Here is a 42065-nt window from a genome sequence, read left to right on the forward strand (position 1 = left end):
GTGCTGAGCGCCAGCGGCCTTACTGCCGACAATTACGCCATCAGCTATACGGACGGCGCCTTGCAGATCATTGCAGCAGTTGTCGAACCGAGCCTTGTCGGCAGCAGCCAACCTTATGTCAGCGTACTGGCCTCCAACAGCCAAACCGTCTCCAGCGAGAGCAAACAACAGGCCCAGGAGCCCGAAGCGCTGACGCAGGACATGCTGGTCACCAACCCAATCGATGAGCGCCTGAATCTGCAGGTCATCAACCACGGCATCCGCCTGCCAGAAGGAATCTGATTCATGCGTTTCGTTCTTCCCCTGATCGGCGGTGCCGTTTCCCTGCTGTCGCTCTCCGTAATGGCTGCCACCCTGCCGGATGCCGGGCAGTCGCAACAGAATATCGACCAGCGTCCCCTGCAATTGCCTGGCAAGCAGCGCCTGGAATTGAACCTGCCGGATGCGCCCTCGACTAAGATGGACAAGAGCGGGCCGAGCCTGGCGATCAACGGCTTCACCCTGCAGGGCAACAGCGCCATCGCCAGCGAAGAGCTGCTGCCTCTGCTCGCCGAACTGCAAGGCCGCACGGTTGCGCTCGGCGAACTGCAGGCCGCGGCCAACCGCATCACCCTGGCCTACCGCGAGCGCGGTTATCCGCTGGCGCGTGCTTATGTGCCGGCGCAGGAGATCGACGGCGGCGTGGTGCAGATCGCGGTGATGGAAGGCCGTTATGGCGAAGTCGCACTCAACAACAGCGCGCGGGTTTCTGGCGCGGCACTCGCGCCTCTTTCCGACCTCAAGAGCGGTGATGCCGTGCGCGGCGCGACACTGGAACGCAGCCTGCTGTTGCTATCCGACACGCCCGGGGTGGAGGTGAAATCCACCCTTAAACCAGGCGCCTCGGTCGGGGCCACCGACCTGCTGGTGGACGTGCTGCCCGGCCCGCTGCTGTCCGGCTCGGTGGATGCCGATAACTATGGCAACCGCTTTACCGGCGAGTACCGTTTGGGCGGCACGCTCAACCTCAACAGCCCGCTGGGCTTGGGTGATCGCTTGTCGCTGCGCGCCATGGGCTCGGATGAAGACCAGCAATACGGGCGCATCGCCTACCAATTGCCGATTGGCCCCTGGGCCATGCAAGTGGGCGTGGCGTACTCGGACATGGACTACCAGTTGGCCAAGGATTTCGAGGATCTCGATGCCCATGGCAATGCGCGTATCACCAGTGCTTATGCCATCCAGCCGCTGGTGCGCAGCCGCGATTTCTCCCTGTATGCGCAAGTGCAGTTCGACGACAAGCGCCTGAAGGATGACATCGACCAGTTCGACAGCAAAAGCGACAAGCGCTCGCGCGTGGTCACCACGACGCTCAATGGCAACAGCCGCGACACCCTGCTCGGCGGCGGCGTTAACAGCTTCGCCGTGGCCTGGAGCCAGGGCAGCCTGAGTATCGACGGTGCTGCGGCCAAACGCGGCGATGACCTGACTGCCGGCACGCGCGGCCAGTTCCACAAGATCAACCCGAGCCTGGTGCGCCTGCAACGCCTGACGGACCGCTTCAGCCTGTACGGCCAACTGCAAGGCCAATGGGCCGACGGCAACCTGGACAGCTCGGAGAAGATCAGCCTCGGCGGTGCCTACGGCGTGCGCGCGTATCCGCAGGGTGAGGCGTCCGGCGATCAGGGCTGGCTGGCCAACCTCGAACTGCGTTACGCGCTGACCGATGCCTGGCAGCTCAGCACCTTCGCCGACCATGGCGAAGTACGCCTGAACAAAGACACCTGGAGCAACGGTGAAAACCACCGCAGCCTCTCGGCAGCAGGCATCGGCGCACGCTGGGCCGCCCACGGCTGGCAGATCAACACCGTCGCCGCCTGGAAGCTGGGCAATGCCGACGCACAAAGCGACGTCGAGCGCAGCCCACGGGTATGGGCGCAGGTGGTGCGGTTTTTCTAAGCAGCGGTGGACCACCATTCGGGGCGTCCTCCTGTAGGGTGGACGACGCTTTACCCGTCCACCGCTGCACGGCCGCAATGGTGGACAAAAAGCGCGCTGTCCACCCTGCGCCCGCCTGCGTCAGGTATCAGGCCCATTCGGCTTGCATGGCAATGGCCTAAAGCCATACCCTACTTCGCCACTGCGCGCTCGTACGCTCCGAGCCTGACCCGACGATTACCCTGGTATGACTTGTATGCGATTGGCTTGCCGCCTGTTGTTCGCATTGTCTGCACTTGCAGGTTCCTGCCTCGCCAACGCGGCGGCGGAGTTGCTGCCCTTTCAGGAAATTTCCGGCCTGCCATCGCGCAGCAGCCTGTCGCTGGGCGACACCCGCTACGATCCGCCGGATGATCTGCGCGGCGTGCCCTTTATCAGTGGCGGCTTGGCGCTGGACAACTTCGGCGGCCACGACGATCAGGCCCGGCTCGCCAGCGCCATCAATCTCCATGGCCTGCTTGACCAGAGCGACCTGCTGAGCCTGCGCAGCATGGGCTCGGCCGAGGAAGGCCATTACCACTGGGGCGCTTACCACCTGGCCGTCGGCCCCTGGGCCAGCCGGCTGGGCGTTATCCTCTCGGACCTGTCCTACGAACTGGGCGATCAGCTGGAAATACTCTCCGCCAAGGGCAAGGCCCGTACGGCCAGCGTCTTCGTCATCCAGCCACTGCTGCAATACCAGGCGTTCAGTCTCAAGGCCCGCCTGCAGTTCGACGACAAGCGCCTGCAGGACGAGATTGGCCTGCTCGGCATCGATAGTGAAAAACGCTCGCGCGTGCTCAACTATGCGCTCTCCGCCACTGCCCGTGATCAATTGCTGAACGACGCCTCGACCACCCTGGCGCTGAGCTGGAGCGAGGGCAGCCTGAATATCGACGGCTCGCCCTGGTCGCTAGTTGGCAAGGCCGATGCGGGCCGTTTCAATGTGCTGCGCGCCGACCTTGCGCGCCTGCAGCAACTGGGCGGACGCCTGGCCCTGTACCTTCGCGCCCAGGGCCAGTGGAGCGATGACAATCTGGACGACTCGGAAAAGCTCTATATCGGCGGCGTCTTCGGCGTGCGCTCCACCCACCAGACCGCCGCATACGGCGATAGAGGCTGGCTGGCCAGCGCCGAGCTGCGCTACGCCCTGAGCGACAGTTGGCAACTGGTCGCCTTCGCCGATCACGGCGAAGCGCGGGTGAATACACCTGGCCTGGCCACCGACACCGCGCCCCGTCGCCTCAGTGCAACGGGCTTTGGCGCAGGATGGTCGGATCGCAGCTGGAGCATCAGCGCGCTGGCCGGCTGGAAGGTCGGCGACCACCCAGCGCAGAGCGACACAGAGCGCCAGCCACGCATTTGGGCACAGCTGGCCTACAGCTTCTGAAGCCGGGTACCGCACGAAGGCACCATTGACCCTAATACGAGACGTACGCCGTACGCCCAGGCGTAGCCTGCCCGCCTTTCCCTTGGCGCCTAGGGCGGCGTAGAATCGAGGCATTTTCCGCCAGCCACCCTTCGGCGGACCTGTGAGCCCGGGCAGGCCGACGGAGATCCCGTCGCGCGCCATGCCATCTTGCATCGCGGCCATCTGCCGTCGAACTGCTCACCACACATCAATGCTTCCCTGATTAGCCGCAGGAACCGCCATGCCTGATTACCGCTCGAAAACCTCCACCCACGGCCGCAACATGGCCGGCGCCCGCGCCCTCTGGCGCGCCACCGGGATGAAGGACGAGGACTTCAAGAAGCCGATCATCGCCATCGCCAACTCCTTCACCCAGTTCGTGCCCGGCCACGTGCACCTCAAGGACATGGGCCAACTGGTGGCACGCGAGATCGAGAAAGCCGGCGGCGTGGCCAAGGAATTCAACACCATCGCCGTGGACGATGGCATCGCCATGGGCCACGACGGCATGCTCTATTCGCTGCCCAGCCGCGAGATCATCGCCGACTCGGTGGAGTACATGGTCAACGCCCACTGCGCCGACGCCATCGTCTGCATCAGCAACTGCGACAAGATCACCCCCGGCATGCTGATGGCCGCGCTGCGCCTGAACATCCCGGTGGTGTTCGTCTCCGGTGGCCCGATGGAAGCCGGCAAGACCAAGCTGGCCGCCCATGGCCTGGACCTGGTGGACGCCATGGTGGCCGCCGCCGATGACAGCTGCTCCGACGAGACCGTCGCCGAATACGAGCGCAGCGCCTGTCCCACCTGCGGCAGCTGCTCGGGCATGTTCACCGCCAACTCGATGAATTGCCTGGCCGAAGCCCTGGGCCTTGCATTGCCCGGCAACGGCTCGACGCTGGCCACCCACGCCGACCGTGAGCAACTGTTCCTGCGTGCCGGGCGCATCGCCGTCGAGCTGTGCCAGCGCTACTACGGCGAAGGCGACGAGTCCGTGCTGCCGCGCAACATCGCCAACCGCCGCGCGTTCGAGAACGCCATGACCCTGGACATCGCCATGGGCGGCTCGACCAACACCATCCTGCACCTGTTGGCCGCGGCCCAGGAGGCCGAGGTCGACTTCGACCTGCGCGCCATCGACGCGCTGTCGCGCAAGGTGCCGCAACTGTGCAAGGTGGCGCCGAACATCCAGAAGTACCATATGGAAGACGTCCATAGGGCGGGGGGCATCTTCAGCATCCTCGGCGAGCTGGCCCGCGGCGGCCTGCTGCACACCGACGTGGCCACCGTGCACAGCCCGAGCATGGCCGATGCCATCGCCCAGTGGGACATCACCCAGACCACCGACGAAGCCGTGCACACCTTTTTCAAGGCGGGCCCGGCCGGCATCCCGACCCAGACCGCGTTCAGCCAGGCGACCCGCTGGCCGAGCCTGGACCTGGACCGCGCCGAAGGCTGCATCCGCTCGGTGGAGCACGCCTATTCGAAAGAAGGTGGCCTGGCGGTGCTGTACGGCAACATCGCCCTCGACGGCTGCGTGGTGAAGACCGCCGGCGTCGACGAATCGATCCTGGTCTTCGAAGGCAGCGCGAAGATTTTCGAAAGCCAGGACGCTGCGGTGAAAGGCATTCTCGGCGACGAGGTGAAGGCCGGCGACATCGTCATCATCCGCTACGAGGGCCCGAAGGGCGGCCCGGGCATGCAGGAAATGCTCTACCCGACCTCGTACCTCAAGTCCAAGGGCCTGGGCAAGCAGTGCGCGCTGCTCACCGACGGCCGCTTCTCCGGCGGCACCAGCGGCCTGTCCATCGGCCATGCCTCGCCGGAAGCGGCGGCGGGCGGCGCCATCGGCCTGGTGCAGGACGGCGACAAGGTGCTGATCGACATCCCCAACCGCAGCATCAACCTGCTGGTGTCCGACGAAGAGCTGGCGCACCGACGCATCGCGCAGGACAAGAAGGGCTGGAAACCCGCCGCTCCGCGCGCGCGCAAGGTGACCACCGCGCTCAAGGCCTACGCCCTGCTGGCTACCAGTGCCGACAAGGGTGCGGTACGCAACAAGGCGCTGCTGGAGGGCTGATCGCAGTCTTGCAGGCGTCCGCAAGCCCGGCCTCCGTGCCGGGCTTTTTTCAGTTTGACGAAGCCTGCGGTAGGATGCCGCGCCTATCCATGAGGCCGCCATCCTACAGCCATGAGCCAAAACACCAGCGATATCGACAGCCTTCCCGCACATTTTTGGCCCATCCTCTGCGCACTGGTAACCCTGCACCCCGGGCAGGGCAAGAATGCGCTGCTCAACATCCTGCGCAAGCTGGGCGTGCGTTCGCCAAACGGTAAGGCGCTGGACAACGGCGGCCTCGGCGCCCTGCTGGACGAACTGCAACGACTCGGTCTGGTACGGCTGCAGACAAAAAACAACCAGCCGCTTTTCTGCCTCGCGCCCGAGCTTCGCAACCAGACGCTGATGCGATTACTCGCCCAGCCAGAGCATGTTCTGCTGCTCGCGGCGTTACGCGACAACCTGCCGACTCCCGATGCCTGGCAACGGCCCAGCCGGACTCGGCTCCTGCAGGAGCTGTGGCTGGACCTGCTGCTCGGCGATGCGCAGCATCTGGGGCTCAGCCTCATGCAGATGAATAGTCTCCTCTCCATCAAGGATATCGCCACGAGCCACCCCGTCCAGCAACTGCAGGCCGATGCCAGCGGGCAAGCCGTACTGCAGCGCCTGGACCGCGGCGTACGGAGCCTGCTGCTGGAAGATCACTTGGCATTGGCCAACCTGCTGACGACACCCGCCACCCTGAGCTATCGGATGGGCCTGCAGGAGGTCGACGGGCAGAACGTCGACTCGGGGTTGTGCCTGCAATTGCTGTTACAGGCCTTCTGGCGCGGAGACTGGCCGAACCTGCAGCGGTTGGGCCGGCACAACCTGGGGCTGCTCCAGGAAACCATCGACCTGTTGCTGAAGGGCCAGGTGAACGAGGTGCTGCGGTTGCTGCGCGCCTGGCTGGCAGATGTACGCAAGCAGACCAAGCAACGCAAGATCGATCTGCCCCCGGTTATCAATGGCTTGTATATCCTGGCCCTGATCGCCGAGAACGATCCGAAACAGCGCACGCCGCTCAAGCAGGCCATCAACCTGGGCATCAAGGAGCACTACGGCAGAGCCTACGCTGCACTTTCCCAGTTACTGGAGCTGCTGCAAAGCGGCAAACCCCAGGGCAGGCTGTCACGGCCCGATTCCCTGAGCGGCTTCGAAGGGCTGCTGCATGCCCTGGCGCTATACTGGCTGGACGATCCCGAGGCACGCAGCAGAGTCTGGTGCACAATCCTGCAGACAAGCCGTAATCAACTGGAACAGTACGGTTACGCCTGGCTCGCCGCCGAGTTCGATGCACTGATCGCCAGGCAATTCGGGATTCCTCGCCAACTGCCGGATTTCCATGGCGAACACGGCCTGCAACCGCTGGTCGGGCTGTACCAACGCCAGGAAAGCTGGCAACTCATCCTCAATGCCCTCGCCGGACTGAAGTCCGGGCAAGCAAGCACCACCGGCAAGGCTGCGAAGGGCAGTCGCCTGGCCTGGCTGATCCACATGAGCCGCTACCGTGGCCTGCACATCGAGCCACGGGAACAGAAGCTCGGCGCCAAGGGACAGTGGAGCAAGGGACGCCCGGTAGCGCTCAGCCGCCTGCTCGAAGATGCCGATAAACTGGACTTTCTCTGCGAACAGGACCGCCAGGCCTGCAAGCTGATCCGCACCGAACAGGTCTACTACAGCAAGGAATACAGGCTACCTGCGGGCCTGGCACTGCCGAAGCTGGTCGGCCATCCCGCCCTGTTCTGGGACGATGCACCGGATGTCCGCATCGATCTGCAGACGGGAGAAGCGCGCCTGCACTTGCAGTCGAGCGGTGGCCAGATCCACCTGAAGCTGGAGCCCGAAGGCATCGGCAGCGGCGAGCTGTTCCTGGAGAAACAGACCCCAACCCGCATGCTGGTCTACCCGATCACCCGGGAAGTCAGGCAGATTGCCGAAATTCTCGGCGACGGTCTCAGCGTTCCGCTGTCAGCCAAGGCTCAACTCATCGAGGCGATCAGTGCCATCGCTCCGCTGCTGCCGATCCACTCGGACATTCCCGAGCTGGCCAGCCATGTCGAGGAGATTCCTGCCAACCCGCTGATTCATGCGCACTTGCTGCCCCTCGGTGAAGGCCTGCGCCTGCAACTGCTGGTGCGGCCACTGACCGATGGCGGCTGGTTCCGCCCTGGGCATGGCAGCGGGCGCCTGCTGGGCGAACATGAAGGCCGCACCGTACAGGCGGTGCGCAACTTCAAGGCCGAGCGCGAACGCCTCAACCAGGTGCTGGATGTCTGGCCGGGCCTGGCCAATGCCGATAGCGACGGCCAGGAATGGCAACTGTACCGGCCCCAGGATGCCCTGCAGGTGCTCAGCGAACTGCAGACCATCGACGGCGAACTGCTGCAGTGCGTGTGGCCCGAAGGCGAGCGCATGCGCATCAAGGGGCATAGCGATATCCGCCAGTTGAAACTCGGCCTCACGCAGCAGGGCGACTGGTTCCAGTTGCAGGGCGGCATTACCCTGGACGACGGCAAGGTGCTGCAGTTGCGCCAGTTGCTGGAGCTGCTGCAGGCCAGCCCCGGTCGCTTCATCAAACTGAGCGACAACGACTGGCTGGCCATCGGCAACAGCCTGCGCAAGCGCCTCGACGAACTCGCCCACCTGGCCGAACGTATCAGCGATCAGGGCCTGCGCCTGAGCCCGTTGAGCACCCCGCTGCTGGCCGAACTGGCCGAGGAGGCCGGTGAATTCAAGGCCGGCAAGCAATGGCAGCAACACCTGCAACGCCTGCAATCGCTGCGTGATTACCAGCCAGCCGTGCCCAGCACCCTGCAGGCCGAGCTACGCGACTACCAGATCGAAGGCTTCACCTGGCTGGCGCGCCTGGCGCAATGGGGCGTCGGTGCCTGCCTGGCCGACGACATGGGCCTGGGCAAGACGGTGCAGACCCTCGCTCTGCTTCTGCTGCGCGCCCAGCAAGGGCCGCAACTGGTGGTCGCTCCCACTTCGGTGGCGCTGAACTGGATCAATGAAGCCCGCCGCTTCGCTCCCACCCTGCAGTTGCACGACTATCACCAACAGCGCCGCCTCGACGGCCTGGGCCCGCGTGATCTGGTGATCACCAGCTACGGCCTGCTGCAACAGGACAGCGAGGCCTTCGCCGCCGTGCGCTGGACCAGCGTGGTGCTGGACGAAGCCCAGGCGATCAAGAACGCCCAGACCAAACGCTCCCAGGCCGCCATGGTCCTGCAAGTGGAATTCCGCATGGTCGCCACCGGCACGCCGCTGGAGAACCACCTGGGCGAGCTGTGGAACCTGTTCCGCTTCATCAACCCCGGCCTGCTCGGCAGCCAGGACAGCTTCGCCGCGCGCTTCGCCAATCCCATCGAAAATGGCGACGCGGGCGCTCGCCGCGCGCTCAAGCAACTGATCCAGCCGTTCATCCTGCGCCGCCTGAAGAACCAGGTGCTCGACGAGTTGCCGGCACGTACCGAGATCACCTACAGCGTGCCGCTGTCCGACGACGAGGTTCATCAGTACGAAGCCTTGCGCCAGCAGGCCGTGGAAAGGATCAGCGCAGCCGGCGATCAGGAGAGCAAGCCACTGCAGGTACTGGCAGAGATCACTCGCCTGCGCCGCTTCTGCTGCCATCCCTCGCTGGTACTGCCAGGCTCGTCTTTGAGCAGCAGCAAACTGCTGGCATTCCAGCAAATCGTCACGGAACTTCTGGAGAACCATCACAAGGCCCTGGTGTTCAGCCAGTTCGTCGACCATCTGGGCATCGTCCGTACCTGGCTCGACCAGCAGGGCATCGCCTACCAGTACCTCGACGGCTCGACCCCGGCCAAGATGCGCCAAGCCGCGGTGGAGGCCTTCCAGGCGGGCCAGGGCGAGGTGTTCCTGATCAGCCTCAAGGCCGGCGGCAGCGGCCTCAATCTGACCGCCGCCGACTACGTCATCCACCTCGATCCCTGGTGGAATCCGGCGGTGGAGGACCAGGCCAGCGACCGCGCCCACCGCATGGGCCAGCAGCGCCCGGTGACCATCTACCGGTTGGTCACCGAAGGCACCATCGAACAGCAGATCGTCGCCCTGCACGGGCGCAAGCGCGACCTCGCCGACAGCCTGCTCGACGGCGGCGAGGTCAGCGGCAAGCTGGATGCGGAGGCGTTGCTGGCCCTGCTCAGGGAAAGCGGAACCCCAGCCACCTGAAATGTCGCTGCCGTGAACGCCGCCATTCACCCCGAACGTCCAAGACAGTCCACCAGGCGCGCCACTGAACCCAAAAGTTTGCCTGAACAGAATTACGACATCGTCTGGACGTATCTAAAGCTCCAGCTTGTAGCCGACGCCGTAGATCGAGTGAATCAGCTCCTGCTCCGGCGCCGCCTGTTCCAGCTTGCGCCGCAGGTTCTTCACATGGCTGTCCACGGTGCGGTCGGTGACCACCCGGTGGTCGTCGTACAGCCGATCCATCAACTGGTCGCGCGAATACACCCGCCCCGGCGTCGCCGCCAGGCAATGCAGCAGGCGGAACTCCACTGGCGTCAGGTCCAGTTCCACTCCGGCATAGCTGGCCCGATAGGTCGCCGCATCCAGCTGCAGACCGCCGCTGGCCTGCGGCGGGCGACGGCGCAGGATGGCGCATACGCGAGCCATTACCTCGCGTGGGCTGAACGGCTTGCAGATGTAGTCGTCGGCGCCCAGGTCCAGCCCCAGCAGGCGGTCCACTTCCTCGACCCGCGCGGTGATCAGCATGATCGGCACCTCGCTGAAGGTGCGCAGCTCGCGGCAGATATCCAGGCCGTCGCGGCTGGGCAGCATGATGTCGAGCAGGATCAGCGCCGGTTCGGCACGGCGCACCGCCGGCACCACGGCCAGGCCGTCGTCCAGGCAGCTGACCCGGTGCCCGGCGGCCTGCAGGTAGTCGCGCAGCAGGGCGGCCAGCTTGGGCTCGTCTTCCACTACCAGGATGTCGGCGGGGCTCAGCTCGTCGTTGCCCAGCATCAGCGGATCTCCTTCGGCAGGCTCAATTGCAGCCAGAGTCCGCCCAGCGGCGAGGGGCGGGCCTGCAGACTGCCACCATGGGCCTCGGCGATGCTGCGGCAGATCGCCAGGCCCAGTCCCGAGCCGCCACTGGCGCGGCCGCGCGAGGCTTCGCCACGGAAGAAACGCTCGAACAGACGCGGCAGGTCGGTCTCGGCCACCCCGGGCGCGGAGTCGAGCCAGTCCAGCACGATACGGTCGTCCTGCTCTTGTAGCCGGATGCGCAGTTGTCCGCCGGCGCTGGTGTAGCGCAGGCTGTTCTCCAGCAGGTTGCCGAGCAACTGGCGCAGACGCGCGGCATCGGCCATAACCGGCATGGCTGCCAGCGGCAACTGCAGCGCCAGGGTCAGGCCCTGCTCCTGGCAACGCGCGCTGGCGCCGGACAGAGCCTGCTGCAACACCTCTACCAGATCCTGCGGTTGCTTGCGGTAGGTCAGTGCACCGACATCGGCCAGCGACAGCTCATGCAGATCGTCGACCAGTTGGTTGAGCTGGCCGACTTCCTGCTGCAACGAGCGCAGCGAGTCGCCGTCGAGCTTGCGTACCCCGTCCTCCAGCGCTTCCAGCTCGCCGCGCAGCACCGCCAGCGGGGTGCGCAGTTCATGGGAGATATCGGCCATGAACTCGCGGCGCATCTGTTCGTTGCGCTCCAGGGTGTACGCCAGCTGATTGAAGTCGCGGGCCAGTTGCCCCACCTCGTCGTCGGACTGCACCAGCACCCGCCCGGCATAGTCGCCAGCCGCCAGCCGATGGGTCGCCGCCGCTACCTGCAACATGGGGGCCAGCAGGCGGCGGGTCGCCCAGCCTGCAGTCAGCGTGGCCAACAATAGGACCAGCACGGCGATAGCCAGGCTGGCTTGCAACTGACGCTGGAACAGGCGTTCACCGAGCGCTTCGGTGACGCTCTGGAACGGCGTCATGGTCAGCCAGCCGACGGTGGCGCCATCCACCACGATCGGCAAGCGCACGGCGTCCCGACCAACCACGGGCAAGCCTCTGACCCGCTGCTGTTCGGCATCCAGCAAGGCGATGCGAAATACCGCACCGGTCAGGTCGGATAACGGCGCCTGGCGGACCGTGCTGCTCTCGGGGTCCCAGTCGTTGGGGCGGGTCAGGTTGAACCAGGCATCCGGGTTGTCGCGCACGAAATCCCAGCTGCCGTGTTCGCGGTAGGCCGGGGCGAAGCGTGGATGGATGGATTCGAGGCGCGCCACGCCCAGTTCGTTGATATGGCCGATGAAGCCGCGAGTGAAGCTCCAGCTCCCGGCCATGGCCATGGCCAGGGCGACGAACAGCGTGGTGCAGAGTACGGCGAGGAACAGCCTGCGCGAGAGCGTGATCTTCATGGAGAGCCCGAACTGGGAACTGGGAACTGGGAACTGGGCATCTATTTAAGGCCGCCTGCCGCGCCCTGTTCAACGCCTCCTGCGCAATCTCCAAATTCTCTGCACATTTGTTGCGCAGCATCTCCAGCCTATAGACGCCGGTTGGAGAAAACGATGTTCAGCATGTTCAGCAAAATCATGGGTTGCCTGGCGCTGTTCGGGGCGCTTCTGGTGCTGGCCCTGTCCGGCCTGCCACTGCGCGCGCCGACCAAGGTCGATGCCGCGCCGGCGGTCGTCGAGGTCGGTGTCGTGACCCTGCAGCCGCAGGCCCAGCGCCTTACCAGCGAACTGCCCGGGCGTACCAAGGCTTGGCTGACCGCGGAAATCCGTCCGCAAGTCGGTGGCATCGTGCAGCAACGGCTGTTTACCGAAGGCGCCGAGGTCGAAGCCGGCGAGGTACTCTACATGATCGATCCGGCCACCTATCAGGCCGCCTTCGACCAGGCCCGCGCCAGTACCGCAGAGGCCCTTGCCGCGCTCGATTCGGCGCGGCTGAAGGCGGCGCGCTACGCCGAGCTGGTCAAGATCGACGCCATCAGCCAGCAGGACAACGAGGATGCCCAGGCCAGCCTGCAGAGCGCCCAGGCCGCCTATCAGGCCGCTCAGGCCGCGGAGAAGAGCGCGCGCATCGACCTGGCCTACACCCGCGTCACGACGCCGATTGCCGGTCGTGTGGAAAGCTCCAGCGTCACCCCGGGCGCGCTGGTCACCGCCAGTCAGGACACGGCGTTGACCACGGTGCAGCAACTCGATCCGCTGTACGTCGACATCACTCAGACCAGCGCGGAGGTGCTGCGTCTCAAGCGCGAACTGGCCGAGGGGCGCCTGAGCAAAGCCGGCGACAACGAGGCGCGCATCGTCCTGCGCCTGGAAGACGGCAGCGAGTACGCCCACGCCGGACGTCTGCAGTTCAGCGGCGCCAGCGTCTCGCAGAGCACCGGCAGCGTCACCCTGCGCGCCGTGGTGCCCAATCCGGATGGCCTGCTGCTGCCAGGCATGTACGTACGTGCGGTGCTGGAAGAAGCGGTGGACGAGCAGGCGCTGCTGGTGCCGCAGCGCGCCGTGACCCGCAGCCACAGCGGCGCCACCAGCGTGCTGCTGGTGGTGGACGGCAAGGTCGAGCAGCGCCAGATCGTGGTCGGTCGCAGCGTCGGCAACCAGTGGTGGGTGGGCTCCGGGCTCGCTGCCGGCGAGCAGGTCATCGTCGAGGGTGGGCAGAAGGTGCGCGTCGGCGATGCCGTACACAGCCTGGCCATCGCCCCGGCCGATGAGCAAGCGGCCGACCTGGCCGTCAACGCGGTACACTGAGGACGATTCCATGGCACGTTTCTTCATCGACCGGCCGATCTTCGCCTGGGTCATCGCCATCGTCATCATGCTCGGCGGTGCCCTGTCGATCAGCCAATTGCCGCTGGAGCAGTATCCGGATATCGCTCCACCGACCATCAACATCTCCGCCACCTACACCGGCGCCTCGGCCAAGACCATCGAAGACTCGGTGACCCAGGTGATCGAGCAACAGATGAAGGGCCTCGATGGCCTGGTGTACATGTCCGCCAGCAGCAGCTCGGCCGGCAGCGCCAGTATCAGCCTGACGTTCGCCACCGGCACCGACGCCGACGTGGCGCAGATGCAGGTGCAGAACAAGTTGCAGCAGGCCGAGTCACGCCTGCCGCAGGCGGTGCAGAACCAGGGCATCACGGTGACCAAGGGCGGCGGCGACTTCCTGATGATCGTCGCCTTCCAGTCGAGCAATCCGAGCGTGACCAACACCGATATCGGCGATTTCATCGACAGCCAGCTGCTCGACCAGGTCAGCCGCGTCGACGGTGTCGGCGAGGTACAGACCCTCGGTTCGGGCTATGCCATGCGCATCTGGCTCGATCCGGCCAGGCTGGAGCAGTACGCGCTGATGCCATCCGACATCAGCAGCGCACTGGAAGCACAGAACACCGAGGTGTCCGCCGGCCAGCTCGGCGCCCTGCCGGCGGTGGCCGGGCAGCAGCTCAACGCCACCATCAGCGCGCGCAGCAAGCTGCAGACGGTGCAGCAGTTCCGCGACATCGTGCTCAAGAGCGACAGCGACGGCTCGCTGGTGCTGCTTTCCGACGTGGCCCGGGTCGAGCTGGGCAACGAAAGCTACGATGTGGTCACCGCGCTCAACGGCAAGCCTTCGGCGGCCATGGGTATCAAGCTGGCCACCGGCGCCAACGCGCTGGATGTCGCGCAGGCGGTCAAGCTCAAACTCGCCGAGCTGGAGGCCAATTTCCCCGCCGACATGCAGCTGGAAACGGCCATTCCCTACGACACCACGCCCTTCGTCAGCCTGTCGATCGAGGAGGTGGTGCAGGCGCTGTTCGAGGCCACCGTGCTGGTGGTGCTGATCATGTACCTGTTCCTGCAGAACTGGCGCGCCACCCTGATTCCCGCCATCACCGTGCCGGTGGTGCTGCTCGGTACCTTCGGCGTGCTGGCGCTGTTCGGCTACTCTATCAACACCCTGAGCATGTTCGCCATGGTCCTGGCCATCGGCCTGCTGGTGGACGATGCCATCGTCGTGGTGGAGAACGTCGAGCGGGTGATGGCCGAGGAAGGTCTGTCGCCGCTGGAGGCCACGCGCCAGTCGATGGGCGAAATCAGCGGCGCGCTGGTGGGCATCGCCCTGGTGCTGTCGGCGGTGTTCATTCCCATGGCCTTCTTCGGCGGCTCCACCGGGGCGATCTATCGGCAGTTCTCGGTGACCATCGTCAGCGCCATGCTGCTCTCGGTGCTGGTGGCCATGAGCCTCAGCCCGGCGCTGTGCGCGACCCTGCTCAAACCCGTCGCCAAGGGAGAAACACATGAGGCGCGAGGCTTCTTCGGCTGGTTCAACCGCACCTTCGAACGCAGTGCGGCACGTTACCAGCGCGGCGTTGCCGGCGTACTGCGCCGCGGATCGCGCATGCTGGCGCTTTACGCACTGATCCTGGCGGCGCTGGCAGTTGGCTATGCGCACCTGCCCGGCTCCTTCCTGCCCGATGAGGATCAGGGCATGTTGATGGCCATGATCCAGCTGCCGGTGGGCGCCACCGACGAGCGCACGCAGACCGCCACCCAGCAGTTCATCGACTACATGCGTGCCCAGCCGGAGGTGGATTCACTGGTGACCATCACCGGCCTGGGGATGGGCGGCAACGCGCAGAACTCCGGCCGCGCCTTCATCAAACTGAAGGACTGGGGCCTGCGCGAAGGTGCCGAGCAGAGCGCTGTCAGTCTGGCCCGGCGGGCCACCGGCGAGCTGTCGTCGCTGCGCGATGCGAGCATCTTCGTGATGCAGCCGCCGGCCATTCGCGGCCTGGGCGAAAGCTCCGGCTTCAACCTGCAGCTCAAGGACGTCGGCGGCGTCGGCCACGACGCACTGATGGCCGCCCGCGATCAGTTTCTCGCCCTGGCCGCGCAGAACGACAAGCTGGTGGGCGTGCGCAGCAACGGCCTGGAGGATACCCCCGAATTTCAGGTTGCCATCGACGATCGCAAGGCCGGCGCTTACGGCCTGGCCCCCAACGACATCAACACCACCCTGGGCACCGCCATGGGCGGCAGCTACGTCAATGATTTCGTCTATAACGGGCGGGTGAAGAAGGTCTATGTCCAGGGCGAAGCCGATAGCCGCATGCAGCCCGAAGACATCGGCCGCTGGTACGTGCGCAACGACGTCGACGAAATGGTGCCTTTCAGCGCCATCGCCAGCAGTGGCTGGGACTATGGTTCACCGCTGCTGGAGCGCTACAACGGCAACGCCTCGCTGGAACTGGTCGGCGACCCTGCCGACGGTATCAGCTCGGGCGAGGCGATGGACGAGGTCGAGCGGCTGGTCGCCCAGCTGCCGTCCGGAATCGGCTACGAGTGGTCCGGGCAGTCCTATCAGGAGCGCTTGTCCGGCTCGCAGGCGCCGCAGCTCTACGCGGTATCCATTCTGTTCGTGTTTCTCTGCCTGGCGGCGCTGTACGAGAGCTGGTCGGTGCCCTTCGCGGTGATGCTGGTGGTACCGCTCGGGGTGGTCGGTGCGGTGCTCGGCAGTGGCCTGGCCGGACAGAACAACGACGTGTACTTCCAGGTCGGTCTGCTCACCACCGTCGGTCTGGCGGCGAAGAACGCCATCCTCATCGTCGAGTTCGCCAAGCAGTTGCAGGAGCAGGGCCAGGATCTGGCCAGCGCCGCCCTGGAAGCCTGCCGCCAGCGCCTACGGCCGATTCTGATGACCTCGCTGGCCTTCATGTTCGGCGTGCTGCCACTGGCACTCAGCAGCGGCGCCGGTGCCGGCGGGCGCCGGGCCATCGGCACCGGGGTACTCGGCGGCATGTTCAGCGCCACCGTGCTGGGTATTTTCTTCGTCCCGCTGTTCTTCGTTCTGGTGCGCCGCCTGGCCGCCCCTCGCGCACCGGCCGTCACTGGCGCAGGAGTAGAAGCATGATCCGTCCGTCTCGCCTGCCCCTGCTGCTGCCGGCCCTGCTGCTGGCCGGCTGCGTCAACCTGGCACCCGACTACCAACAACCGCAGGCGCCGATTCCCAGCCAGTGGCCGACCAGCGCCGAGCAGGGCCGTACCACAGTGGATATCGCCTGGCAGGATTTCTTTCTCGATGCGCGCCTGCGCCAGGTCATCGACCAGGCCTTGGCCAACAACCGCGACCTGCGCGTGGCCATCCTCAACGTGGAGAAGGCCCGCGCGCTGTACCGGGTACAGCGCGCCGAGCGACTGCCGACGCTGAATGCCGGTGCCAGCGGCAGTCACGACCGCACCCCAGCCAGCCTGAGCAGCAGCACCGGCGGCGCCAGCACCAGCCACCAGTACAGCGCCGAGCTGGGCCTGAGTGGCTACGAGCTGGACCTGTTCGGGCGCATCCGTAATCTCAGCGAGGCGGCCCTGGAAGACTACCTGGCGCTGGAGCAAACCGGTCGCAGCACGCGGATCAGCCTGCTGGCGGAGGTGGCCAATGCCTGGCTGACCCTGGCCGCCGATCGCGACCTGCTCCGGCTGGCCGAAGAAACGCTGACCAGCCAGCAGGCCAGCTACCAGCTGCTCCAGCGCAGCCATGTGCTGGGCAACACCTCGGGCCTGGCCCTGGCCCAGGCGCAAAGTACGGTGGAGTCGGCACGGGTCGACGTGGCGGCCTACCAGAGCCAGGTGCAGCAGGACATCAACACCCTCAACCTGCTGGTGGGTGCCAGCCCGAGCGAGGACCTGTTGCCCGCCGGGCTGACGCAAAGCAGCGCCGAGCTGCTGGAAATCCCCGCCGGCCTGCCTTCCAGCCTGCTGCAGCAGCGCCCCGACGTACTGGCTGCCGAGCACGCCCTCAAAGCAGCCAATGTCGATATCGGCGCCGCCCGCGCGGACTTCTTCCCCAGTATCAGCCTGACCGCCAGCGCCGGTACCAGCAGTGCGGCCCTGAGCGGGCTGTTCAAGGGCGGCAGCGGCGCCTGGAGCTTCGCCCCGAGCGTCAGCCTGCCGATCTTCGACGCCGGTGCCAACCGCGCCAACCTGAAGGCCGCCGAACGCGAGCGCGACATTCAACTGGCCACCTACGAGCAGACGTTGCAGAGCGCCTTCCGCGAGGTGGCCGATGTGCTGGCCGAGCGCGGCACGCTGCGCCAGCGTATGGAGGCCCAGCAGGCCCTGGTCGACGCCACGGACAAGAGCTACCGGCTGGCCGACGCGCTGTACCGCAACGGCGCCAGCAGCTACCTCGACGCGCTCGACTCCCAGCGCGAGCTGTATGCGGCGCGGCAGAGCCTGATCAGCCTGCGGCTCACCGAACAGAGCAACCGCATCGGCCTGTATCGGGTGCTGGGCGGTGGTATCGCCGAATAACGGGGCCACAGCGGTTCCCATCATTCTTGACCCAAGAGGAATAGTGCAATGAACAGAACCCTTATCGTCGGCTTGAGCATCGCCTTGTTGTTCGGCAGCCCGCTGCTGTCGGCGGCACCGCAGCCCCCCGCCGAAGCGCACCAGGAGCGAGGTGCTCAGGGTGGCGGCAAACAGCAGAGCCGGAGTGAAAGCCAGGGCAGGTCCGGGCAAACGCCGCAAAAGAACACGGCGACGAATCATGCGCAGCAACCGCCGAAGGACTTTTCCTCGGTACACCAGGCCTTCCATGAGCGCCGTGCGCAGATCGGCCGGGGTCCGGCAATTCCGGCTGGCGTCAATATCCAGAAAGGCAAGCCGCTGCCGCAGGGTTATGGCAAGCGACTGGATGCCAAGGCGCTGAACGGTTTGCCGAGCTACCAGGGCTACGAGTGGCGCCGGGTCGGCAGCGATATCGTGTTGGTCGCCGTCACCACCGGCATCGTCTACACCATTTTGCAGGGGGTGCTGAACTGACGTGACGCCGCATGGAAGCCGTCGGCTCGGCACAGCCTTGTCCGCCGAGCCTCCGCCGCAGACTCCGACTCGCCCACTATCGCAGCGCCATGGCTTCCGGCTCCCGCACCGGAGCCTGGAAGCCATCGCCTCAGAAGCGACGCCTCGTTGCCATCGTCGAGGATTGCTCGTAGCCTCGGGCGAACCCGCAATCCCGCTGCCAAGGGCAAGGCGCGTGTCATGCTGCGGGATCAACTGCGGGCGACCGAACAGAGAAGCCATCAACACCCTGGGCAAACAATACGGGGCACGGCGAATCCGCGTATTCGGCTCGGCGGCCAGGGGAGAGAAAAGGCCGGACAGCGATATCGATTTCCTGGTCGACTTCGAGCAGGGCTACGATCTGTTCGCTCAACGACTACCGCTGGCGGAAGGTCTTGCCAAACTGTGCGAACGCAATATCAGCCCGGTGCCGGAACATGAGCTGAACCGATACTTGCGCGATTCCGTCATCGATGAAGCCGTCGAGTTATGAGCAAGCAATGGCAGCAGCTTTGATGACGCTGAGCCAGCCCAGCCCTCCCGCCTGACCAAAAAGGGAACATGCACAAATGAACATGATTGGTCACTCCCGATAGCCCATCATCGATGGGCTTTTTATTGTTCTTGGGTTTTTCTGCCGAATCGGCAAACTGCGAAGACTCACGAAGTCGATAATTGAAACGTCTCGATATCCGCAATTTTCACAGCCAACCGGGAACTGGCCGAACCCTGGCATGGGGTAGAATTGCCGGCATTTACGCCATCAGGACAGGCACCCGCATCGGGTGCCCCAAGGGACTCCGCAATGCCCCTCGCCGCTTATGAAGCCAAAGTGCTTGCTGATGAAGCCGAACTCCGCAAACTCCAGAGCATGAAAATCGGCCTGATGAACGGCCTGCTCACCGGCCGCATCCGCGTCACCCCGCTGCTGGAGTCTGTCCAGCAGCCTGCGGCACAAACGGGAGCCTGATATGTCCCAACGCCTGCCGCCCCGCGAAACCCTCACCGTCGAGTTCAAGAGCGACCGCAAGAAGCTCTCCGATACCGACCTGATCGAGGCACTGATCTGCCTGGCCAACGCCGAGGGCGGTGAGCTATGGCTGGGCGTCGAGGACAACGGCACGCCCACCGGCCTGCATGCCGAGCATCGCCTGTTGGAGGGGTTGGCCGGGATGGTGGCGGCGCGCACGTCGCCATCGCTGTCCGTGCAGGCCGAGGCGGTTGAGGTAGACAGCGTGACGGTAGCGCGCATCCGCGTGCCCAAGGCCCGCGGCGAGGTGGCCACCACTGGCGGTGTTTACCTGCGTCGCCGCGTAAGGCACGACGGCACACCCGAATGCGTGGCCATGCTGCCCCATGAGCGGGCCAGTCGCGCCGCCAGCTTTGGCTTGATCGACGTGTCGGCCCAGCCGGTGGCCGGCGCCACCCTCGCCGACCTCGACCCGCTGGAGCGCGAGCGCCTGCGCCAGGCCGTGCAGCAGTACGGCGGCGACCGCGTACTGCTGGAGCTGGACGATGAAGCCCTGGATGGTGCGCTAATGCTTACCGCCCGCCAGCCGGACGGTTCGCGGATGCCGACCCTGACAGGCCTGCTGCTGGTGGGTCGGGAAACCTCGCTGCGCCAACTGGTACCCACCCATGAATTCGCCTTCCAGGTGCTGGCCCAGCAGGCGGTGCGCTTCAATGAGTTCCGCCGCTTTCCATTACTCAAGGCTCTGGACTGGCTGGAAACCAATTTCCGTCCCTACAACCCAGAGGAAGAATTGCAGGTCGGCCTATTCCGCGTGCCAGTGCCCAAGGTTGATATGGGCGCTTTCCGCGAGGCGGTGGCCAACGCCCTGATCCACCGCGACTATCACCGCCTCGGCGCGGTGCATGTGCGGCTGGAGGACGATGCCCTGGTCGTCAGTAACCCCGGCGGACTGGTGGATGGCGTGACCCTGGCCAATCTGCTTGTCACCGAGCCGCGCCCGCGCAACCCGACCCTGGCGGACGCCATGAAACGCATCGGCGTGGTCGAGCGCTCCGGGCGGGGCGTGGACAAGATCTTTCGCGGCATGCTCAAGTTTGGCCGGCCCGCACCCGATTATGGCTACACCACCGCCCAAAGCGTGGTGCTGCGCCTGCCCACAACCGAGGCGGACCTGGATTTCCGCCGTCTGGTGGTCGAGCACGAGCGCGCCACCAATGCGGAGCTGCCCATCGACAGCCTGATCGCCCTGGCCGCCCTACGCGCGACCAAGCGGGTCACTGCCGATGAGCTGGCCGTTCAAATACAGCGTGATACCGCGAGCGCCAAGCGCACCCTGGAAGCCCTGACCGAAGCCGGACTGGTGGAAGCGCACGGCTCCACCCGAGCACGCAGCTATACCCTGTCGGCTAGTCTGTATCAGGCCGTGGGCGATAAGGCCGCCTATACCCGACAAGCCGGTTTCAGCCCCATCCAGCATGAGCAGATGGTGCTGAGCTATGTGCAACAGCACGGGCAGATCAAGCGGGCCGAAGTGATGGGGCTGTGCCGGTTGTCGACCGACCAAGCTGCCAAGTTGCTGAAAAAGCTGAAGGACAACGGCGCCCTCGTTCAGCACGGCAAGAACCGGGGCGCTGTTTATTTCCTCAACGACGCGGAATGAGCCGGAATGAGCCGGAATGAGCCGGAATGAGCCGGAATGAGCTCTATTGAATGAGGCGCCCAGGCCGGCGACCTGCACGCCAATCTACTGGCTACGCTTGAAACGCGTCATGCCCGACTATGACCAATGCAAGAACTGGCTGGCCGAGCATGGCTCGAAGTGAAGGGAGCTTAGTTCTACCTCGACGACTACCCGTCCGAGTGGGCTGCATTGAGGCCACTGCCCCGAAGATCGCTGCGCGGTGCAACGCAGTATCGGACGGACATTAGGGGATAGACCACAATCTCTAGTAAATCGTGGTCCGTCCCCTAATACCCGCCGCTGCTGCAGGTGCCGACGCCGCTGCACTTCGGCCTGGGCTTCTCCTGGGCGCTGTTCGTGCCCATGCTGGTGATCTACCTGGTCACCTCGCTGGAAGCCATCGGCGACGTCACCGCCACCAGCAAGGCCTCGCGCCAGCCGGTGGAAGGCCCGCTGTGGATGCAGCGGATCAAGGGCGACGTGCTGGTCAACGGCGCCAACTCGCTGCTGGCCGGACGGTTCAACAGCTTCCCCAGCTTGATCTTCGCGCAGAACAACGGGGTGATTCAGCTGACCGGCATCGCCAGCCGCCATGTCGGCCTGTGGATCGCCCTGCTGCTGGTACTGCTGGGCCTGTTCCCGGCCGTCGCCGGGGTGCTGCAGGCGATCCCCGAGCCGGTGCTGGGCGGCACCGCGCTGGTGATGTTCGGCGCGGTGGCCGCCTCCGGCATCAATATCCTCGCCGGCACCCGGCTGGACCGCCGCGCCCTGCTGATCGTCGCGGTCAGCCTGGCCCTCGGCCTGGGCGTGTCCCAGGTGCCGGAGTTCCTCGTCCTTATGCCGCCGGCGCTGCGCACGGTGCTGGAGTCGGGCGTGGCCACCGGTGGCCTCTGCGCCCTGCTGATGAACGGGTTCCTGCCGGAAACCCCGCCCACCGGCAACTGAGGCGCATGCGGCGGGCCGCGCCGCAGCCAGGGCTCGTCTCTCCTCCCGAGCCCAACCTCAACCCGCCATCCGATCAGGCCGCCTGCCAACAGGCGTCACCCGGCCGGATAACCATTCGTCGATTGGCGCATCGCCTGGCTTAACGGCCACCGGCAAATACCAGGAGATGGATGCCCATAACCTTCCATATCCGGCTTTTGCCCACAGATCCTTGCTTTTAAAAATGTATACAAAGAGCTGGCACATGCAGCAATAAATTGTCTACATTGTTCGGCACAAGAACAACAGCGAGAACTCCACCATGACAGTCCCATCCGCAAGCACCCCTTCGGAGAAGCGTCCGGAAGACGAGAACCTCGGTACCGTCGCCAATCTGGCCTACGGCCTGCAACACGTCCTGACCATGTATGGCGGCATCGTCGCGGTGCCGCTGATCGTCGGTCAGGCGGCCGGCCTGTCCTCCGCCGACATCGGCCTGCTGATCGCCGCCTCGCTGTTCGCCGGCGGGCTGGCCACCCTGCTGCAGACCATCGGCCTGCCCTTCTTCGGTTGCCAGCTGCCGCTGGTGCAGGGCGTGTCCTTCGCCGGCGTGGCGACCATGATCGCGATCATCGGCAGCGACGGCGCCGGAGGCATCCCCGCGGTACTCGGTGCGGTGATTGGCGCCTCGCTGATCGGCCTGCTGATCACTCCGGTGTTCTCACGGATCACCAGGTTCTTCCCACCGCTGGTCACCGGCATCGTCATCACCACCATCGGCCTGACGCTGATGCCGGTCGCGGCGCGCTGGGCGATGGGCGGCAACAGCCAGGCGCCGGACTTCGGCAGCATGGCCAACATCGGCCTGGCCGCCTTCACCCTGGCCACCGTGCTGCTGCTGAGCAAGCTCGGCAGCGCCAGCATCTCGCGGCTGTCGATCCTGCTGGCGATGGTGATCGGCACCCTGGCCGCAGTATTCTGCGGCATGGCCGACTTCTCCGGCGTGCTCGATGGCCCGCTGCTGGCGATGCCGTCGCCACTGCATTTCGGCATGCCGGAATTCCACGTGGCGGCGATCCTGTCGATGCTGATCGTGATCATCGTCACCCTGGTGGAAACCTCGGCGGACATTCTCGCGGTCGGCGAGATCATCGGCACCAAGGTCGACTCCAAACGCCTGGGCAACGGCCTGCGCGCGGACATGATTTCCAGCAGCCTGGCGCCGATCTTCGGTTCCTTCACCCAGAGCGCCTTCGCCCAGAACGTCGGCCTGGTGGCGGTGACCGGGGTGAAGAGCCGCTACGTGGTGGCCACCGCCGGGCTGATCCTGGTCACCCTCGGCCTGCTGCCGGTGATGGGTCGGCTGATCGCCGCGGTGCCGACCGCGGTGCTCGGCGGCGCCGGCATCGTGCTGTTCGGCACCGTGGCGGCCGCGGGCATCCGCACCCTGGCGCAGGTCGAGTACCGCAACAACATGAACCTGATCATCGTCGCCACCTCGATCGGCTTCGGCATGATCCCGATCGCCGCGCCGAGCTTCTATCACCACTTCCCGGCCTGGTTCGAGACCATTTTCCACTCCGGCATCAGCTCGGCGGCAATCATGGCGATCCTGCTGAACCTGATCTTCAATCACCTCAAGGCCGGCAACTCGGACCAGCAGTCGGTATTCGCCGCCGCCAGCGAACGCACCCTGCGCTACCAGGACATCGCCGCGCTGCACGACGGCGATCACTTCCACGACGGCAAGCTGTTCGATGCCCAGGGCCACGAGGTGCCGGTGCTCGGCGCCGACGACCACGGCGCGCCGCCGCCCGCACCGCGCACCAACGCCAGCAAGATGGCGGCGGCCAGCACCACCAGTGGTTGATCGCCGTCGCCAATCCCCCTGAAACCGAAACGGCCCGCCGCACCCGCTGCGGGCCGTTTCGTTCGGATGGCCTTCCAGCGCATCGTTGCGGCAACCTCGGCGCCCGGCCGCGAGTCGAATGGCCTATGCTGGCTGGCTCGACCAAGAGGAAGACACCCACATGCGCATCGGTCTGATCGCCGACACCCACGGCCTGCTCCGCCCCGAGGCGCTGGCGACACTGCAGGGCTGCGCGCGGATCATCCACGCCGGTGACATCGGCAAGGCGGCGGTACTCGACGGCCTGCGGGCGATTGCGCCGCTGGACGTCATTCGCGGCAATATCGACACCGACGACTGGGCGATGGCGCTCCCCGAGCGGCTGGACCTGCGCATCGGCGGCTTCGCCATCCACGTCCTGCACGATCTCAAGCAACTGGCTTTCGACCCGGCCGCCGCCGGCATCGACGTGGTGGTCGCCGGCCATTCGCACCAGCCGCGGATCGAGCGGCGCGACGGCGTGCTCTACGTCAATCCGGGCAGCGCCGGCCCGCGGCGCTTCAAGCTGCCGATCGGCCTGGCGCTGCTGCGGCTGGAAAACGCCAGCGCCGACGCCGAGCTGCTGCCCCTCAGCTGACGCCCATGTAGCGCCCGGCGCGGTGGTTGATCGCCAGCACCAGGTTCAGCGCCACCGCGCCGAGCACCGACAACAGCACCTTGTCCGCCGGTACGATGAACACCGCCGCCAGCACGATCAGCGCGTCGATGCCCATCTGGAAGGTGCCGGCGCGCAGGCCGAAACGCTCCTGCAGGAACAGCGCGAGGATGTTCACCCCGCCGAGGCTGGCGCGGTGGCGAAACAGGATCAGCAGGCCGACGCCGATGACGAAGCCGCCGAACACCGCCGCGTAGACGAGGTCGAGCGCGGCGAAGCGCACCCATCGAGGCGTCAGCTCGGCGAACAGCGATACCAGCCCCACCGCGCAGACGGTGCGCAGGGTGAACGCCCAGCCCATGCGCCAGATCGCCAGGGCATAGAACGGCAGGTTGAGCAGGAAGAAGGCCGGACCGAACGACCAGCCGGCCAGGTACTTGAGCAGGAAGGCCAGCCCCACGGTGCCGCCGGTCAGCAGCCCGGCATGGCTGTAGAAGGCGATCCCGAGGGCGACCAGGGCGGTGCCGGTGAGCAGCGCCAGGCCGTCTTCCCACAGCGGGTGGCGGACGAAAATCGCGGCGACGCGCTCGGCTTGCGCGGCTTCGGATTCGGTTGGTTGCATCGGGGTGGTCTCGTTACGGCAGCGGCGGGTAGGATGGAACAGGCCGCGCACAGCGCACTGGGCGCGGATCAAGGCATGGCTAAGCGGGTCAGCGTCGTTCCCAGGTTTCGAAGCGATAGGCCGGGGCATCGCCCTCGGCCGGATGCGCCTGGCTCGCGACACGCAGCCATTCGGCCTCCTGAAACTCAGGAAAGAAGGCGTCGCCGTCGGGAGCTGCATCGATACGCGTGAGATACAGGCGTTGCGCGCGCTCCAGCGCCTGGGCATACAGCTGCGCACCGCCGATCAGCATCAGCTCGTCGACGCCCTGCTCGTACGCCCATTGCTCGGCACGGACCAGCGCAGCGTCCAGGCTGGTGAAGGTTTGCGCGCCTTCGAGCTGAAGATCCGGCTGGCGGCTGACCACCAGATTGAGCCGGCCTGGCAATGGACGGCCGAGCGAATCCCAGGTCTTGCGACCCATGATGATCGGCTTGCCCAGCGTCATGGCCTTGAAGTGCTTGAGATCGGCCGGCAGGTGCCAGGGCATGATGTTGTCACGGCCGATAACATGCCGCTCTGCGAGCGCGGCGATCATGGCGAGGGGGAGACGGGTCTGGTTCATGGCGGCGAGCATAGCAGAGCGCCGGGCCGTCCTGCAGTGCCAGCCGTTCGTCGGCTTCATCAGGCTGCGATGCAACAGGCAGCGCAGCGTCCAAGTCCGGTCACGCAACTGGCTCAGGCTGTGACGTTCCAACCCGAGGAGATGCCGACATGACCCGCAAAAGCACCGCTTCCCTTCGCCGCTGGCTGACCGCCTGCAGCCTGCTGCTGCCACTCGCCGGTTTCGCCGCCCCGGCCGAAAACACCTCGAAGCATGCCGAGCGCGACGAACCGACGCCGCTGGTCATCGCCCACCGCGGCGCCAGCGGCTATGTGCCGGAACACACCCTGGCCGCCTATGCCCTGGCGGTCTTCCAGGGCGCCGACTACATCGAACCGGACCTGGTGATGACCCGCGACGGGCAGATCGTCGCCCGCCACGACAACGAGTTGGGACTGACCACCGACGTCTCGCAGCGCCCCGAGTTCGCCGACCGCCGACGCACCCAGCGGGTCGACGGCGTCACGCTCGATGGCTGGTTCAGCGAGGATTTCACCCTCGCCGAATTGAAGACCCTGCGCGCCATCGAGCGCATCCCGGCGATCCGCCCGGGCAATGCCCGCCTCGACGGCAGCCTGGAAATCCCGACCCTGCAGCAGATCATCGACCTGGTGAAGACCCTGCAGCTCAGCCAGGGCCGGCGCATCGGCCTGTACCTGGAAACCAAGCACCCGACCCACTTCCAGCAGCTCGGCCTGGCCATGGAGCAGCCGCTGCTGCGCATTCTCACGCGCAACGGCTACGTCGGCCGGCAAGCGCCGGTGCACATCCAGTCCTTCGAGGTGGACAACCTCGAAACCCTCAGCCGCCTGAGCCAGCTGCGCCTGGTGCAGTTGCTCGGCTCCGGCCAGCCCTATGACCAGCAGGTCCGTGGCGGCGAGCTGAGCTACGCGCAGATGGCCACCCCGGCGGGGCTGAAAGCGATTTCCCGCTACGCCGCCGGCGTCGGTCCGGAGAAGGGCTACGTCATCCCGCGCGATGCCAACGGCGACCTGGGCGCGCCGACCCGCTTCGTCGCCGATGCCCACGCCGCCGGGCTCAAGGTGCACCCCTACACCTTCCGTGCCGAGAACGCCTTCCTCCCGACCGATCTGCGCAGCAGCGACCAGCCGGCCGAGCGCGGCAAGATCGCAACGGAAATCCGTGCCTTCCTCGACGCCGGCATCGACGGCCTGTTCATCGACCAGCCGGATATCGCCGTGCGCCTGCGCAACGAAAGGTGACGACCAGAAAGGCAATGGGTGGGCCTGGGACGGCCGCCCATTGAGTTACGCTTTGTTGGCGACTTTCTGCAGGTTTTCGTGAATCTTGAACAACACGATCAGCAGTTCGCACCAGACGCGCGTGCCGATCAGGCCGAACACCAGGATGCCCAGCGCCTGGAACAAGGCGCCTGCGAACAGGGTGGCGACGGCACCGACCACCACCGAAATCAGCCCCAGCCAGTAGATCAGCGTGATGATCTTCGGGGTGAGCATAGCGTCGAAGAAAAACAGGTCTTTCATGAAGATTCCTTTTCGAAGGCGTGATGACAGGCCCGAGGCGCCAGCGCCTCTTGCCGATCCGTGGCAGGTGAAACGGCCCTGAGGCCGCCCGATCGCAATCGGAATGCGGATTCTAGCCGTCTGCGCCGCAGCATCCAAGCCTGCCCGGGGCGGGCCGGACGGCACTGCAATTCCCCCGGCCCGCCTCGGCGGGTATGCTCGGGGCTCCGCCCTGCCACGAGACGCCGCGTGACCGATTTTCAGTTGCCCGCCCTCAGCCCCCTCGACCGCCTCTGGCTGACCGAAGCCGTGCGCCTGCGCGAAGAGCATGCCGGGCCGCTGGAGGACGAGGAAGCCAATCGTCAGGCCCGTGCCCTGGGCGGCGACCTGCCGGCCCTGATCGAACACCGCGCGCTCTGGCTGGCACGCCGCGACGGGCTGCTCGAGGCCCTGCGGCATTGGCGCCAGGGCGCGCGGCTGGGCGGCATCGCCCTGGCAGTGCTGGCTATGTTCACCGGCGCCGGCCTGGCCTGGGCGGCACTGGGCGACGGCCAGCGGCCGGTCAACGTGTTCTGGGCGCTGGGCAGCCTGCTCGGGCTGAACCTGCTGACCCTGCTCGGCTGGCTGCTGGGCTTGCTGCTCGTCGGCGACAGCGGTGGCGCGCTGGGACGGTTGTGGCTCTGGCTCAGCGAAAAGCTGGCACGCGACGCCCGCGCCGTGCAACTGGCCCCGGCGCTGCTCGCCGTGCTGCAGCAGCGTCGCCTCGGCCGCTGGCTGCTCGGCCTCGGCGTGCACGGCCTCTGGCTGCTGGCGATGACCAGCGCCCTGCTCACGCTGCTCGCCCTGCTGGCGACGCGGCGCTACGGCTTCGTCTGGGAAACCACCATCCTCGGCGAAAACGCCTTTATCACGCTCACCCAGTCCCTCGGCGCGCTGCCGACGCTGCTCGGCTTCGGCGTGCCGGACGCCGAGCAGATCCGCGCCAGCGGCGCGTTGGGCAGCGGGCTGGAAAACGCCCGGCAGAGCTGGGCCGGCTGGCTGGTCGGCGTGCTGCTGGTCTACGGCCTGCTGCCGCGGCTGCTGCTCAGCGGCCTGTGCCTGTGGCGCTGGCGGCGCGGACGCGCGGCGCTGCGGCTGGATCTGCAATTGCCCGCCTACCGGCTGCTGCGCGAGCGCCTGCAGCCGGCCAGCGAGCGCCTCGGCATCAGCGATGCGGCCCCGGCGCAGCTGCACGCAGCGACCGCCGGCGCACGACTGAATGGCAGCGAGGGTGCCGTGCTGGTGGCCGTCGAGCTGGATGGCAGCCGCCCCTGGCCGCCGGCCCTGCCCCAGGGCGTCGCCGATGCCGGCATCCTCGACGAGCGCGAGCAGCGCCGGCGCCTGCTCGACCAGCTCACGCGCTTTCCGCCGGCGCGCCTGGCCATCGCCTGCGATCCACGGCGCTCGCCGGACCGCGGCACCCTGGCGCTGCTCGGCGAGCTGTCGCGCTGCGCCGCCAGCACCCGCGTCTGGCTGCTGCAGGCACCGCCGGGCGAGGCGCTGGACAGTGCCCGCCTGGAGGACTGGCACCAGGCCCTGGATGCCCTGGGCCTCACACATTCGAGCTGCGCGCCGCTGGGCTGGCTGGAGCACGGCCATGACTGATCATGCGAGCGGCAAGCTTCAAGCCTCGAGCTGCAAGGAAAGAATCCGTAGGGTGGATGACACTCCTTTCGTCCACCGCAACCCATACAGGCGAGGTGGATGGGTAAAGCGTCATCCACCCTACACGGCCAGCCGCAGTCCCGTAGCGATCGCAGGGCGGGTGCAACCCGTCGATGCGGAGTCGCCGTACGCCAGGGTTGGCGGGTTGCACCCGCCCTACGGATTCGGTGGAGGCTTCTTATGAGCGCGCCCCTGAAACTCGCCGTGGTCGGCCACACCAATGTCGGCAAGACCTCGCTGTTGCGCACCCTGACCCGCGACATCGGCTTCGGCGAGGTCTCTCACCGCCCCAGCACCACCCGCCACGTCGAAGGCGCGCGGCTGTCGGTGGACGGCGAACCGTTGCTGGAGCTCTACGACACGCCGGGCCTGGAAGACGCCATCGCCCTGCTCGACTATCTCGAACGCCTGGAGCGCCCCGGCGAACGCCTCGACGGCCCGGCGCGCACCGCACGCTTTCTCGACGGCAGCGAGGCGCGCCAGCGCTTCGAGCAGGAGGCCAAGGTGCTGCGCCAGCTGCTGACCAGCGACGCCGGGCTCTACGTGATCGACGCCCGCGAGCCGGTGCTGGCCAAGTACAAGGACGAGCTGGCGGTGCTCGCCGGCTGCGGCAAGCCGCTCTTGCCGGTGCTCAACTTCGTCGCCCAGCCCGGCCATCGCGAAGAGCAATGGCGCCAGGCCCTGGCCCGCCTCGGCCTGCATGCGCTGGTGCGTTTCGACAGCGTGGCGCCGCCGCTGGACGGCGAGCGGCGCCTGTACGAAAGCCTGGCGCTGCTGCTGGAGCAGGCGCGGCCGAAGCTGCAGCGGCTGATCGACGATCACGAGGCCCAGGCCGAAGCGCGCCAGGCCAGCGGCCAGCGGCTGATCGCCGACCTGCTGCTCGACGTCGCCGCCTGTCGCCGCAGCGTCGCCGCGCAGCCGGAGCTGGAGCGCGGCGCCATTGGCGAACTGCACGATGCGGTGCGCGTCCGCGAACAGCGCTGCGTCGAGGCGCTGCTGCGGCTGTACGCCTTCCGCCGGGAGGATGCCGAGGCCCGTGACCTGCCGCTGCTCGACGGGCGCTGGGGCGACGACCTGTTCAACCCGGAAACCCTCAAGCAGCTGGGCGTGAAGATCGGTGGCGGCATGGCCGCCGGGGCGGCTGCCGGCGCCGGTGTCGATCTGATGGTCGGCGGCATCACCCTCGGCGCCGCGGCATTGTTTGGCGCCCTCGCCGGCGGCGGCGCGCAGACCGCACGGCACTATGGCAACCGCCTGCTCGGCAAGCTCAAGGGCCAGCGCGAACTGACCGTCGACGACGCCGTGCTGCGCCTGCTCGCCCTGCGCCAACGCCAGTTGCTCGCGGCCCTGGCCACCCGCGGGCACGCCGCGGTCGAGGCGATCCGCCTGAACACGCCGCAGGACCAGACCTGGCGCGAGGGCAAGCTGCCGGAAGCCCTGCAGCGTGCCCGCGCGCACCCCGAATGGTCATCACTGAACCCCGCCGCCCGCCTGCANGGACGGCGAACGCCAGATGGCGCTCGACGCGCTGCAGGCGGAACTGCGCGATTCGGTTACGTAGGGCGGGTGCAACCCACCGATCGTGCGGGATGCCAGCTCCATATCGGCGGGCTTCACCCGCCCTACACCTGCAAACCGTAGGGTGGGCTTCAGCCCACCATTTCACCCGGTCGCCGCGCCGCGCTGCCGTCCGCCACCGGCGAGCGGCCGATGCGCAAGGTGCACAGCGTCGCCGCCACGATCAGCAAGCCGCCGGCCCAGCCCATCGGCTCGAGCCGCTCGCCCAGCCAGAGCCCGGCGATGATCGCGCCGAACAGCGGCTCGGAGCCCATCAGTAGCGATACCCGCGTCGCGCTCGTGCGCCCGAGGGCGAGGTTCTGCGCATAGAAGGCGAACAGAGTGGCGAACAGCACCAGATACAAAGCCGCGGACCAGAACGCCGTGCTTTGTGGCAATGCCGGCAGGCCGTCCGGCATGGCCAGCCCGAGCAGCAGGCAGCTCGTGCCGACCACCCCGCTCTGCACAGCCGTCAGCGCCAGCGGCGGAATCGCCCGATCGGCGGTGAGCCGACGGGTCAGGCATACCAGCAGGGCCCGCAACAGCGCCGCCAACAACATCAGGCCATCGCCGAGGTTGAGCGCCAGCTCGGGGCCCCCGGTCAGCAACCAGACGCCCGTCAGCGACAGGCCGCTCGCGAGCCACAACCCGCCGCCGGGACGCTGGCGCAGCAGCGCCCACTCCACGAACGGTGTGATCACCACGCACAGGCTGATCAGGAAGGCCGCGTTGCTGGCGCTGGTCAGCAGCACGCCGTACATCTCGCAGAGGAAGATCGCCAGCATTACCAGCCCCAGCGGCACGCCCGGACGCAGCGCGCGACGCCCGGCGCCGCGCAGCTGCGGCAGCAGGATCAGGAACGTCAGGCCGAAACGGATCGCCAGGAAACCCAGCACCGGATAGAACAGCAGCGCCTGCTTGGCCACCGCATAGCTGCTGCCCCAGATCAGCGCCACCATCAGCAGCATACCGTCGGCCAGCCACAGCCCCCGCTTCATTGCGCCTTTCATCATCCGCCCCCGGCTCAATGATCAGACGCTGATTGTCGGACCTGCCGCAGCGATCGATAATCCGGCGAAACAGCACAGGACCTGTTCCGCATGGGAACGAATGACAGCACAGCCCTGCTGCCCTACATGGCGGTGTTCGTGCGGGTGGTCGAGGCCGGCAGCTTCTCCGGTGCCGCGCGCTTGCTCGGCAGTACCCCTTCGGCCGTGAGCCGCCAGGTGGCGCGGCTGGAGCAGGCATTGGCGCTGCGCCTACTGGAACGCACGACCCGCCAGCTGCGCCTGAACGAGGCCGGAGCGGAGTTCTATCAGCATTGCCGGACCATGCTGGAAGCGGCGGAGGCCGCCGTGGCCATTGGAGAGCGACTGATGAGCAGCCCGCGCGGGCTGGTGCGCCTCAGCGTGCCGAAGGCCTACGGCAAGTTCGTCGTCAGCCCGCTGATGCCGGGGTTCCTGCAGCGCTACCCGGACGTCGACGTGCAGCTGCGGATCGACGACCGCAGCCCGGACCTGATCGAGGACGGCTTCGACCTGCTGGTACAGGTCACCGACAACCCACCCGAGGGCCTGGCCGGCAAACCGCTCGGGCCGGTGCGCCAGCTGCTCTGCGCCAGTCCCGAATACCTGCAGCGCCACGGCGAGCCGCAGCACCCGCAGGACCTGCTGCGTCACAGCTGTCTATATCTGGGAGAAACGGCCGGAGACAATCGCTGGCACCTGCGCCGCGGCGACCAGCAGGAAACGATCACGGTGCACGGTCGCTATATCAGCAACCACAGCGAAGCCCGGCTGCAGGTGGCGCTGGCGCATCTGGGCATCACCTGCCTGCCACACTTCACCGCCGCCGCCGCGCTGGCCGACGGCCGTCTGCGCGAGGTGTTGCCCGAATGGCGCTACACCGGCTCGTACCAGGGCGCGGCCTGGCTGCTGTGGCGGCAGAACCGCCACCTACCGCCGAAACTGCGCGTGCTGATCGACTACCTGAGCGAGGCGCTGGCGCCGGCTTGAGCGGCAATCGAAACGGTTCGGAAGGCCCGGCCTATGCGGGCGTGCCTATTGCTGCTCCGGTGGGCACCCGCTGCCTTTGTGGAAGACCCGGCCCGGGGCGATGCTCTTGAAGCCGTAGGGTGGGCTTCAGCCCACCGCGCGGGGTGGCATGCTCCAAAGGGGGGGCTGGTGGGCTGAAGCCCACCCTACATGCTGAAGAGGCGCCGCCCTAGGCACGCGCGCCTCAGCGCTCCTTGCTACCCTCGACTTCCTCGGCCATGCGCGCCAGGCCCAGGTGGCGCACGTCGGTGCCGCGCACCAGGTAGATCACCAGTTCGGCGATGTTGCGCGCATGGTCGCCGATGCGCTCCAGCGAGCGTAGCGCCCAGATCACGCTGAGCACCCGGGAGATCGAGCGCGGGTCTTCCATCATGTAGGTGACCAGTTCGCGCAGGGCGGTCTTGTATTCGCGGTCCACGGTCTTGTCGTACTGCGCCACCGACAGCGCCAGTTCGGCATCGAAGCGGGCGAAGGCGTCCAGCGACTCCTGCACCATCCTGCGCACCTGGTCGCCGATGTGGCGCACCTCGACGTAACCCTTGGGCGACTCGCCCTCCTCGCACAGCTGGATGGCGCGGCGGGCGATCTTGGTCGCCTCGTCGCCGATGCGTTCGAGATCGATCACCGACTTGGAGATGCTGATGATCAGGCGCAGGTCGGAAGCCGCCGGCTGGCGGCGGGCGAGGATGCGTACGCATTCCTCGTCGATGTTGCGCTCCATCTGGTTGATCTGGTCGTCGATCTCGCGCACCTGCTGGGCCAGGCCGGAGTCGGCCTCGATCAGCGCGGTGACCGCGTCGTTGACCTGCTTTTCCACCAGCCCGCCCATGGCCAGCAGGTGGCTGCGCACCTCCTCCAGCTCGGCGTTGAACTGCTGGGAGATGTGTTGGGTGTGGTTGTCTTTGTTCATGGTTCGCTCCGCGAAAGCTGCAAGCTTCAAGCTGCAAGCTTCAAGTTGTTCTCCGGGGTCACTCTTGCCGCTTGTGGCTTGCAGCTTGCCGCTGCTCTTAGCCGTAACGCCCGGTGATGTAGTCTTCGGTCTGCTTCTTCGCCGGGTTGGTGAACAGCGTATCGGTATCGCCGTACTCGATCAGCTTGCCCATGTACATGAACGCGGTGTAGTCGGAGACCCGCGCGGCCTGCTGCATGTTGTGGGTGACGATGACGATGGTGTACTTGGCCTTGAGCTCGTAGATCAGTTCCTCGACCTTGAGCGAGGAAATCGGGTCGAGTGCCGAGCTCGGCTCGTCGAGCAGCAGCACTTCGGGCTGCACGGCGATGGTCCGGGCGATCACCAGGCGCTGCTGCTGACCGCCGGAGAGGCCCAGCGCCGATTCGTGCAGGCGGTCCTTGACCTCGTCCCACAGCGCCGCGCCCTTGAGCGCCCATTCGACGGTCTCGTCGAGCACGCGCTTCTGCTTGATGCCCTGGATGCGCAGGCCGTAGACCACGTTCTCGTAGATGCTCTTGGGGAACGGGTTGGGCTTCTGGAACACCATGCCGACCCGGCGGCGCAGGTCGGCGACGTCCTCGCCCTTGCGGTAGATGTTGTGGCCGTCGAGATTGATCGCGCCCTCGATGCGGCAGCCGTCGACCAGGTCGTTCATGCGGTTGAAGCAGCGCAGCAGGGTCGACTTGCCGCAGCCGGACGGGCCGATGAAGGCGGTCACGCGCTGCCTGGGGATGTTCATGCTGACGTTGTACAGCGCCTGCTTCTGCCCGTAGAACAGGCTCAGCTCAGGCACCTCGATGGCCACCGGCTCGCTGGCCAGGTCCAGGCTGCGCTTGTCGCGTCCGAGTGCGGAAATATCGATGGAATGGGTAGTCGGTTGCATGTGCTCACTCCGTTCGCAGCTGCAAGCTGCAAGCTACAAGCCGCAAGCTCAAGCCGGCGCGCCTCACTCTTCTTGAGGCTTGCCGCTTGAAGCTTGCAGCTGCTGTTTAATGGTCCAGCGCTTTGTATTTCTCGCGCAGGTGGTTACGGATGTAGATCGCGCTGAAGTTGAGCGTGGCGATCACCAGCACCAGCAGCAGCGCCGTGGCGTATACCAGCGGCCGCGCCGCCTCGACGTTGGGGCTCTGGAAGCCGACGTCGTAGATATGGAAGCCCAGATGCATGATCTTCTGATCCAGATGCAGGTAAGGGTAGTTGCCGTTGAGCGGCAGGTTCGGTGCCAGCTTGACCACGCCGACCAGCATCAGCGGCGCCACCTCGCCGGCGGCGCGGGCCACGGCGAGGATCAGGCCGGTCATCATCGCCGGGCTGGCCATCGGCAGCACCACCTTCCACAGCGTCTCGGACTTGGTTGCGCCGAGGGCCAGCGAACCCTCGCGGATCATCCGCGGGATGCGCGCCAGGCCTTCCTCGGTGGCGACGATGACCACCGGCAGGGTGAGGATCGCCAGCGTCAGCGAGGCCCACATCAGGCCGGGGGTGCCGAATACCGGCGCCGGCGCGGCTTCGGGATAGAACAGCCGGTCCAGCGAGCCGCCCAGCACGTAGACGAAGAAGCCCAGGCCGAACACGCCATAGACGATCGACGGGACGCCGGCAAGGTTGTTCACCGCGATGCGGATGACGCGGGTGAGCAGGCCCTGCTTGGCGTATTCGCGCAGGTAGACCGCGGCGATCACGCCGAACGGAGTGACGATCACCGCCATGATGAGGGTCATCAGCACGGTGCCGAAGATCGCCGGGAACACACCGCCTTCGGTATTGGCCTCGCGCGGCTCGGCGCTGACGAACTCCCACAGCTTGGCGAAGTAGAAGCCCAGTTTGTCCAGGGTCGACATGGCGTTCGGCTGGAAAGCGCGGACCACCTTGCCCAGGGTGATTTCCTGCTCGCGGCCATCGGCGGTGCGCACGACGATGCTGTCGCGGTTGAACTGCTGCTGCAGGGCGACCAGTTTCGCCTCCAGGCCCTGGTATTCGGCGTCCCACTGGGCGCGCTCGGCATCCAGTTCCGCCTGGGCCGCGGCATCCAGCCGGTCGTCCAGTTCCAGTTTGCGGGTCTTCAGGCGCAGGCGCTCCAGGCCGTGGTTGATGCGGCCGATCTCGACCTTCTCCACCCGAGAGATCTGCGCGTGCAACTGGTCGACGCGCTCGATACGCCGCTGCAGTTCGGCCCAGGCGCCCTCGCCTTCGGCGACCAGTTGCCCGGCTTCCTTCACGCTCAGCAGATAACCGTAGAAGTTGCCCCATTCGCGACGCTCGAGGACCATCAGCTCGGCGGGTTTGCGCGGCTCGCTCAGCCACTCGCCGACGATCCAGGAGAAATCGGCGCCGTAGACTTCGCGATTGCCGACCTTGAGCAGCTCGCGGGTCATGAATTCGCCGCCTTCGACGTTCACCGGCAGGCCGCTGGCCGCCAGCCGCGCGCGCGGCACCTCCTCGGCCTGCACCACCTCGCCGGCCAGCACGCGCGGCTCGTCGCCGGGCACCTGATACTCGGCGACGATCACATCGGCCGGCCAGAAGTGCGCCAACCCGCGCACGGCAATCACCGCCAGCAGACCCAGGGTCATGATCACCGCGATGGACACCGCACCGGCGTTCATCCAGATCCAGGGTGTACCGCTCTTGACCCAGGTGTTCAACGAATCCTTTTTCACGGATCGATACCTTTTTGCGAAATCTCGTCGCGGCCGCTGGCGACCGCGCTAGCGCCCGCCCGCAGGCGGGCCTCGTTTACAGGCTGGCGTACTTGCCGCGCAGGCGCTGGCGGATCAGTTCGGCCAGGGTGTTCATCACGAAGGTGAACATCAGCAGCACCAGGGCAGCGAGGAACAGCACGCGGTAATGGGTGCCGCCCACCTCGGATTCGGGCATTTCCACCGCGACGTTGGCGGCCAGCGTGCGCATGCCTTCGAAGATGTTCACTTCCATGATCGGCGTGTTGCCGGTGGCCATCAGCACGATCATGGTCTCGCCCACGGCGCGGCCCATGCCGATCATCAACGCCGAGAAAATGCCCGGGCTGGCGGTCAGCAGCACCACGCGGGTCAGCGTCTGCCAGGGCGTGGCACCGAGGGCCAGCGACCCCAGGGTCAGGCTCCGGGGTACGCTGAACACCGCATCCTCGGCGATCGAATAGATGGTCGGGATCACCGCGAAACCCATCGCCAGGCCGATCACCAGGGCGTTGCGCTGGTCGAACGGAATGCCCATCTCGTTGGACAGCCACAGGCGCATGTCGCCGCCGAAGAACCAGTTCTCCAGGTGGCCGCTGATCTCCAGCGAGCCGAAGCCGACCAGCAGGATCACCGGGATCAGCAGCACCGCTTCCCAGCCGTCCGGCACCGCCAGGCGCACGCCTTGCGGCAGCCGGCTCCAGGTCCAGGCGGCGAAGAGGATGCCGACCGGCATCAGCAGCAGCAGGCTGAAGATGCCCGGCAGATGGTTCTCCAGGAACGGCGCGAGGAACAGCCCGGCGAAGAAGCCGAGGATCACCGTCGGCAGCGCCTCCATCAGTTCGATCACCGGCTTGACCTTGCTGCGCAGCGAGGGCGCCATGAAGTAGGCGGTGTAGAACGCCGCGCAGATCGCCAGCGGCGCGGCCAGCAGCATCGCGTAGAACGCCGCCTTGAGCGTACCGAAGGCCAGCGGCGCGAGGCTCAGCTTGGGCTCGAAGTCGCTGTTGGCGGAGGTCGACTGCCAGACGTAGTCGGGTTCCGGATAGCTCTCGTACCAGACCTTGCCCCACAGCGCACTCCAGGAGATTTCCGGGTGCGGGTTGTCGATCACGAAGCGCTGCAGGCCCTGGCCCGACTCCACCAGCAGGCGGGTGGCGCGCGGCGACAGGGCGGCCAGCGCGGCACCGTCGGCGACCTGTTGCGTGACCAGCGTGCGATGCGCGGTGCTGTGGAAGATGCCCAGGCGGCCGCCGTCGTCCAGGGCGAGAAAGCCCTTGCGGCGCTCTTCCGGCAGGATCTGGCGGATCGGGCTGCTGCCCAGCTGGAAGTTGCGCACGTTCTTCAGTTCGGCCTGGCCATCGGCGCCACGCACCATGAACCACTGGCCGATGGCGCCCTTGGAGTCGCCGACCATCAGCGAGATACCGCCCAGCAACGGGCTGACGCTGGTGATTTCGCTGTTGTCGCCGACCAGCTTGTAGCGGCCGTTGAGCTGCTTGCGGCGCAGGTCGAAGACATCCGCGCTGGCCTTGCCGCTGACCGCGTAGAGCCACATCTGCCGCGGATCGACCAGCAGCTTGCGGATCGGCTCGGCCAGTTGCGGCAGGTTCAGGCGCTCCTGCTCCAGGCTGACTTCGCCGGTCAGCAGGTTCTCGCTGCTGGCGATGCGTTGGGCATGCAGCGAGGTGCCGGTGGCACCGGCGACCAGCAGGGTCTTGCCGTTGAGGCTGACGGCCGCCTGCTCGATCGGACGGCCTTCGGGATCGAGCTGCAGCGGCTCGTCGCCGAAGGGATAGGCGAGTTCCGGCGTGATGGTCTTCTGGTTGTTCGGGTAAGTGATCCGGTAGTTGTGTTCGACCACCAGCGCCTGGCCGTTGTCCAGGCCCAGCACCAGCCGGCGCGTGCCGGGCGTGTCCTGGCCCACCGAAACGATATGGCTACCGGCGGGCAACGGCAGGGCCCTGCTGGCCAGCAGTGCGCCGTCGCGAAGGCCGAAGAAGCGCGCCTGGCCGTCGCTGCCCAGGCGCAAGGCCACCTGGTTCTGTTCCTCGATGGCCAGCAACAACGGCTCGCCGGCGTCGGCCAGCCAGGCCGGTTGCTGGGCCGCGCGGGCCTCCAGCTCGGCGCCCTGGAACATGGGCAGTACGACCTGCGCCAGGTAGAAGAAGATCAGGGTAATGGCGCCCAGCACGGCCAGGCCGCCGACGGACACGTACCAGCGCGCCAGGTGGTCTTTCAGCGCACGGATACGGCGCTTGCGCTTGAGCGCCGGCGTATTGAAGTCCAGCCGTTGCACATCGGAATTCGCGGTCATGTTCTCTATGTCGTTCATGCCAGGGTTCCTGGGCCTGAAGCGGCCCTTCGGGACGCCTAATCTAGTTCAGCCGTGTGACAGAAAAATTACAGCGAGGTGACGCGCCGAAGCCCGCCAGCGCGAACCGCGTGGCGGGCATCTGCGCGAGGCCGGCGTGCACGCCGCCGGCCGTTGCGCGAGCCTTAGAACCTGTTTACGATTTCGCGAGCTAGAGTCCTGCAAGGCAAAAACAGGCGAGGAAGCGGAGTTTACGAGTGTAAATGAGCATTCCGAGCCTGTTTTTAACGCAGCAGGGCCGACGCGCAGCAGATCGTAGGCAGGTTCTTAGAGACCCAGGTCCTGCAGGGTCTTATCCACCACCTTCTTCGGCAGCGGGATGTAGCCGTCCTTGACCACCACGTCCTGGCCCTGCTTGGAAAGCACCAGCTTGAGGAACTCGGTGTCGATCGGGCTCAGCGGCTTGTTCGGCGCCTTGTTCACGTAGACGTAGAAGAAGCGCGCCAGCGGGAACTTGCCGGCCAGGGCGTTCTCTTCGCTGGCCTCGAAGGCTTCGCCGCCCTTGGACAGCGGCACGGCACGGACGCTGGAGGTCTTGTAGCCGATGCCCGAGTAACCGATGGCGTTCAGGGTGCTGGAGATCGACTGCACCACCGAGGCCGAGCCCGGCTGCTCGTTGACGTTGGATTTGAAGTCACCCTTGCACAGGGCTTCTTCCTTGAAGTAGCCGTAGGTGCCGGACACCGAGTTACGACCGAACAGCTGGATCGGCTTGCTCGCCCACTCGCCGGTCAGGCCCAGCTCGCCCCAGGTCTTGATGTCCTGCTCGCCACCGCACAGGCGGGTGCTGGAGAAGATCGCGTCGACCTGCTCGATGTCCAGCGACTTGATCGGGTTGTCCTTGTGCACGAACACTGCCAGGGCGTCGATGGCCACCGGCACGGCGGTCGGCTTGTAGCCGTACTTCTCTTCGAAGGCCTGGATCTCGTTGTCCTTCATCGGGCGGCTCATCGGGCCCAGGTTGGCGGTGCCTTCGGTCAGCGCCGGTGGTGCGGTGGAGGAACCAGCCGCCTGGATCTGGATGTTGACGTTCGGGTAGCTGCGCTTGAACTCTTCGGCCCACAGGGTCATCAGGTTGGCCAGCGAGTCGGAACCGACGCTGGAGAGATTGCCGGAAACCCCGGACGTCTTCTCGTAGTTCGGCAGCGCCGGATCTACCGCGGCAACCGCGCTCGCGGTGCCCACGCCAGCGGCAACGAAGGTCAGGGCCGCCATCAAACGATTCAGTTTCATACCATGCTCCTAGCAGGTGTGTGCTCGAGTGTGTTGGAACGGGGGCCAGTATCTGCAGGCCGTATGAACACTCTATGAAACCAGTGTGACAATCTGGTGACGGCGGGCAAAACACGGCTGCGCCGGTCGCTGCCTGGGTACGCAGCCGTTATACTCGGCCCTCGCCCGCCCTAGCGCAGGCTTTTCGCGCCAGAAAAACAATCGCCGCGAGTCCGACCGATGAAAGAATACGAACAGGAAGATCCGATCCCCCAGGGCGACCTGGCCCTGCAGCTCACCGCCTTGCCGCGGGAGACCAACGGTTTCGGCGATATCTACGGCGGCTGGCTGGTCTCGCAGATGGACCTGGCCGGCACGGCCATGGCCAGCCGCGTGGCGGCCGGGCGGGTGGCGACGGTGTCCATCGACCGCATGGCCTTCATGGTGCCGGTGGCGGTTGGCGCGCAGCTTTCCTTCTACACCCAGACGCTGGAAGTCGGTCGCAGCTCGATTCGCATGCTGGTCGAGGTCTGGAGCGACGACCCGCTGTCCAGCGAATGGCGCAAGGTCACCGAGGCGGTCTTCGTCTTCGTCGCCATCGACGGCAGCGGCCGCACCCGGCCGGTAGCGCCGCGGCGCTGACCGACGCCCGGTTCGAGGTGAAGAACCCGGCCACGATCGGCCCGCCGTTCCGGGTGCCTATGGCGTTTGGGGTTGCGGCAGGCCGGGTGAGCACCGAAGATCCTGACTACCTGCACCGTTGGATGTATCCGTGACCGCCCTTCTGCTCGCCCTCTGGCCCCTGTTCGCCCTGATCGTCGCCGGCTATTTCCTGCGCCTGCGCACGTTTCCCAATGAAGCCTTCTGGCCCGGCGCCGAACGCCTGAACTACTTCATTCTGTTTCCCGCCCTGCTGTTCAGCAGCCTGGCCAGCGCGCCGCTGGACAACCCCGCCCTGCCGCGGCTGGCCGCCGCCGTGATGCTCGCGCTGGGCCTGGCCTGGGGCGCCCTGCTGATCTTCAAGCGCCTGTGCGGCTGGCCGGCGGCGCGCTTCGGCGCGCTCACCCAGGGCGCCCTGCGCTTCAATACCTACCTGGGGCTGGCGGCGGTCGGCAGCCTGTTCGGCAAGGAAGGCCTGGCGCTGGCGGCGTTGATGCTGGCGCTGATGGTGCCGACGGTGAACATCATGTCGGTCTGGGCGCTGACCGCCGAGCGCGGCGTCAGCATGCGTTCGCTGCTGCTACCGATCATGAAGAATCCGCTGATCCTCGCCTGCCTGGCCGGTGCGCTGGTCAATCTCTCCGGTCTCGGCCTGCCCGGCGGCAGCGATCGCCTGCTCGGCCTGCTGGCCGCCGCCAGCCTGCCGCTGGGCCTGCTCTGCGTGGGCGCGGCGCTGAAGCCGCAAGAGCTCGGCGGGGAGATTCCGGCGCTGGGCTGGAACAGCGCATTGCGGCTATTGGTGGTGCCGTTGCTGGCCTACGCCGTGGCGCGCCTGCTCGGCCTGCCGGAGATGGAAACCACCATCCTGGTGCTGTTCTTCGCCTTGCCCACCGCCCCCACTGCCTATGTCCTGACGCGCCAGCTCGGCGGCGACAGCCACCTGATGGCCGGCATCATCACCCTGCAGACCCTGCTGGCCGCGGCGAGCCTGCCGTTGCTGTTGATGCTGCTGAACGGCTGATGCCGTTTCAGCGAACCACCTGGGACTTGAGCAGCCGCAGCAGGCCAACGGCGATGGCCACGCCGAGCGCCAGCAGGACCAGCATCGGCCCCGGATGCCCGACCAGTTCCTGCAACCACACCAGTCCCTGACGCACCACGGCGATGCCGAAGCGCATGCGCCCGGTGTCCTCGACGAGATAGGCGCCCTGCTGCCAGATCTCGTAGGCCGCGTGCAGCGGCAGCAGCGCCAGCGGCAGTAGCAACAGGCACAGCCAGTAACCGGTACGCCGTCGTGGGCCCAGCAACCCCCAGGGCTGGTAGAAAGCGCGGATCAGCTGGAAGAAACAGAACGAGTAATAGGCCGTCAGCAACACGAAAAAGCCGCTGCCCAGCGATGGCTCGGCCAACGCCGCAAGGATCGTGACGCCGCCCAGCAGCAGGCTGAGCAGCGCCCAGGCCGCGAAGAATATGCTTTTCATTCCCTGTCCTTCACCGTCGGTTCGCGGCAAATGCACATCGGAACAGAAATTTCCGGGCGATACGCTCAACCGCTTCACGGAAACAGGGTGAAGCGATCGGCGTTTCCAGTGATGGTGCCCGGGACGCCATTGCTTCGTGATGGCTCGCTCGGTGTGCGGAGCGCACCCTAGGTCGCCTGCCTCATCAGCATCCGTTGGAACATTCTGAGTACGTTGGGTTGAGCAGCGAAGCGACGAAGCCCAACACGCTCGTGCCGATCCCTGTTGGGCTTCGCTGCGCTCAGCGCCAACCTACCC

31 protein-coding genes and 2 pseudogenes are annotated in these 42065 nt (G+C 66.4%); 21 read left to right on the forward strand and 12 right to left on the reverse strand.

Features of this window, described 5'->3' with window-relative positions; all coding sequences use genetic code 11:
• The 5 genes from IN820_RS06375 to IN820_RS06395 all read left to right on the forward strand — a co-directional run.
• The coding region (locus IN820_RS06375) for a hypothetical protein (RefSeq protein WP_193680170.1) at positions 1 to 282 on the forward strand (282 nt) is incomplete at its 5' end.
• Positions 283 to 285: 3 nt separating this feature from the next.
• A complete protein-coding gene (locus IN820_RS06380) occupies positions 286 to 1938 on the forward strand; it encodes a ShlB/FhaC/HecB family hemolysin secretion/activation protein (RefSeq protein ID WP_193680171.1) in 1653 nt (550 codons plus the stop codon).
• A gap of 265 nt (positions 1939 to 2203) precedes the next feature.
• Positions 2204 to 3346 carry a ShlB/FhaC/HecB family hemolysin secretion/activation protein gene (locus IN820_RS06385; RefSeq protein ID WP_193680172.1) on the forward strand — a complete coding sequence of 381 codons (1143 nt, stop codon included), beginning with the start codon at positions 2204 to 2206 and terminating at the stop codon, positions 3344 to 3346.
• A gap of 262 nt (positions 3347 to 3608) precedes the next feature.
• Positions 3609 to 5447 (forward strand): dihydroxy-acid dehydratase, encoded by a 1839-nt coding sequence (gene ilvD, locus IN820_RS06390; protein ID WP_193680173.1) that lies wholly within the window; start codon positions 3609 to 3611, stop codon positions 5445 to 5447.
• A 111-nt stretch (positions 5448 to 5558) separates the two neighbouring features.
• Positions 5559 to 9662: a DEAD/DEAH box helicase gene (locus IN820_RS06395; RefSeq protein WP_193680174.1), complete on the forward strand. Its 4104-nt coding sequence runs from the start codon at positions 5559 to 5561 to the stop codon at positions 9660 to 9662.
• A gap of 114 nt (positions 9663 to 9776) precedes the next feature.
• On the opposite strand, the gene IN820_RS06400 is transcribed toward IN820_RS06395, so the two are convergent.
• Both IN820_RS06400 and IN820_RS06405 read right to left on the reverse strand, forming a co-directional pair.
• Positions 9777 to 10457 carry a response regulator gene (locus tag IN820_RS06400; protein WP_193680175.1) on the reverse strand — a complete coding sequence of 227 codons (681 nt, stop codon included), beginning with the start codon at positions 10455 to 10457 and terminating at the stop codon, positions 9777 to 9779.
• The gene (locus IN820_RS06405; protein WP_193680176.1) at positions 10457 to 11842 is read right to left on the reverse strand and encodes an ATP-binding protein; all 1386 of its coding nucleotides are present in this window, start codon (positions 11840 to 11842) and stop codon (positions 10457 to 10459) included. Before IN820_RS06405 ends, IN820_RS06400 begins: the two co-directional genes overlap by 1 nt.
• A gap of 162 nt (positions 11843 to 12004) precedes the next feature.
• Here IN820_RS06405 and IN820_RS06410 point away from each other — a divergent pair, with 162 nt between their 5' ends.
• The 10 genes and pseudogenes from IN820_RS06410 (at position 12005) to IN820_RS06455 (ending at position 24329) form a co-directional block, all read left to right on the forward strand.
• Positions 12005 to 13189, forward strand: a complete 1185-nt coding sequence (locus IN820_RS06410) for an efflux RND transporter periplasmic adaptor subunit (protein WP_193680177.1) — start codon at positions 12005 to 12007, stop codon at positions 13187 to 13189.
• A 10-nt stretch (positions 13190 to 13199) separates the two neighbouring features.
• Complete coding sequence (locus IN820_RS06415) at positions 13200 to 16334, forward strand: efflux RND transporter permease subunit (RefSeq protein ID WP_193680178.1); 3135 nt, start codon at positions 13200 to 13202, stop codon at positions 16332 to 16334.
• Positions 16331 to 17731 carry an efflux transporter outer membrane subunit gene (locus IN820_RS06420; protein WP_193680179.1) on the forward strand — a complete coding sequence of 467 codons (1401 nt, stop codon included), beginning with the start codon at positions 16331 to 16333 and terminating at the stop codon, positions 17729 to 17731. Before IN820_RS06415 ends, IN820_RS06420 begins: the two co-directional genes overlap by 4 nt.
• Positions 17732 to 17779: 48 nt before the next feature.
• Positions 17780 to 18244, forward strand: a complete 465-nt coding sequence (locus IN820_RS06425; protein ID WP_193680180.1) for an anti-virulence regulator CigR family protein — start codon at positions 17780 to 17782, stop codon at positions 18242 to 18244.
• A 214-nt stretch (positions 18245 to 18458) separates the two neighbouring features.
• Positions 18459 to 18758 (forward strand): nucleotidyltransferase family protein, encoded by a 300-nt coding sequence (locus IN820_RS06430; protein WP_207793521.1) that lies wholly within the window; start codon positions 18459 to 18461, stop codon positions 18756 to 18758.
• 312 nt (positions 18759 to 19070) lie between these two features.
• A complete protein-coding gene (locus IN820_RS06435) occupies positions 19071 to 19235 on the forward strand; it encodes a hypothetical protein (RefSeq protein WP_193680181.1) in 165 nt (54 codons plus the stop codon).
• Between the two features lies 1 nt (position 19236).
• On the forward strand, positions 19237 to 20898 hold the full coding sequence (locus tag IN820_RS06440; protein WP_193680182.1) for an ATP-binding protein: 1662 nt from the start codon (positions 19237 to 19239) through the stop codon (positions 20896 to 20898).
• 321 nt (positions 20899 to 21219) lie between these two features.
• Positions 21220 to 21864: pseudogene (locus IN820_RS06445) on the forward strand (solute carrier family 23 protein); the annotation flags it as partial.
• 301 nt (positions 21865 to 22165) lie between these two features.
• Positions 22166 to 23713 carry a nucleobase:cation symporter-2 family protein gene (locus tag IN820_RS06450; protein WP_193680183.1) on the forward strand — a complete coding sequence of 516 codons (1548 nt, stop codon included), beginning with the start codon at positions 22166 to 22168 and terminating at the stop codon, positions 23711 to 23713.
• 160 nt (positions 23714 to 23873) lie between these two features.
• Complete coding sequence (locus IN820_RS06455; RefSeq protein WP_193680184.1) at positions 23874 to 24329, forward strand: metallophosphoesterase family protein; 456 nt, start codon at positions 23874 to 23876, stop codon at positions 24327 to 24329.
• On the opposite strand, the gene IN820_RS06460 is transcribed toward IN820_RS06455, so the two are convergent.
• Both IN820_RS06460 and IN820_RS06465 read right to left on the reverse strand, forming a co-directional pair.
• Positions 24322 to 24969, reverse strand: coding sequence for a YitT family protein (locus IN820_RS06460; RefSeq protein ID WP_193680185.1), 648 nt, complete (start codon positions 24967 to 24969; stop codon positions 24322 to 24324). The two genes, IN820_RS06455 and IN820_RS06460, sit on opposite strands and share 8 nt — an antisense overlap.
• 88 nt (positions 24970 to 25057) lie before the next feature.
• The gene (locus IN820_RS06465) at positions 25058 to 25573 is read right to left on the reverse strand and encodes a dihydrofolate reductase (RefSeq protein ID WP_193680186.1); all 516 of its coding nucleotides are present in this window, start codon (positions 25571 to 25573) and stop codon (positions 25058 to 25060) included.
• Between the two features lie 149 nt (positions 25574 to 25722).
• Here IN820_RS06465 and IN820_RS06470 point away from each other — a divergent pair, with 149 nt between their 5' ends.
• Entirely contained in the window at positions 25723 to 26835 is a 1113-nt protein-coding gene (locus IN820_RS06470; RefSeq protein WP_193680187.1) for a glycerophosphodiester phosphodiesterase, read from the forward strand.
• A 45-nt stretch (positions 26836 to 26880) separates the two neighbouring features.
• Here IN820_RS06470 and IN820_RS06475 read toward each other — a convergent pair whose 3' ends face one another.
• Complete coding sequence (locus IN820_RS06475) at positions 26881 to 27117, reverse strand: DUF4282 domain-containing protein (protein WP_193680188.1); 237 nt, start codon at positions 27115 to 27117, stop codon at positions 26881 to 26883.
• Between the two features lie 228 nt (positions 27118 to 27345).
• Here IN820_RS06475 and IN820_RS06480 point away from each other — a divergent pair, with 228 nt between their 5' ends.
• Both IN820_RS06480 and IN820_RS06485 read left to right on the forward strand, forming a co-directional pair.
• On the forward strand, positions 27346 to 28740 hold the full coding sequence (locus IN820_RS06480) for a DUF2868 domain-containing protein (RefSeq protein ID WP_328822081.1): 1395 nt from the start codon (positions 27346 to 27348) through the stop codon (positions 28738 to 28740).
• Positions 28741 to 28980: 240 nt separating this feature from the next.
• A pseudogene (locus IN820_RS06485) lies at positions 28981 to 30361 on the forward strand (GTPase/DUF3482 domain-containing protein).
• Between the two features lie 88 nt (positions 30362 to 30449).
• Here the strand turns inward: IN820_RS06485 and IN820_RS06490 are convergent.
• Positions 30450 to 31355 (reverse strand): DMT family transporter, encoded by a 906-nt coding sequence (locus tag IN820_RS06490; protein ID WP_193680189.1) that lies wholly within the window; start codon positions 31353 to 31355, stop codon positions 30450 to 30452.
• A gap of 102 nt (positions 31356 to 31457) precedes the next feature.
• Between IN820_RS06490 and IN820_RS06495 the strand changes: the two genes are divergently transcribed.
• Positions 31458 to 32372: a LysR family transcriptional regulator gene (locus IN820_RS06495; protein WP_193680190.1), complete on the forward strand. Its 915-nt coding sequence runs from the start codon at positions 31458 to 31460 to the stop codon at positions 32370 to 32372.
• Positions 32373 to 32595: 223 nt separating this feature from the next.
• On the opposite strand, the gene phoU is transcribed toward IN820_RS06495, so the two are convergent.
• From phoU to IN820_RS06520, 5 genes are all read right to left on the reverse strand, one after another.
• Entirely contained in the window at positions 32596 to 33321 is a 726-nt protein-coding gene (gene phoU / locus IN820_RS06500) for a phosphate signaling complex protein PhoU (protein WP_193680191.1), read from the reverse strand.
• A 97-nt stretch (positions 33322 to 33418) separates the two neighbouring features.
• Positions 33419 to 34246 (reverse strand): phosphate ABC transporter ATP-binding protein PstB, encoded by an 828-nt coding sequence (gene pstB, locus IN820_RS06505; RefSeq protein ID WP_193680192.1) that lies wholly within the window; start codon positions 34244 to 34246, stop codon positions 33419 to 33421.
• Between the two features lie 106 nt (positions 34247 to 34352).
• A complete protein-coding gene (pstA, locus tag IN820_RS06510) occupies positions 34353 to 35969 on the reverse strand; it encodes a phosphate ABC transporter permease PstA (protein WP_193680224.1) in 1617 nt (538 codons plus the stop codon).
• A 130-nt stretch (positions 35970 to 36099) separates the two neighbouring features.
• Positions 36100 to 38376 carry an ABC transporter permease subunit gene (locus IN820_RS06515; RefSeq protein ID WP_193680193.1) on the reverse strand — a complete coding sequence of 759 codons (2277 nt, stop codon included), beginning with the start codon at positions 38374 to 38376 and terminating at the stop codon, positions 36100 to 36102.
• Between the two features lie 306 nt (positions 38377 to 38682).
• Positions 38683 to 39648 (reverse strand): phosphate ABC transporter substrate-binding protein PstS family protein, encoded by a 966-nt coding sequence (locus IN820_RS06520; protein WP_193680194.1) that lies wholly within the window; start codon positions 39646 to 39648, stop codon positions 38683 to 38685.
• A 219-nt stretch (positions 39649 to 39867) separates the two neighbouring features.
• Between IN820_RS06520 and IN820_RS06525 the strand changes: the two genes are divergently transcribed.
• Entirely contained in the window at positions 39868 to 40269 is a 402-nt protein-coding gene (locus tag IN820_RS06525) for an acyl-CoA thioesterase (protein WP_193680195.1), read from the forward strand.
• A gap of 118 nt (positions 40270 to 40387) precedes the next feature.
• Entirely contained in the window at positions 40388 to 41308 is a 921-nt protein-coding gene (locus IN820_RS06530) for an AEC family transporter (protein WP_193680196.1), read from the forward strand.
• 7 nt (positions 41309 to 41315) lie between these two features.
• On the opposite strand, the gene IN820_RS06535 is transcribed toward IN820_RS06530, so the two are convergent.
• Positions 41316 to 41768, reverse strand: coding sequence for a hypothetical protein (locus IN820_RS06535; RefSeq protein ID WP_193680197.1), 453 nt, complete (start codon positions 41766 to 41768; stop codon positions 41316 to 41318).
• Between the last annotated feature and the right edge of the window lie 297 nt (positions 41769 to 42065).

Source organism: Pseudomonas lopnurensis, assembly GCF_015070855.1.
GTDB classification, from domain to species: Bacteria; Pseudomonadota; Gammaproteobacteria; order Pseudomonadales; family Pseudomonadaceae; genus Stutzerimonas; species Stutzerimonas lopnurensis.

What these genes read in the sequence shown, in the direction of transcription:
- IN820_RS06515 (WP_193680193.1), bottom strand. Translation starts at nt 38,376, where the DNA reads ATGAACGACATAGAGAACATGACCGCGAATTCCGATGTGCAACGGCTG.
- ilvD (WP_193680173.1), top strand. Translation starts at nt 3,609, where the DNA reads ATGCCTGATTACCGCTCGAAAACCTCCACCCACGGCCGCAACATGGCC.
- IN820_RS06405 (WP_193680176.1), bottom strand. Translation starts at nt 11,842, where the DNA reads ATGAAGATCACGCTCTCGCGCAGGCTGTTCCTCGCCGTACTCTGCACC.
- IN820_RS06450 (WP_193680183.1), top strand. Translation starts at nt 22,166, where the DNA reads ATGACAGTCCCATCCGCAAGCACCCCTTCGGAGAAGCGTCCGGAAGAC.
- IN820_RS06525 (WP_193680195.1), top strand. Translation starts at nt 39,868, where the DNA reads ATGAAAGAATACGAACAGGAAGATCCGATCCCCCAGGGCGACCTGGCC.
- IN820_RS06425 (WP_193680180.1), top strand. Translation starts at nt 17,780, where the DNA reads ATGAACAGAACCCTTATCGTCGGCTTGAGCATCGCCTTGTTGTTCGGC.
- IN820_RS06415 (WP_193680178.1), top strand. Translation starts at nt 13,200, where the DNA reads ATGGCACGTTTCTTCATCGACCGGCCGATCTTCGCCTGGGTCATCGCC.
- IN820_RS06460 (WP_193680185.1), bottom strand. Translation starts at nt 24,969, where the DNA reads ATGCAACCAACCGAATCCGAAGCCGCGCAAGCCGAGCGCGTCGCCGCG.
- IN820_RS06495 (WP_193680190.1), top strand. Translation starts at nt 31,458, where the DNA reads ATGGGAACGAATGACAGCACAGCCCTGCTGCCCTACATGGCGGTGTTC.
- IN820_RS06440 (WP_193680182.1), top strand. Translation starts at nt 19,237, where the DNA reads ATGTCCCAACGCCTGCCGCCCCGCGAAACCCTCACCGTCGAGTTCAAG.
- IN820_RS06490 (WP_193680189.1), bottom strand. Translation starts at nt 31,355, where the DNA reads ATGAAGCGGGGGCTGTGGCTGGCCGACGGTATGCTGCTGATGGTGGCG.
- IN820_RS06535 (WP_193680197.1), bottom strand. Translation starts at nt 41,768, where the DNA reads ATGAAAAGCATATTCTTCGCGGCCTGGGCGCTGCTCAGCCTGCTGCTG.
- IN820_RS06435 (WP_193680181.1), top strand. Translation starts at nt 19,071, where the DNA reads ATGCCCCTCGCCGCTTATGAAGCCAAAGTGCTTGCTGATGAAGCCGAA.
- IN820_RS06420 (WP_193680179.1), top strand. Translation starts at nt 16,331, where the DNA reads ATGATCCGTCCGTCTCGCCTGCCCCTGCTGCTGCCGGCCCTGCTGCTG.
- IN820_RS06455 (WP_193680184.1), top strand. Translation starts at nt 23,874, where the DNA reads ATGCGCATCGGTCTGATCGCCGACACCCACGGCCTGCTCCGCCCCGAG.
- IN820_RS06410 (WP_193680177.1), top strand. Translation starts at nt 12,005, where the DNA reads ATGTTCAGCAAAATCATGGGTTGCCTGGCGCTGTTCGGGGCGCTTCTG.
- IN820_RS06400 (WP_193680175.1), bottom strand. Translation starts at nt 10,457, where the DNA reads ATGCTGGGCAACGACGAGCTGAGCCCCGCCGACATCCTGGTAGTGGAA.
- IN820_RS06520 (WP_193680194.1), bottom strand. Translation starts at nt 39,648, where the DNA reads ATGAAACTGAATCGTTTGATGGCGGCCCTGACCTTCGTTGCCGCTGGC.
- IN820_RS06470 (WP_193680187.1), top strand. Translation starts at nt 25,723, where the DNA reads ATGACCCGCAAAAGCACCGCTTCCCTTCGCCGCTGGCTGACCGCCTGC.
- pstB (WP_193680192.1), bottom strand. Translation starts at nt 34,246, where the DNA reads ATGCAACCGACTACCCATTCCATCGATATTTCCGCACTCGGACGCGAC.
- IN820_RS06465 (WP_193680186.1), bottom strand. Translation starts at nt 25,573, where the DNA reads ATGAACCAGACCCGTCTCCCCCTCGCCATGATCGCCGCGCTCGCAGAG.
- IN820_RS06475 (WP_193680188.1), bottom strand. Translation starts at nt 27,117, where the DNA reads ATGAAAGACCTGTTTTTCTTCGACGCTATGCTCACCCCGAAGATCATC.
- IN820_RS06395 (WP_193680174.1), top strand. Translation starts at nt 5,559, where the DNA reads ATGAGCCAAAACACCAGCGATATCGACAGCCTTCCCGCACATTTTTGG.
- IN820_RS06380 (WP_193680171.1), top strand. Translation starts at nt 286, where the DNA reads ATGCGTTTCGTTCTTCCCCTGATCGGCGGTGCCGTTTCCCTGCTGTCG.
- pstA (WP_193680224.1), bottom strand. Translation starts at nt 35,969, where the DNA reads ATGAACGCCGGTGCGGTGTCCATCGCGGTGATCATGACCCTGGGTCTG.
- phoU (WP_193680191.1), bottom strand. Translation starts at nt 33,321, where the DNA reads ATGAACAAAGACAACCACACCCAACACATCTCCCAGCAGTTCAACGCC.